Annotated in this window: 53 protein-coding genes and 1 pseudogene (1 of these 54 cut by a window edge); 23 read left to right on the plus strand and 31 right to left on the minus strand. The window is 61.4% G+C overall.

Going from position 1 to position 57220, the window contains the following annotated elements; genetic code table 11:
- Positions 1–245: helix-turn-helix domain-containing protein (locus HHL24_RS08815; protein ID WP_169485134.1), on the minus strand; the 245-nt coding region annotated here is incomplete at its 3' end.
- A gap of 93 nt (positions 246–338) precedes the next feature.
- Entirely contained in the window at positions 339–686 is a 348-nt protein-coding gene (locus HHL24_RS08820) for a DUF3579 domain-containing protein (protein WP_169485135.1), read from the minus strand.
- A 437-nt stretch (positions 687–1123) separates the two neighbouring features.
- Here HHL24_RS08820 and argF point away from each other — a divergent pair, with 437 nt between their 5' ends.
- Together argF and HHL24_RS08830 are read left to right on the plus strand one after the other, a co-directional pair.
- The gene (gene argF, locus HHL24_RS08825) at positions 1124–2053 is read left to right on the plus strand and encodes an ornithine carbamoyltransferase (RefSeq protein ID WP_169485136.1); all 930 of its coding nucleotides are present in this window, start codon (positions 1124–1126) and stop codon (positions 2051–2053) included.
- 238 nt (positions 2054–2291) lie between these two features.
- On the plus strand, positions 2292–3518 hold the full coding sequence (locus tag HHL24_RS08830; RefSeq protein ID WP_169485137.1) for an argininosuccinate synthase: 1227 nt from the start codon (positions 2292–2294) through the stop codon (positions 3516–3518).
- A 331-nt stretch (positions 3519–3849) separates the two neighbouring features.
- Here the strand turns inward: HHL24_RS08830 and murB are convergent, their stop codons facing one another.
- Positions 3850–4890, minus strand: coding sequence for a UDP-N-acetylmuramate dehydrogenase (murB, locus tag HHL24_RS08835; RefSeq protein WP_169485138.1), 1041 nt, complete (start codon positions 4888–4890; stop codon positions 3850–3852).
- 184 nt (positions 4891–5074) lie between these two features.
- Between murB and HHL24_RS08840 the strand changes: the two genes are divergently transcribed.
- Complete coding sequence (locus HHL24_RS08840; protein WP_169485139.1) at positions 5075–5560, plus strand: YajQ family cyclic di-GMP-binding protein; 486 nt, start codon at positions 5075–5077, stop codon at positions 5558–5560.
- Between the two features lie 334 nt (positions 5561–5894).
- Here HHL24_RS08840 and plsY read toward each other — a convergent pair whose 3' ends face one another.
- The gene (plsY, locus tag HHL24_RS08845; protein ID WP_169485140.1) at positions 5895–6539 is read right to left on the minus strand and encodes a glycerol-3-phosphate 1-O-acyltransferase PlsY; all 645 of its coding nucleotides are present in this window, start codon (positions 6537–6539) and stop codon (positions 5895–5897) included.
- Between the two features lie 113 nt (positions 6540–6652).
- Positions 6653–7144 carry a Cys-tRNA(Pro) deacylase gene (ybaK, locus tag HHL24_RS08850; protein WP_169485141.1) on the minus strand — a complete coding sequence of 164 codons (492 nt, stop codon included), beginning with the start codon at positions 7142–7144 and terminating at the stop codon, positions 6653–6655.
- 271 nt (positions 7145–7415) lie between these two features.
- Between ybaK and HHL24_RS08855 the strand changes: the two genes are divergently transcribed.
- Positions 7416–8978: a class I adenylate-forming enzyme family protein gene (locus HHL24_RS08855; protein WP_169485142.1), complete on the plus strand. Its 1563-nt coding sequence runs from the start codon at positions 7416–7418 to the stop codon at positions 8976–8978.
- A gap of 6 nt (positions 8979–8984) precedes the next feature.
- Here the strand turns inward: HHL24_RS08855 and xerD are convergent, their stop codons facing one another.
- The 3 genes from xerD to queG all read right to left on the minus strand — a co-directional run bounded on the left by xerD (position 8985) and on the right by queG (position 11768).
- A complete protein-coding gene (xerD, locus tag HHL24_RS08860) occupies positions 8985–9920 on the minus strand; it encodes a site-specific tyrosine recombinase XerD (protein WP_169485143.1) in 936 nt (311 codons plus the stop codon).
- Positions 9917–10387, minus strand: coding sequence for a methylated-DNA--[protein]-cysteine S-methyltransferase (locus HHL24_RS08865; protein ID WP_169485144.1), 471 nt, complete (start codon positions 10385–10387; stop codon positions 9917–9919). Before HHL24_RS08865 ends, xerD begins: the two co-directional genes overlap by 4 nt.
- A gap of 139 nt (positions 10388–10526) precedes the next feature.
- Entirely contained in the window at positions 10527–11768 is a 1242-nt protein-coding gene (queG, locus tag HHL24_RS08870; protein ID WP_169485145.1) for a tRNA epoxyqueuosine(34) reductase QueG, read from the minus strand.
- Between the two features lie 17 nt (positions 11769–11785).
- Here queG and tsaE point away from each other — a divergent pair, with 17 nt between their 5' ends.
- On the plus strand, positions 11786–12406 hold the full coding sequence (gene tsaE / locus HHL24_RS08875; RefSeq protein ID WP_169485146.1) for a tRNA (adenosine(37)-N6)-threonylcarbamoyltransferase complex ATPase subunit type 1 TsaE: 621 nt from the start codon (positions 11786–11788) through the stop codon (positions 12404–12406).
- Positions 12388–13965, plus strand: a complete 1578-nt coding sequence (locus HHL24_RS08880; protein ID WP_169485147.1) for an N-acetylmuramoyl-L-alanine amidase — start codon at positions 12388–12390, stop codon at positions 13963–13965. Before tsaE ends, HHL24_RS08880 begins: the two co-directional genes overlap by 19 nt.
- A 200-nt stretch (positions 13966–14165) precedes the next feature.
- Here HHL24_RS08880 and HHL24_RS08885 read toward each other — a convergent pair whose 3' ends face one another.
- The gene (locus tag HHL24_RS08885) at positions 14166–15047 is read right to left on the minus strand and encodes an EamA family transporter (RefSeq protein ID WP_169485148.1); all 882 of its coding nucleotides are present in this window, start codon (positions 15045–15047) and stop codon (positions 14166–14168) included.
- Between the two features lie 177 nt (positions 15048–15224).
- Between HHL24_RS08885 and HHL24_RS08890 the strand changes: the two genes are divergently transcribed.
- Both HHL24_RS08890 and trxA read left to right on the plus strand, forming a co-directional pair.
- On the plus strand, positions 15225–16100 hold the full coding sequence (locus tag HHL24_RS08890) for a pirin family protein (protein ID WP_169485149.1): 876 nt from the start codon (positions 15225–15227) through the stop codon (positions 16098–16100).
- Between the two features lie 97 nt (positions 16101–16197).
- Positions 16198–17046 (plus strand): thioredoxin, encoded by an 849-nt coding sequence (gene trxA / locus HHL24_RS08895; RefSeq protein ID WP_169485150.1) that lies wholly within the window; start codon positions 16198–16200, stop codon positions 17044–17046.
- A gap of 182 nt (positions 17047–17228) precedes the next feature.
- On the opposite strand, the gene tcdA is transcribed toward trxA, so the two are convergent.
- Positions 17229–18086 carry a tRNA cyclic N6-threonylcarbamoyladenosine(37) synthase TcdA gene (tcdA, locus tag HHL24_RS08900; RefSeq protein ID WP_169485151.1) on the minus strand — a complete coding sequence of 286 codons (858 nt, stop codon included), beginning with the start codon at positions 18084–18086 and terminating at the stop codon, positions 17229–17231.
- A 248-nt stretch (positions 18087–18334) separates the two neighbouring features.
- Here tcdA and pdxH point away from each other — a divergent pair, with 248 nt between their 5' ends.
- The 3 genes from pdxH (at position 18335) to HHL24_RS08915 (ending at position 21872) form a co-directional block, all read left to right on the plus strand.
- Positions 18335–18976, plus strand: a complete 642-nt coding sequence (gene pdxH / locus HHL24_RS08905) for a pyridoxamine 5'-phosphate oxidase (protein WP_169485152.1) — start codon at positions 18335–18337, stop codon at positions 18974–18976.
- A 141-nt stretch (positions 18977–19117) separates the two neighbouring features.
- Positions 19118–20332: an SAM-dependent methyltransferase gene (locus tag HHL24_RS08910; protein WP_169485153.1), complete on the plus strand. Its 1215-nt coding sequence runs from the start codon at positions 19118–19120 to the stop codon at positions 20330–20332.
- 103 nt (positions 20333–20435) lie between these two features.
- Positions 20436–21872, plus strand: coding sequence for a DUF72 domain-containing protein (locus tag HHL24_RS08915; protein ID WP_169485154.1), 1437 nt, complete (start codon positions 20436–20438; stop codon positions 21870–21872).
- Here HHL24_RS08915 and msrA read toward each other — a convergent pair.
- Positions 21859–22407 carry a peptide-methionine (S)-S-oxide reductase MsrA gene (gene msrA / locus HHL24_RS08920; RefSeq protein WP_169485155.1) on the minus strand — a complete coding sequence of 183 codons (549 nt, stop codon included), beginning with the start codon at positions 22405–22407 and terminating at the stop codon, positions 21859–21861. The two genes, HHL24_RS08915 and msrA, sit on opposite strands and share 14 nt — an antisense overlap.
- 256 nt (positions 22408–22663) lie before the next feature.
- Between msrA and HHL24_RS08925 the strand changes: the two genes are divergently transcribed.
- Positions 22664–23173: a flavin reductase family protein gene (locus HHL24_RS08925; protein WP_169485156.1), complete on the plus strand. Its 510-nt coding sequence runs from the start codon at positions 22664–22666 to the stop codon at positions 23171–23173.
- Positions 23174–23256: 83 nt separating this feature from the next.
- Here the strand turns inward: HHL24_RS08925 and HHL24_RS08930 are convergent, their stop codons facing one another.
- Positions 23257–23763, minus strand: coding sequence for an Lrp/AsnC family transcriptional regulator (locus HHL24_RS08930; protein WP_169485157.1), 507 nt, complete (start codon positions 23761–23763; stop codon positions 23257–23259).
- 130 nt (positions 23764–23893) lie between these two features.
- On the opposite strand from HHL24_RS08930, the gene kynB reads away from it, so the two are divergent.
- The 4 genes from kynB to HHL24_RS08950 all read left to right on the plus strand — a co-directional run bounded on the left by kynB (position 23894) and on the right by HHL24_RS08950 (position 27691).
- A complete protein-coding gene (gene kynB / locus HHL24_RS08935) occupies positions 23894–24532 on the plus strand; it encodes an arylformamidase (RefSeq protein WP_169485158.1) in 639 nt (212 codons plus the stop codon).
- A gap of 68 nt (positions 24533–24600) precedes the next feature.
- Entirely contained in the window at positions 24601–25851 is a 1251-nt protein-coding gene (gene kynU, locus HHL24_RS08940; protein WP_169485159.1) for a kynureninase, read from the plus strand.
- 10 nt (positions 25852–25861) lie between these two features.
- The gene (gene kynA, locus HHL24_RS08945; RefSeq protein WP_169485160.1) at positions 25862–26812 is read left to right on the plus strand and encodes a tryptophan 2,3-dioxygenase; all 951 of its coding nucleotides are present in this window, start codon (positions 25862–25864) and stop codon (positions 26810–26812) included.
- Positions 26813–27205: 393 nt separating this feature from the next.
- A complete protein-coding gene (locus HHL24_RS08950; RefSeq protein WP_169485161.1) occupies positions 27206–27691 on the plus strand; it encodes a hypothetical protein in 486 nt (161 codons plus the stop codon).
- An 818-nt stretch (positions 27692–28509) separates the two neighbouring features.
- Here the strand turns inward: HHL24_RS08950 and HHL24_RS08955 are convergent.
- Both HHL24_RS08955 and HHL24_RS08960 read right to left on the minus strand, forming a co-directional pair.
- Positions 28510–29134: pseudogene (locus HHL24_RS08955) on the minus strand (type VI secretion system amidase effector protein Tae4).
- A gap of 3 nt (positions 29135–29137) precedes the next feature.
- Positions 29138–29359: a hypothetical protein gene (locus HHL24_RS08960; protein ID WP_169485162.1), complete on the minus strand. Its 222-nt coding sequence runs from the start codon at positions 29357–29359 to the stop codon at positions 29138–29140.
- An 859-nt stretch (positions 29360–30218) separates the two neighbouring features.
- Between HHL24_RS08960 and HHL24_RS08965 the strand changes: the two genes are divergently transcribed.
- The gene (locus HHL24_RS08965; protein WP_169485163.1) at positions 30219–30506 is read left to right on the plus strand and encodes a hypothetical protein; all 288 of its coding nucleotides are present in this window, start codon (positions 30219–30221) and stop codon (positions 30504–30506) included.
- Between the two features lie 707 nt (positions 30507–31213).
- On the opposite strand, the gene HHL24_RS08970 is transcribed toward HHL24_RS08965, so the two are convergent.
- From HHL24_RS08970 to HHL24_RS09000, 7 genes are all read right to left on the minus strand, one after another.
- On the minus strand, positions 31214–31951 hold the full coding sequence (locus tag HHL24_RS08970; RefSeq protein WP_169485164.1) for an SDR family oxidoreductase: 738 nt from the start codon (positions 31949–31951) through the stop codon (positions 31214–31216).
- Positions 31948–33492: an FGGY-family carbohydrate kinase gene (locus HHL24_RS08975; RefSeq protein ID WP_169485165.1), complete on the minus strand. Its 1545-nt coding sequence runs from the start codon at positions 33490–33492 to the stop codon at positions 31948–31950. Before HHL24_RS08975 ends, HHL24_RS08970 begins: the two co-directional genes overlap by 4 nt.
- A gap of 51 nt (positions 33493–33543) precedes the next feature.
- A complete protein-coding gene (locus tag HHL24_RS08980) occupies positions 33544–34647 on the minus strand; it encodes an alcohol dehydrogenase catalytic domain-containing protein (protein ID WP_169485166.1) in 1104 nt (367 codons plus the stop codon).
- 34 nt (positions 34648–34681) lie between these two features.
- On the minus strand, positions 34682–35689 hold the full coding sequence (locus HHL24_RS08985) for an ABC transporter permease (protein ID WP_169485167.1): 1008 nt from the start codon (positions 35687–35689) through the stop codon (positions 34682–34684).
- Positions 35676–37196, minus strand: coding sequence for a sugar ABC transporter ATP-binding protein (locus HHL24_RS08990; RefSeq protein ID WP_169485168.1), 1521 nt, complete (start codon positions 37194–37196; stop codon positions 35676–35678). The genes HHL24_RS08985 and HHL24_RS08990 overlap by 14 nt, the downstream gene beginning before the upstream one ends.
- Positions 37197–37258: 62 nt before the next feature.
- Positions 37259–38212 (minus strand): ABC transporter substrate-binding protein, encoded by a 954-nt coding sequence (locus tag HHL24_RS08995; RefSeq protein WP_169485169.1) that lies wholly within the window; start codon positions 38210–38212, stop codon positions 37259–37261.
- 124 nt (positions 38213–38336) lie between these two features.
- Entirely contained in the window at positions 38337–39317 is a 981-nt protein-coding gene (locus HHL24_RS09000; RefSeq protein WP_169485170.1) for an AraC family transcriptional regulator, read from the minus strand.
- A gap of 386 nt (positions 39318–39703) precedes the next feature.
- Between HHL24_RS09000 and dalD the strand changes: the two genes are divergently transcribed.
- From dalD to HHL24_RS09015, 3 genes are all read left to right on the plus strand, one after another.
- On the plus strand, positions 39704–41116 hold the full coding sequence (gene dalD, locus HHL24_RS09005; RefSeq protein ID WP_169485171.1) for a D-arabinitol 4-dehydrogenase: 1413 nt from the start codon (positions 39704–39706) through the stop codon (positions 41114–41116).
- 186 nt (positions 41117–41302) lie between these two features.
- The gene (xylB, locus tag HHL24_RS09010; RefSeq protein WP_169485172.1) at positions 41303–42784 is read left to right on the plus strand and encodes a xylulokinase; all 1482 of its coding nucleotides are present in this window, start codon (positions 41303–41305) and stop codon (positions 42782–42784) included.
- 76 nt (positions 42785–42860) lie between these two features.
- Positions 42861–43808 carry a sugar-binding transcriptional regulator gene (locus tag HHL24_RS09015; protein ID WP_169485173.1) on the plus strand — a complete coding sequence of 316 codons (948 nt, stop codon included), beginning with the start codon at positions 42861–42863 and terminating at the stop codon, positions 43806–43808.
- Between the two features lie 44 nt (positions 43809–43852).
- Here HHL24_RS09015 and HHL24_RS09020 read toward each other — a convergent pair whose 3' ends face one another.
- The 7 genes from HHL24_RS09020 to HHL24_RS09050 form a co-directional block, all read right to left on the minus strand.
- A complete protein-coding gene (locus tag HHL24_RS09020; RefSeq protein ID WP_169485174.1) occupies positions 43853–44149 on the minus strand; it encodes a DUF1330 domain-containing protein in 297 nt (98 codons plus the stop codon).
- A gap of 73 nt (positions 44150–44222) precedes the next feature.
- The gene (locus HHL24_RS09025; RefSeq protein WP_169485175.1) at positions 44223–45332 is read right to left on the minus strand and encodes an ABC transporter ATP-binding protein; all 1110 of its coding nucleotides are present in this window, start codon (positions 45330–45332) and stop codon (positions 44223–44225) included.
- Between the two features lie 205 nt (positions 45333–45537).
- On the minus strand, positions 45538–46251 hold the full coding sequence (locus HHL24_RS09030) for an HAD family hydrolase (protein WP_169485176.1): 714 nt from the start codon (positions 46249–46251) through the stop codon (positions 45538–45540).
- Positions 46248–47081, minus strand: coding sequence for a carbohydrate ABC transporter permease (locus HHL24_RS09035; protein WP_230417395.1), 834 nt, complete (start codon positions 47079–47081; stop codon positions 46248–46250). The genes HHL24_RS09030 and HHL24_RS09035 overlap by 4 nt, the downstream gene beginning before the upstream one ends.
- 38 nt (positions 47082–47119) lie before the next feature.
- Positions 47120–48055 carry a carbohydrate ABC transporter permease gene (locus tag HHL24_RS09040; protein WP_074282331.1) on the minus strand — a complete coding sequence of 312 codons (936 nt, stop codon included), beginning with the start codon at positions 48053–48055 and terminating at the stop codon, positions 47120–47122.
- 211 nt (positions 48056–48266) lie between these two features.
- Positions 48267–49589, minus strand: coding sequence for an ABC transporter substrate-binding protein (locus HHL24_RS09045; protein ID WP_169485178.1), 1323 nt, complete (start codon positions 49587–49589; stop codon positions 48267–48269).
- A gap of 97 nt (positions 49590–49686) precedes the next feature.
- Positions 49687–50469 (minus strand): L-iditol 2-dehydrogenase, encoded by a 783-nt coding sequence (locus HHL24_RS09050; RefSeq protein ID WP_169485179.1) that lies wholly within the window; start codon positions 50467–50469, stop codon positions 49687–49689.
- Between the two features lie 407 nt (positions 50470–50876).
- On the opposite strand from HHL24_RS09050, the gene HHL24_RS09055 reads away from it, so the two are divergent.
- The 3 genes from HHL24_RS09055 to HHL24_RS09065 are packed head-to-tail and all read left to right on the plus strand — an operon-like array spanning position 50877 to position 53594.
- Entirely contained in the window at positions 50877–51851 is a 975-nt protein-coding gene (locus HHL24_RS09055) for a metal ABC transporter solute-binding protein (protein ID WP_169485180.1), read from the plus strand.
- Positions 51848–52819, plus strand: coding sequence for an ABC transporter ATP-binding protein (locus HHL24_RS09060; protein WP_169485181.1), 972 nt, complete (start codon positions 51848–51850; stop codon positions 52817–52819). Before HHL24_RS09055 ends, HHL24_RS09060 begins: the two co-directional genes overlap by 4 nt.
- The gene (locus HHL24_RS09065) at positions 52812–53594 is read left to right on the plus strand and encodes a metal ABC transporter permease (RefSeq protein WP_169485182.1); all 783 of its coding nucleotides are present in this window, start codon (positions 52812–52814) and stop codon (positions 53592–53594) included. The genes HHL24_RS09060 and HHL24_RS09065 overlap by 8 nt, the downstream gene beginning before the upstream one ends.
- 158 nt (positions 53595–53752) lie before the next feature.
- Here HHL24_RS09065 and fghA read toward each other — a convergent pair whose 3' ends face one another.
- The 3 genes from fghA to HHL24_RS09080 all read right to left on the minus strand — a co-directional run.
- Complete coding sequence (gene fghA / locus HHL24_RS09070; protein ID WP_169485183.1) at positions 53753–54601, minus strand: S-formylglutathione hydrolase; 849 nt, start codon at positions 54599–54601, stop codon at positions 53753–53755.
- A 68-nt stretch (positions 54602–54669) separates the two neighbouring features.
- Positions 54670–55776 carry an S-(hydroxymethyl)glutathione dehydrogenase/class III alcohol dehydrogenase gene (locus HHL24_RS09075; RefSeq protein ID WP_028197996.1) on the minus strand — a complete coding sequence of 369 codons (1107 nt, stop codon included), beginning with the start codon at positions 55774–55776 and terminating at the stop codon, positions 54670–54672.
- A gap of 234 nt (positions 55777–56010) precedes the next feature.
- On the minus strand, positions 56011–57220 hold the 3' portion of the coding sequence (locus HHL24_RS09080) for a xylulokinase (protein WP_169485184.1). It continues 332 nt past the right edge of the window; 1210 of the gene's 1542 nt are visible here — the last part of the coding sequence; its start codon lies beyond the right edge, outside the window; it ends in the stop codon at positions 56011–56013.

The raw sequence follows: 57220 nt of genomic DNA on the forward strand, positions 1-57220 counted from the left end.
GTCTGCCGACACGACAACGCCTGTGTCTGCATGAACCGCAGCACCTTCAGCTTGAACCGGGCGTCATAGTGACTGTATTTCTTCCTGAACGCATCTTTGCCGTGCAAGCGCCAGGCCGCCACCCATTTGCGCACCGTGCCGTGGTCAATGCAGTGTCGGCGGGCCACCTCCCTACCACCACCACCTCTGCCAGACAGATAGTCTTCGACAACCGATTGCTTGAACCGCGCGCTGTACCTGCTCATGAAAAAACACCCCAAATCGTTGGACGGGTGTCCAACTTTTGGGGTGCAGTTCAGCTTGCGGGTTTTTTCTTTTGCCGATCCGGCTGGCTTGCGCTACAGCACGTGCCTTTTGGCTTGCGGCGTCGCGTGCTCAAGCTGCAATTCGCACGCCTCAGTCACAACGAGGTCATTGTCTTTCGCGAAGTTCAGGACGAAATCGAACGCCATCGGCTCGATATCGCGCAAGCGCGAATCGAGAATCACGCATTTGAGGTCGCCGATCATGGTGGGCCGCACGTACAACGAGTACTGCAGATAAGCGTTCGGCCCCTTGCCGCCCGGGCTGGGACCGAAGCATGCCATGACGCCTGCGAGCCGCTCCGACCAGTCGCTCGGCCGAAATTTTTTCCCGGTCGACGTGATGCCCTGAATGAAATATTCGGTTGGAGCTGCTTCGGCCATGTAGGAATACCTGTGTGACTGCCCAGCGGGATGACGGCAAAGCTGACTGCAAAGCGGCTTTGGGATGCCTGAACACGTAGGCCGCGCCTGAATGGCGAGCTGCGCCGCCAGAAACCGCGAAGGGCCGGATAAGCCGCCTCGGCGCTCATCATGACGGCGCACCGCGAGCAAACTTTCCGGAGCGCGCGAGCCGTGTCCCGCAAGCTCAATACCGGCCTGCTGGGCTTAGGGATAACCGGTAGATTATAGCGCAGCGGACCTTTTTCCGCAGCGCACACAAGCCTCGCCTGAGGGTTGCGAAAGGCTTTCAGACCGCTGGCCCAGCCTTTTGGCCGACTCGTCAAACGGGGCGAAATCCTTTATGCTGCATTGAGTTACCACAAACGACGGCGGCGCCGTCCGGCAATCCTGCCGGGTGAGACCGCCGTATTTGTTTCATGACCGCCAAGAAAATTCGCCACTACCTGCAGTTCAAGGATTTCTCGCTGGAAGACTACGAGTACGTGCTGGAACGCGCGCGCATTCTGAAACGCAAATTCAAGAACTACGAGACTTACCACCCGCTGCACGACCGCACGCTGGCGATGATCTTCGAGAAAAACTCGACGCGCACGCGCCTGTCGTTCGAAGCCGGCATCTTCCAGCTGGGCGGCCACGCCGTCTTCATGAGCACGCGTGACACGCAGCTCGGCCGCGGCGAACCGATCGAAGACGCAGCGCAAGTGATCTCGCGCATGGTCGACATCATCATGATCCGCACGTTCGGCCAGGACATTCTCACCCGCTTTGCCGAGAATTCGCGCGTGCCGGTGATCAATGGACTGACCAACGAATATCACCCGTGCCAGGTGCTGGCGGACATCTTCACGTACTTCGAGCATCGCGGTCCGATTCGCGGCAAAACGGTCGCATGGGTCGGCGACGCCAACAACATGCTGTACACGTGGATCGAAGCCGCCCAGATTCTCGGCTTCAAGCTGCGCCTGTCCACGCCGCCGGGCTACAAGCTTGACCGCGCCATGGTCGCCGCCGAAAGCGCACCGTTCTACGAGGAATTCGACGATCCGAACAAAGCCTGCACGGGCGCCGATCTGGTCACCACGGACGTGTGGACCAGCATGGGCTTCGAGGCCGAAAACGAAGCACGCAAGAAAGCCTTCGCAGACTGGTGCGTCGACGCCGACATGATGGCGCGCGCCAATTCTGATGCACTTTTCATGCACTGCCTGCCCGCCCACCGTGGCGAGGAAGTCAGCGCAGAAGTGATCGACGGCCCACAAAGCGTCGTGTGGGACGAAGCAGAAAATCGTCTGCACGTGCAAAAGGCGTTGATGGAATACCTGCTGCTCGGCAAGCTCAATCACTGAGCGAGCCGCTACGCAGCATCTGCGTGAAGCGCGACGGGGCCTTGAATACGAGGCAAGGCATCCACGTTTAGCGCCACGCATCTGGCCGGCGTCCACAGCAGCAAGCGGACCCGGCTCACCCACCGCACTACCCCAAAAACGCGGGCGAGCCGCGGTTTAGTGTCAAAATGGTGGTTTTCCGCGCTCCGGAACCGCCGGCGCGCCTTGTTTTCCAGCTTTCTCCAGCTACGAGTTCACCATGAGCGATATCAAGAAAGTCGTGCTCGCCTATTCGGGCGGCCTCGACACCTCCGTCATCCTGAAGTGGTTGCAGGACAACTACGACGCCGAAGTCGTCACGTTTACGGCCGACATCGGCCAAGGCGAAGAGCTGGAGCCGGCGCGCAAAAAAGCCCTGCAACTCGGCATCAAGCAGGACAACATCTTCATCGAAGACCTGCGCGAAGAATTCGTGCGCGACTACGTGTTCCCGATGTTCCGCGCCAACACGATCTATGAAGGCGAGTACCTGCTGGGCACGTCGATCGCGCGTCCGCTGATCGCCAAGCGTCAGATCGAAATCGCCCGCGCTTCGGGCGCGCAAGCGGTCTCGCATGGCGCAACCGGCAAGGGCAACGACCAGGTTCGCTTCGAACTCGGTTACTACGCGCTGGAACCGGGCATCAAGGTGATCGCACCGTGGCGCGAATGGGATCTGCTGTCGCGCGAAAAGCTGCTCGCATACGCGGAAAAAGCCGGTATTCCGATCGAAATGAAGCACAAGCAAGGCGGCGCGCCGTATTCGATGGACGCGAACCTGCTGCACATCTCGTTCGAAGGCCGTCACCTGGAAGACCCGAAGGCCGAGGCCGAAGCCGATATGTGGCGTTGGACGGTGTCCCCGGAACAGGCACCCGACCAGGCTGAATACATCGACATCGAATACGAACACGGCGATCCGGTCGCGATCAACGGCAAGCGCCTGTCGGCGGCTGAAATGCTGACTGAACTGAACCGTTTGGGTGGCAAGCACGGCATCGGCCGTCTGGACCTGGTGGAAAACCGTTACGTCGGCATGAAGTCGCGCGGCTGCTATGAAACGCCGGGCGGCACGATCATGCTGAAGGCGCACCGCGGCATCGAGTCGATCACGCTCGACCGTGAAGTGGCCCACCTGAAAGACGACCTGATGGCGCGTTACGCTTCGCTGATTTACAACGGCTACTGGTGGAGCCCGGAGCGCCGCGCAATCCAGGTGCTGATCGACCATACGCAAGAGAAGGTCAACGGCTGGGTGCGTGTGAAGCTGTACAAGGGCAGCGTGTCGGTTGTCGCGCGCGATTCGAAGGAAACGCTGTTCGACAAGACCATCGCTACGTTCGACGACGACGGCGGTGCGTACAACCAGGCCGACGCTGGCGGGTTCATCAAGCTGAACGCACTGCGTATGCGGATTGCTGAAAACGCACGTCGTCAGCGTAGCTGAGGACGTGCGTTTCGGTGAAGGCTAACTTCGCGTTAGCGAAGTTAAGCGCCGCAAGGCGCGGCCGGAGCCAAAACGCCAAGTCAGCGTAGCTGAGGACGTGCGTTTCGGTGAAGGCTAACTTCGCGCAAGCGAAGTTAAGCGCCGCAAGGCGCGGGCCGGAACCAAAACGCCAAGTCAGCGTAGCTGAGGACGTGCGTTTCGGTGAAGGCTAACTTCGCGCAAGCGAAGTTAAGCGCAAAGAAGCGCAGCCGACACTGAAGCGCAGATGCGAAAAAGGCGCCGGGAGGAAACTCCCGGCGCCTTTTTTCATTGCTGCAAGCCACTTACGCCGTCACAAGCAAACCGGCTCCGCTTCCAACTCCACCCCAAACCGCGCCATCACATCCCGCTGAACCGCTTTCGCGAGCGCCAACACCTCCGCTCCGCTCGCTCCGCCGCGATTCACCAGCACCAGCGCCTGCCGTTCATGCACGGCCGCGGCGCCCATCGCGCGGCCCTTCCAGCCACATCGATCGATCAACCAGCCCGCTGCGAGCTTCACTCGGCCGTCCGGTTGGAGGTAAGACACGACCTCGGGCTCCTTAAGCTTCAGCGCCTCGAACTGCGTTGCCTCCACGACCGGGTTCTTGAAGAAACTCCCGGCGTTACCCAGTTGAAGCGGATCAGGCAGCTTGGCGCGCCGCACCGCGACTACCGCGTCGAAAATCGCCCGCGCACTCGGCGCTGCATCGGCATGGCCACCCGCAGCCAGTTCACGCGCGATATCCGCATACCCAGCGCGCGGCTGCCATACCTTCGGCAAACGGAAAGTGACCGAAGTAATCACAAAACGGTCGCGCCCTTCGCGCTTGAAAAAACTGTCGCGGTACCCGAATCGGCAAGCGTCGGCATCGAGCTCGACGACGGCGCCCGTTTCCAGTTCAATCGCCCGCAGCGACGCAAACCGCTCGCACATCTCCAACCCATACGCGCCGATGTTCTGGATCGGCGCCGCCCCCACCGTCCCCGGAATCAGCGCGAGATTCTCCAATCCAGGCAGCCCTTGCGACAGAGTCCATGCAACAAAGTCATGCCACGGCTCGCCGGCGGCCGCCTCGACGTACCATGCGTCGTCGTCCTCGCGCACGACGCGGCGGCCTTGCAGCGCCACCAGGAGCACCAGTCCGGCGAAGTCGCCCGTGAGCACGACATTGCTGCCGCCGCCCAGCACCAGCCGTGGCAAGCCGGCGGCACGCGGATCGCGCACGGCGGCCATCAGTTGTGTTTCGTGCTCGATCCGGCACGCAAACTGCGCGCGAACATCGAAACCGAAGGTGTTATGCGCCTTCAGCGGATAGCCGGCAATGAACGCGGCGGAGTCGGATTGGGACATCAGAATGAGAAAAATGGAACGACAAACGAAACGACGTCTGGCCCCGGGCGCGCGACAATGCGCGGCGGCCTTAGGCAAAAGGGAGTGGCGTCGGTAAAATGACGCCAGGTTCGTAATTATAGCGAGTGCCCCTTGAGCAGCCGACCGGCCGCGCCACGCACCGCAGCACTATTGGGAGAAAACAATGCCATCGTTTGACGTCGTCTGCGAAGCGGACATGATCGAAGTCAAGAACGCGATCGAGCAGTCCAACAAGGAAATTTCAACCCGCTTCGACTTCAAAGGGTCGGACGCGCGCGTCGAGCACAAGGAAAGCGAAATCACGGCCTACGCCGACGACGATTTCAAGCTCGGCCAGGTCAAAGACGTCCTGCTGTCGAAAATGGCCAAGCGCAATGTGGACGTGCGCTTTCTCGACTACGGCAAGATCGAGAAGATCGGCGGCGACAAGGTCAAGCAGGTCATCAAGATCAAGAAGGGCGTGTCCGGCGATCTGTCGAAGAAAATCGTGCGTCTCGTGAAGGACAGCAAGATCAAGGTCCAGGCGAGCATTCAGGGCGACGCGGTGCGCATCACCGGCGGCAAGCGAGACGATCTGCAAAGCGTGATCGCGATGCTGCGCAAGGACGTGACCGATACGCCGATCGATTTCAACAACTTCCGCGACTGAACGCGCGTCACGCTCAATACCGGGCGCGTATTGACGCTCGGCAAAAGCGTGCGTTGAGGCTCGGCAGCAGACGCATGTTGAGCGCTCGGCAACAGGCCACGTTGGGGCTCACCACGGGACGTTTAGCTGCGTTGAGCCTCAGCACCGGCGCGTGTTGAATGCTCGGCAACAGGCCACGTAGAGCCCCCACACCCGACGCTTTGCTGCGTCGAGGCTCGGCACCCGGAACGTGTTGAACGCTCAGCGCACAGGCAGTGCGCCTTCAGTGCGAACTCCGCGAACGCACTAAGGCACGCCGGCTAACACCCGGTTGGGCGCCCCCCAACCGCCGTGCTCAAGGTTCGTTACCGCCCGCCGCGCTGGCCGCTGCGTCGGCTTTCTTCTTGGCGCCGATGCGGCTTTCCTGGCCGCGCATCAGCTTGGCGATATTGGCGCGGTGGCGCCATACCAGCAGCGAACTCATCACGACAATCGCCAGTGCGATGATATGCGGCCCGAACAGAAAGCCGTCGAAGATCGGTGCGAACACCGCCGCAGCCAATGCCGCCAGCGAAGAATAGCGCGTGAAGAACGCCACGATCAGCCACGTCAGCAAGGTAGCGATGCCGAGGATCGGGTTGATCGCGATCAGCACGCCCGCTGCGGTCGCCACGCCCTTGCCGCCCTTGAAGCGGAAGAAGATCGGATACAGGTGGCCGAGAAACACGGCGACTGACGCAATCGCAACGGACGTATCGTCGAGACCGTAACGCGCGCCGAAGTGCACCACGAACCACACCGGCAGCCAGCCTTTGAACGCGTCGCCGATCAGGGTGAGAATGGCGGCCTTCTTGCTGCCGCTGCGTAGCACGTTGGTGGCGCCCGGGTTGCCCGACCCGTACGAGCGTGGGTCGTCCAGCCCCATCGCGGCGCTCACGATCACGGCAAACGACACCGAGCCGATCAGGTAGGCAACGACAGCAACGATCAGGTTTTGCATCTGGGACTCTTATAAGGATCGGCGGTCTGAAACTCGATACCTCAACCGCAACAGGGAACAAAGCGGCGCACATTCTACCGAACCCACCTGCCCGGAAAACATTCAGGCAAACATCAATCGACGCTCGCGCACTGAACCGGCTTCGCCGCCAGCAAGCCGGTCAATATCCGGGGCTCGATGCTGACCAGAAAACCGCGCCGCCCGCCGTTCAGCCAGATCTTGTCCATCTCGAGAATGCTCGACTCGACGTACACCGGCATCTGCTTCTTCGTACCGAACGGCGACGTGCCGCCGATCAGATAGCCCGAATGCCGGTTCGCCACCTCGGGCTTGCACGGCTCGACGCGTTTCGCGCCGATCTGCCGCGCCAGATTCTTGGTGCTGACGGTGCGGTCGCCGTGCATCAGCACGATCAGCGGCTTGGCGTGCTCGTCTTCCATCACCAAGGTCTTCACGACATGATGTTCGTCCACGCCGAGCTGGCGCGCCGATTCCTCGGTGCCGCCGTGCTCGACGTAATCGTAAGGATGTTCGCCGAAAATGACGCCATGACGGCGCAGAAACTGCGTCGCGGGCGTTTCGGAGACGTGTCTGGATTTGCTCATCGGCGCATTGTAATGGCGAGTTTGCACAACGGCTATTTGCCGAATGGCCAATTGTGCGGGTCCGGCGATTGTGGCACGATCGTTCGCAAATCTTCCGGCGCACGGTATGCCGGGCATCGAATACGTTTAGCAACCATGGTGCATGGGACCAGAGTAAGTGCTTTGCATGGGATCAGAGTAGCGCGCTAAAGCGTCAACTCTGGTCGACCGCTTTGCATGGGACCAGAGTAAGACGCTAAAGCGTCAACTCTGGTCGACACAGGAGACAGCGTTGACGCTCGATTCACCCAGCCGTTCCACGATCGACATTCCCGCGCTGCTGGCCGCCCTACCCGCGCGTATTGCCGACATTCCGGCGCTCGCCGCCGCGCGCGATCCCCACCATGTCGCCTTGATCGAGGATGCGCGCCGTCTCACCAATGCGCAACTTCTGGAAGCCGTCGATGCCGCCGCCGCGCTGCTACGCGAATGGGGCGTGCGTGGCGGCGATCGGGTGATGATCGTGGCCGAGAACAGCATCGTGCAGATCGTGCTGCTGTTCGCGACCGCGAAACTCGACGCGTGGGCGCTGGTGTCGAACGCACGCCTCTCCGCCGCCGAACTCGACGCGATCCGTGCGCACGCGCAGCCTCGCGTGGTCGCGTATGCGGTCGAAAGCTCCGCGGATGCCCAACAGCATGCGCAGCAGCAACAAGCCGTCACGGCGCCTGCCATTACGCCGGATATCGGCGACTGGTCGTACGCGATCGACACCAATGCGAAAGCCGAACCGGTCGAAGCCGCCAATCATCGCCAATGCGCCGCGCTGATCTACACCACGGGAACCACAGGCACACCGAAAGGCGTGATGCTGTCGCATCGCAATCTGCTCTTCATCGCAGCCGTGTCGAGCCGCTTGCGCAACGTCGGCCCGGACGATGTCGTGTACGCCGTTCTACCGATCTCGCACGTGTACGGCTTTGCCTCGGTTTGTCTCGGCAGCCTGTACGCCGGCGCGACCTTGCGCCTCGTGCCACGTTTCTCGCCCGAATCGGTGCGGCGCGCGCTCGCCGAAGAACGCGTGTCGATCTTCCAGGGCGTTCCGGCCATGCACGCCAAACTGCTCGAACATTTGCAGACACACGGCCACGCGTGGTCCGCGCCGCACCTGCGCTTCGCCTATTCGGGCGGCTCGCCGCTCGACGCCGCGTTGAAGGCACACGTCGAAAGCGTCTACGGCCTGCCGCTGCACAACGGCTACGGCATGACTGAGAGCAGCCCGACCGTCTCGCACACCATGCTCGATGCGCCGCGCAGCGATTGCTCGGTCGGCGAGGTCATTCCTGGCGTTGACGTGCGTTTCGTCGGACTCGATGGAGTGGATGCCGTGCCGGGCGAAATCGGCGAACTATGGGTGCGTGGCCCGAACGTGATGCTTGGCTACTACCGCAGCCCGGAGCTCACCCGCGCGGTTGTCACCGAACACGGCTGGCTCAAGACTGGCGACCTCGCGCGGCAAGACGCGGACGGTGCGCTGCATATCGTCGGGCGCAGCAAGGAGCTGATCATTCGCTCGGGCTTCAACGTGTATCCGGCGGAAGTCGAGCATGTGTTGAACGCGCATCCGCAGGTGGTGCAGTCGGCGGTGATCGGGCGCGCCGTGGAGGGTAACGAGGAAGTGGTTGCGTTCGTCGAATTGATCGCGGGCGCGAAGGTGTCGCTGGCTGAACTGATCGCGTGGTGCGGCGAGCGTCTCGCACCGTACAAGCGCCCCGCCGAAGTGAAGGTGCTTGCCGCGCTGCCGGCTGCGTCGACTGGCAAGATTCTCAAGCACCGGCTTCGCGAATTCGTCTAACGAGCCTCACCCCCGCGGATGATGCTGCGCATGCAGCGACTTCAGCCGTTCGCGGGCCACGTGCGTATAGATCTGCGTGGTCGAGATATCCGTATGACCGAGCAGCAATTGCACGACGCGCAAATCGGCGCCATGGTTCAGCAGGTGCGTCGCGAATGCGTGCCGCAGCGTATGCGGTGAGAGTGGCGCGTGCACATCGGCCGCTGCCGCGTGACGCTTGATGATGTTCCAGAACTGCTGGCGGGTCATGCCCTCTGCGCGGCTCGTGACGAACAGCGCATCCGTCGCGCGCGCACCCAGCAACGCAGGACGCGCTTCGCGCAAATAGCGTTCGATCCAGCCGTGCGCCTCCTCGCCGAACGGAATCAGGCGCTCTTTCGAGCCCTTGCCCATGACGCGCACCACGCCTTCGTTCAGGCCCACTTCCACCGTCTGCAGCGTGACGAGTTCCGTCACACGCAAACCGCTCGCGTACATCAACTCCAGCATGGTGCGGTCGCGCAGACCCAAGGGTGTGTCGATATCCGGCGCACCGAGCAGCGCTTCGACTTGCGCTTCGGTGAGCGTCGACGGAAAACGCGGCGGTTGCTTCGCCGAACGGATGCGTACCGTCGGATCGACCTGTGTGCGGTGCTCGCGCACGGCCCAGCCATAGTAACGGCGAAACACCGAGAGCCGCCGGTTCGCCGAGGTGGATTTGTCTTTCTGGCGCGCCGCGCTATAGGCGTCGAGATCGGCCTCGCTGGCCGTGTCGAGCGATGTGTTGCGCGTTTGCGCGAGCCATTCGCAGAACAGCCGCAGATCGCGCCGGTAGGCATCGAGCGTGTTGCGCGACAAGCCGTGCTCGAGCCACAACGCGTCGCAGAACGCGTCGATCGAGGCCGAGCTCGCCACAAACAAAGGTGACGCGGTCGGCGCGTCTTCAGTCACGGTGTCGCTCATGCGTAGGGAATGCCTTCATGCGCCAGAAGCCAGCGCTTGACGTTGCGAAAAAAGCCATCATCGGCATGATGCGCGAATCCGCCGATGCCGCTCGAACTGACCACCCGATGACAGGGGATCACGATCGGAAAGTAATTGGACCCGCACGCCTGACCAACCGCACGCGGAGCACTGCCTAGCTGCCTTGCCAGTTGCCCATAGGTCCTTACGGCGCCCGGCGGGATGTCGCTGATCGCGTGCCACACGCGCCGCTGAAACGCGGTGCCGACCGCTGCCAGCGGCAAGTCGAACTTCGCGGATGCACGCTCGAAATAACGCTCGATCTGCTCGACGGCCAGCTTTGCCAGAAGCGTGTCTGGTGCGACACTCTGCATCGACTCCGGCAAATAGACGATCTCGCGCACAGCCTCGCCTTCGAGGCGGATGCCGACCTTGCCGAACGGTGCATCGATCACTGCGTTGAACATGGTTGCTCGCTCCGTGATTGGCGGGGCATCTTCAGATTGCACGGCGGCGCATTTGAATAAGCGCGCGGGCGGCGCACAAACGCACGACTCACTATTACCCGCCGCATATTCCTGGCACAGCCCCCCAATTGTCGCTACTCTACGCCGCTTCCAACGCCCATTCCACATGCTCGCGCACCACGGCGGAGGGGTCTTCGGCACGTAACTTCAGCGCATGAACAATCGCCTCACGCGCATCCGCGCTCAAACTTTCCGACGAGGCCCGCAGCGCGTTACCCATTCCCACTGCCAGGTTACGCAGCCAGCTTTCGTAACCGATGCGGCGAATCGCACTGCCTTGCATGCGCGTGTCGAACTCCTCCGCGCTCCATGCAAACAGCTCGACCAGCGTCGCGCGATCGAGCCCATGCCGCACATCGAAATCGGCGACCGGCGCGGCCTGCGCAAATTTGTTCCACGGACAGACGAGCTGGCAATCGTCGCAGCCGTACACACGATTACCGATCAGCGGCCGCATTTCCAGGGGAATATTGCCCTTCAATTCGATCGTCAGATACGAAATACAGAGACGTGCATCGACCTTATACGGCGCAACAATCGCACCCGTCGGACATGCGCCGATGCAGCGTGTGCAACTGCCGCAATGCGAGCCCGGCGCTTCGGGTGCATCGTCGGGCGACGTCTCGGCATCGGTGGGCAACGGCACGTCGACATAGATTTCGCCGAGAAAAAACAGCGAACCGGCATCGCGCTGCAGCAGCAGCGTGTGCTTGCCGCGCCAGCCGATCCCGGCCTTCTGGGCAAGTTCTACTTCGAGCACCGGCGCCGAATCGGTAAATACGCGGTAGCCAAACGCGCCGATCTCCGCCTCGATTTTCTCGGCCAGATGTTGCAGACGGTTACGCATTACCTTGTGATAATCGCGGCCCCGCGCATAGATCGACACCACCGCCGCCGACGGGTCCGCGAGCCGCGCATGCTCGGCTGCGCGCCAGTCTTGCGGTATGAGCGGCGAGTCCCGCAACGCGCTTTCGTGCGCCTTTCCACTCAATGTCTGAGCCGGCAAATAGGCGATGCGCGCGGTAATCACACGTCGCGTGCCGGCCACAAGCTCGGCGGGGCGCGCGCGTTTCATACCGTGTTTCGCCATATAATCCATCTCGCCGTGGCAACCCGCATCCAGCCATGCTGCAAGCGGCGCTTCGGCAGCGGAGAGATCGGTGTCGCTGATACCAATCGCCCCGAAACCCAGTTCACGGCCCCACGTTTTGATGTTGAGCGCGAGCGCATTCAGCGCCGCTTCATCGAAATGACGCTCGGCACGCGCATCGTCGTTAGACGCAGGCGTGCTGGAAACAGGGGACTCCGGACTTCGGTTCATCACGCCATTTTACGAGAATGCCCGTCAATCCCGATCTCGCGATCCAACCGCCCGCCGATGTCCTGCTCGAACGCTCCTTCGCGCTCGCGGACGAGGCCGCCACCAACGCATTCGGCGAGCGCTTTGCACGGGCCATTGAAAGCGTGCGCGAGGCGCTGCAAAAACCGCGGCGAACTCCACAGCAAACAACACCGCAAGAAGCGCAACAACCCGCGCCGGGCACCGAAGGTAATCAGGCATTCCACGGCCTGCAAGTACAACTCGTCGGCGACCTTGGCGCCGGCAAAACCACGCTCGTGCGCGCCACCTTGCGCGGCCTCGGCCACACCGGCCGCGTGCGCAGCCCCACTTACACACTCGTCGAACCCTACGTGCTCGAGCGGCCCGCTGGGGAACTCTCGCTCTATCACTTCGATCTGTACAGGTTCACCGACCCGGCCGAATGGGCCGACGCGGGCTTTCGCGAGTACTTCGACAGCGGCGCCATCTGCCTCGTCGAATGGCCGCAGCGCGCCGGGCGTCTCCTTGGCGTGCCGGATCTCGTCTTCGCGCTCGACCTGGACCACGAGGGCGACGGCCGGGTACTCGTCGCACGGGCATACAGCGAATCAGGAAAGGCATGTCTCGAAAGATGTTGATCAAACCGTTCCGCTCGATCGAATCGGCGGCTACCGCAACGCATAACTGGCGGCGCCGGCAGATTCTGCGCGCGGGCGCGTCCACGCTGGTGCTCGGCCTTGTCGCTCCGCGTCTCGCGTGGGCGAGTTCGGTGCTGGGCGTGCGGGTCTGGCCGGCGCGCGATTACACGCGCGTAACGATCGAGTCGGATCAGCCTTTGCAGAACGCGCAGCAGTTGCTGCAGAGTCCGGACCGGCTGGTGGTCGATCTGAGCGGCCTCGATCTGGATCAGGCGCTCAAGGACCTGGTATCGAAGATCACGCCGAACGATCCGCAGATTCAGTCGGTGCGTGTCGGGCAATATCAGCCGCACGTCGTGCGAATGGTGTTCGATCTGAAGGGCTCGGTGAAACCGCAGGTGTTCACGCTGCCGCCGGTCGGCGCGTACAAATACCGGCTGGTTTTTGACCTGTACCCGGCTGTTGCGCCCGATCCGCTGATGGATCTGCTCGCGCAGACGGAGCGCAAGCAGCAAACGTTCGACGAAAACAACGCGCCGCCCGCCACGCTGAGCGGCCCGGGCACCACGCCGCCCACCGCCGACAACAGCGAAGCCTTCTTCGAGCGTTATGCGCAGAACGGCAGCGGCGGGACGGCGCCGAGCGTGCCACGTCCGCCGGTGCATGTCACGCCGACACCTGCTCCGCCCATCCTCGGCAAGCCCGCAACGCCGACGGCGCCGATCGCGCCGCCCACCGCGATTGCGCGCAACAAGGGGGGCACCAGTGGCAGCAACCTCGGTGGCGACGACAGCGACGGCGACGATAACTACGCGTTCACCAACCCGAAAACCGGCAAGAGCAACACGGTGCGTCTGCTCACCGTCGCGATCGATCCGGGTCACGGCGGCGAGGACCCAGGCGCAATCGGCGGCTCAGGCACCTACGAGAAGCACGTCGCACTCGACATCGCGAAGAAGCTGCGCGCGAAGATCGACGCACAGCCGAACATGCGCGCCATGATGACGCGCGACGCCGACTTCTTCGTGCCGCTTAACGTGCGCGTCCAGAAGGCACGGCGCGTGGGCGCGGACCTGTTCGTGTCGATCCACGCGGACGCCTTCACCACGCCCGACGCGAAAGGCTCGTCGGTGTTCGCCTTGTCGGAGCATGGCGCGTCGAGCGCCGCGGCGCGCTGGATGGCGAACAAGGAGAACTCGTCGGATCAGATCGGCGGGATCAACATCAAGTCCGCCGACGCCACCGTCAACCGCGCGCTGTTCGATATGTCGACCACCGCGCAAATCCGCGATTCGATGCGCTACGGCAACTTCGTGCTGAACGAGATCGGCGGCATCAACAAGCTGCACAAAGGTTCGGTCGAACAGGCCGGGTTTGCCGTGCTGAAGGCGCCGGACATTCCGTCGATCCTCGTGGAGACCGCCTTCATCAGCAACCCGGACGAGGAGCGCCGCCTGAACGACGACGCGTATCGGGAGAAGATGGCCGATGCGATCATGACCGGCATCAAGCGTTATTTCGCGGCGAATCCGCCGTTGGCGAAGAACCGCATGACGTAATGCCACCGGGCATGACAGCGCTTCGCGCGTGTCGAGCAGCGCCGTGATGGCGAATAAAGGATCGGCCGCTCATGCGGCCGTCTTTTTCTCTACGTGAGGTCTGCCAGTTGATCGGGCTCGTGGCGCACGCTGCGAGGCCAAGGAATTTGCCGCTGCGTCCAGTTAGAGTTGGTAAGCAAAAAGTCAGGGGTAAAAGGCGTTCAGCGCGCCGGTGAAAGCCGCTGCACGACCCAACCACCGAACACATTCACCGCCAACCCCGCCATCACCAACAAGGCACCCACGATCTGCGCCGCGGACAAGTGTTCGTCGAGAAACAAGGACGCAGACGCCAGCCCGACAATCGGCACCAGCAGCGAGAACGGCGCCACCTGGCTCGCCGGATAGCGCGACAGGAGGCGGCTCCACAGGCCGTAGCCGATCAACGTCGCGACAAACGCGAGATACACGATAGCGAAAATCGACATCGCGCTGATCCCGGACAGCGCCGCGACGATCCGTTGCGGCCCCTCGAACGCGTACGACAGCGCAAAAAACGGCAACGGCGGAATCAGGCTGCCCCACACCACCAGGCCGACCAGATCGACCTTGCCGACCTTCTTCGTGACGATGTTGCCAAGCGCCCACGAACACGCGGCGCACAGCGTGAGGATGAAACCGGCGAGCGTCATCGCGTGGCCGCCTTGCATGCCGATGATCGCGAGACCGCCCGCCGCGATCAGCAAACCGACGATGTTCGGCACGCGAAAGCGTTCGTGCAGAAACAGGGCCGCGAAAATCAACGTGAAGAACGCCTGCGCCTGCAATACGAGCGAAGCGAGCCCCGCCGGCATACCGACATACATCGCCGAGAACAGAAAAGCGAACTGCCCGAACGAAATCGTCGCGCCGTAAGCGAACAGCCAGCGCCACGGCATCTGCGGCCGCTTGACGAAAAACACCGCCGGCACTGCGGCGAGCGCGAAACGCAGCGCGCCGAGCAGCATCGGCGGCACGCCATGCAGGCCCACCTTGATCACGACGAAATTGACGCCCCACGCAACCACGACGACCAGCGCGAGCAGTAAATCCTTGGGCGACATCCCGGTCTCCATTTCATTGTTGGATCCGGCAGTTTAGCGGAGCCAGCAGCATCAAGGGATGGCGTGCCTTACGGAATCCCGGAGCGGTAAAACGGCGCAAACCGTCAGCATTCCGCCCTCCGCAGTAGAATCGTCTATTAAGCAAAATCCGACTCACCCTTCCAGCCGAGCCTGCCCATGTCTTCCTCGATCAAAGCAGTTCTCAAACCGCATCTGCGCGACGTCGGCAGCCTCACCGTGCGGCGTGTGCTGCCGGCCATGGCGGCGCGCCTGATCGGCCCGTTCATCTTCTTCGACCACATGGGCCCTGCCACGCTCGAACCGGGCGCCGGGCTTGACGTGCGTCCGCACCCGCATATCGGCCTTGCCACCGTCACGTATCTGTTCGAAGGCTCGATCATGCATCGCGACAGCCTCGGCTCCGAGCAGAAGATCGTCCCGGGCGACGTCAACTGGATGACGGCGGGCCGCGGCATCGTCCATTCCGAGCGCACACCGGCCGAAGACCGCGCGAGCGGCCTGACCGTGCACGGCATCCAGACCTGGGTCGCGCTGCCGCTCGACGACGAAGACATCGAACCGTCCTTCGCGCATCATGCGGCCGACACGCTGCCGGTGGTCGAGCGCAACGGCGTCACGCTGCGCGTGATCGCGGGCACCGCGTTCGGCGAAACCTCGCCGGTCGCGACCTTTTCCGGCACGCTGTATGTGGCCGCGGAGTTCGCCCCGGGCGGCGCCTTCGCGCTCGAACCGGAACACGAGGAACGCGGTGTCTATCTGGTGGAAGGCGATCTCGAGATCGACGGCGCGCCGCTCGAAGTGGGCCAGATGGCTGTGCTCGCGCTCGACGAAACCGTCACGCTTGCCAGCACCCACGGCGCGCGCGTGATGCTGCTCGGTGGCGAGAAGCTGGATGGCGAGCGCTTTATCGAATGGAACTTCGTCGCCAGTTCGCGCGAGAAGATCGAAGCCGCGAAGCTGGCGTGGACCAATCAGGAGATGGGCAAGGTGCCGGGCGAAACCGAATGGATTCCGCTGCCGACGAGAAAATAAGCGCGAATCCGCGCAAGCAAAAGTGAGCGCGAGGCGCATTGAATTCGTCGTGCCCGGCCCCACTTAGCCAACCAACCGTTTTATCGATGAGGACGCAATGGACACCACTCTGGCCACTTTCGAACAGGACGTCATCACGGCGTCGACACTGGCCCCTGTGCTGGTCGATTTCTGGGCACCGTGGTGCGGGCCCTGCAAGACGCTCGGCCCGATGCTGGAAAAGCTCGAAGCCGAAGCCGCCGGCAAATGGAAGCTGGTGAAGGTGAACGTGGACGAGAACCAGGAACTGGCCGGGCACTTCCAGGTGCGCAGCATTCCGCACGTCATGGCGTTTGCCGACGGCCAGCCGGTCGATCAATTCGTCGGCGTGCTGCCGGAAGGCCAGTTGCGCGAGTTTATCGAGCGCCTCGTGCCGCAAGGCGCGGACGCCGCACGTCTTGAAGCGCAAGCCGCGTTGGCCGAAGGCCGCCGCGAGGATGCCTACAATGCGCTGCAAGCCGCACTCGCCTACGACCCAGGCTTCGACGAAGCGCGCATGGACCGCATCGAAATGCTGCTCGAAGATCACCGCGTCGACGAAGCGCGCAATGAAGTCGACCTGCTGTCGCCGAAAACCACGCAAGGGATCGACGCGCGTTTCAATGCGATCAAGACCCGGCTCGATGCGGTGGACGCGGCTGCCGATCTGCCACCCACGGATGCACTCGAAGCCAAAGTCGCAGCGCATCCGGACGATCTCGAAGCTCGCTTCGATCTGGCTAGCGCACTCATCGCCCGCCGCAAATACGAAGGCGCGCTCGAGCATCTGCTAGCCATCGTGCAGCGCGACCGCACGTTCCGCGACGACATCGGCCGTAAGACGATGCTGTCGGTGTTCGATCTCGCCACGCATCAGCCGGAGCTGGTGTCGCAATGGCGGCGCAAGCTGAGCGCGCTGTTGTACTAATCTGACCTGTGTTCAGGGGCGGTGAAGGAGCCGCGCCTGAATGCGTTGCGGCATAAACTGCAGCAACTAGCTCCCCGTCAATGGCTTAATGTCCTGCGGCCCGCTCCGTTTCTTTATTGCCTCGCTGCTCACCGCCTTGGCGCCTGCTACACGCCACTGTGCGCATTAAACGCCCTACCGCTTCAACCTGCAGCCCGCTTCGCCAAGGCTCGCAACACATGCGCGGCCGCGGCAAAACCGAAGCTCGCGGTCACGCATACGCTCGATCCAAATCCCGCACAGTTCAAACCGACCGGCCCCGTATGGCCCGGCGACGTGGTCACGTGCTCCGCTTCCTCGTCGATATCGCACACGGCGGCTTCCGGGTAGATCAGCGGCTCATCGGAATACACCGCGCTCACCTTGAACTTCGCCTTCGGACCACGCGGAAAGCCATGCTGTTTGCGCAACTGCCCGCGCACTTTCGATAGCAACGGATCCTGGATGGTCAACGCGAGATCGTCGATCCGAATGCGCGTCGGGTCCAGTTGGCCACCCGCACCGCCCACGGTAATCAACGGCTGCTTCTTCTCGACGCACCACGCGATCAACGCGGTCTTGGTACGCACGCTGTCGATCGCATCGATCACGTAGTCGAAACCACCGCCAAGCGTCACCGCGAAATTGTCCGGTTCGACGAAGTCTTCCACCAGCCGCACGTCGCAGAACGGATTGATTGCCGCAATGCGTTCGGCCATCGCCTCGACCTTCGGTTTCCCGTAGTTACCGTCTAGCGCATGGATCTGGCGATTAGTGTTGCTCTCGGCGACATTGTCCAGATCGATCAAGGTCAGCGTGCCGACCGCGCTGCGCGCCAATGCCTCCGCCACCCATGAGCCGACCCCGCCGATGCCGATCACGGCGACGTGTGCCCCTTCGAACGCAGCGAGCGCCGGCGCGCCGTACAGGCGGGCAATGCCGCCGAAGCGCCGCGCGCGGTCGGCGGTTTCACTCCCGTCGAGGCTGGTAGTAAGATCGGAATGCGCGGTGGTGCTAGACATGGTGGAAGGCTCGTTCAACAAAGCAGGCAAAACACAAAGTGATAAAAACGCTCAGGCATGCTCAGGCGTTCGCAGCCCGTATTTTGCCTGATCGCGTCAATCCACATCGCCGTACCAACCTGGAGGCCCGAATGGCTGCAAACGTAGTCGCGTAGATGTCCACACAGCGCGGCGGGCCTTGATCTGGTCGCGCGCAAAGAATTCAAGCCTTAGCTATACTGATTGGACTGTAGCGTTCGCATAAGAATATGACCTCACTCGCCGAACTTCGAAAAAACTATTCGCTGGGTTCTTTGGACGTTGCCAATATCGACCGCAACCCGTTTCGTCAATTCGACACGTGGTTTCAGCAAGCGGTAGACGCCCAACTGCCCGAACCGAATACGATGACGCTGGCCACGGTCGACTCGCGCGGCCGGCCGTCGGCGCGCATCGTGCTGATCAAAGGTGTCGACGAGCGTGGCTTCGTGTTCTTCACCAACTACGAAAGCCGCAAGGGCCGCGAACTGGCCGCTAACCCTTACGCGAGCCTGCTGTTCTACTGGATCGAACTCGAACGCCAGGTGCGTGTGGAAGGCCGCATCGTCAAAACCAGCGCGGAAGAAAGCGACACGTATTTCGCGTCGCGCCCGCTCGGTTCACGCATCGGCGCGTGGGCATCCAATCAAAGTCAGGTAATTGAAAGCCGTTCGCAGCTCGAAACACGCGAACGCGAAATCAGCCTGCAATACGGCGACCAACCGCCGCGCCCACCGCACTGGGGCGGTTATCGTTTGGTACCCGAAGCAATCGAATTCTGGCAGGGCCGACCGTCGCGTCTGCACGACCGTTTGCTCTTTACGCGTTCAAGCGAAAACAGCGACTGGCAAATCTCCCGCCTATCGCCTTGAACCGGAATACAACACCGTACGCGCGTTGCCAACGCAGCGGCGCGCGCCGGTCGGACTGCGTCTCGCGGCATAGGAGTTGCGCCGCACTGGGCCGCAATCCACACAGGCTTTGCTTTAATTCAACGGACACGGAGAGATCACATGTTCTGGGAGAAAAAGCTGGCGCAGTGGGTGGAAGACGTAAAAATCAAGGCTAACCTGCCAGCACGCCTTGTGCTATGGGACGGTCAGCAACATGACTTTGGGCAGTTCGCCGCGCCTCAGGTCACGCTACATGTCAAAAGCGCCACGGCGCTGCCTTATCTGCTCGAACCGAGCCTCGACAATCTCGGCGAGGCGTACGTGAAGGGCAAGATAGACATCGAAGGCAAGCTGTCGGACATCATCAACGTCGGCTATCAGCTGGCGCGCAACACCGTCACCAGCGCGAGCAAGCTGGCGCGCGTACGGCGCTACTTCCAGCACTCGAAGTCGTCGGATAAGAAGGCCATTCAGTATCACTACGACGTCTCGAACGAGTTCTACAAGCTGTGGCTCGACGAGAACATGGTGTACTCGTGTGCGTACTTCGAGAATGGCAATGAAGATCTCGCCACCGCGCAGATCAAGAAGATCGACCACATTCTCACCAAGATCCAGTTGCAGCCGGGGCAGCGCCTGCTCGATATCGGCTGCGGCTGGGGCGCGCTCGTCCTGCGCGCAGCGCAGAAGTTCGGCGCCCGGTGTGTCGGCGTGACGCTGTCGCAGAACCAGTTCGATCTCGCCACCGCACGCGTGAAGGCTGCGGGACTGGAAAACCAGATCGAGATTCGTCTGCAGGATTATCGCGACGTCGAAGGACAGTTCGACCGCATCACCAGCGTCGGCATGTTCGAGCACGTCGGCCGCAAGAATCTGCCGGGCTACTTCGAAAAGATCCACGATCTGCTGGTCGACGACGGCGTCGTCATGAATCACGGCATCACGTCGAGCGATTCGGAAAGCGGCGAAACCGCGCTCGGCGGCGGCGAATTCATCGACCGCTATGTATTTCCTGACGGCGAGTTGCCGCATATCAGCCTCGCGCTCGAAGCGATGCAGCGCGGCGGCCTCGAAGCGGTTGACGTCGAAAGCCTGCGCCGTCACTATGCGCAAACGCTGGACATCTGGGCGGAAAACTTCGAGGCGCATGCGGACGAAGCCCGCAAGCTGGTCGACGACGAAAAATTCCGCATCTGGCGCTTGTACCTGGCCGGTTGCGCGTACGCGTTCGAAACCGACGACGTCTCGATCTACCAGGTAGTGTGCCGCAAAGCCGGCCGCAGCGCGAAAACCTTGCCGTGGTCGCGCCGTTTTATGTACGACAAAACGTTGTGATACGGTTGCGCCGCGGCGATTTGCCGTAGCGGCGTGCCGGGGCTGCGTGCATTGCATGAGCGGGCCGACGCGGCGCAAACCTTAAACAGCAGGTCGAACATCGATGGACCAGAGCGGGACAAGCGAAGTTGAACAGCCGGTGAGCGGCGAGCAGGACACGCAGGCCGACGCCGTGCAGTTCGATCTGTTCGGGATGCCGGTGGGGCAGACGCCGGCATTGGCATCTAAGCCTGGCGCGGGAGCACTGCGCGCGAGTGCCGGCCCCGGAGCCGGAGCCGGAGCCGGAGCCGGAGCCGGAGCCGAAGTCACGCTAGCAAGCTCGGCTGCAACGCCAACACCGGCTGCCACGGCGCAGATTGAACGGCGGCGCCAGCCGCCCGCAAAGGCAAGCGGCGCTGCCTTGCTCTGGCAGGAAGACGACGTGCCGGTGCCACCCAAAACCGGGACCGCGGCCGACGCCGATGCAGCGCCAGCAACCGCCGATACGCCCAGAAAACGCCGCTCACGCGACGTTCTCGCGGCACCACCCTCTTCTGAACTCCTGGCGCTCGCTGCCGAACTGCCGGCGCAGGTCCACCTCGGCACGTCGACATGGTCGTTTCCGGGCTGGAACGGCATTGTCTACGGCGACGACTACAGCAACAGCAAACTCTCGCGCGAGGGTCTGACAGCCTATGGTGCGCATCCACTGTTAAAGACCGTCAGCATCGACCGGTCGTTTTATCAGGCGCTTACCGTCACCGAATACTTGCGCTACGCACAGCAGGTGCCGGAGCACTTTCGCTTCATCGTCAAAGCACCGATGACGATCACCGACGCCACCGTGCGCGCCGAACGCGGCGAGCCGGTCTCGCTGAACCCGTGCTTTCTGAACGCGCAAATGGCAATCGACGAATTCGTCACGCCATGCCTCGAAGGCCTCGGTGCGAAAGCCGGCGCTCTGGTGTTCCAGCTCTCGCCACTGCCCGACCAGATGCTCGCACAACCGGCGGCGTTCATCGAGCGACTCGCCGAGTTCATAACAGCGTTGCCGAAGCTGCCTGAAGGCACTTGCTATGCGATCGAAATCCGCGACGCGAGTTTGCTCACGCCGCGCTTTATCCGTACGCTGAAAGCGGCGGGCGTGCGGTATTGCGTTGGCATTCATGCGCGGATGCCGGACCCGCTGCGTCAGGCGGCGGCGCTCGCGCTGCTGGACGGCGAGCCGGCCGGCCCGCTGATCGTGCGCTGGAGTTTGCACGGCGGCTTCAAATACGAACAGGCGAAGGCCAAGTACGAACCGTTCAACCAGCTGGTCGACCAAGACCCCTCGACCCGCGCCGCGCTCGCCGAACTGGCCGCGCGCTACGCGCTGGCCGGCCAGCCGGTGGTGATCGCGGTCAACAACAAGGCGGAAGGTTCAGCGCCGTTAAGCTGCGTAGAACTGGCGCGGGCGATTATTGAGGCGTATGCGCGCCTCGCTCATGAGCACGAGCACGAGCATGATGGCCATGAGGAACCGGCGTCGGGGCCGCAATCGCAACCGCTCAGCTCGCCTTGATCCGGTGCGCGAACTTCTGACGGAACTTCGCGACCTTCGGTGCCACCACGAACGAGCAGTACCCCTGATTCGGATGCTGCGCGAAATAGTTCTGGTGATACGCTTCGGCCGGCCAGTAGTTGCCGTCGAGCGGTAGCACCTGGGTGACGATCTGGCCGTCGTAAATCTGCTGTTCGCCGATCTCGCGGATCGCCTGCAATGCCGTTTCACGCTGCGCGTCGGAATTCGTGAAAATCACCGAACGGTATTGCGTGCCGACGTCATTGCCCTGCCGGTTCAACTGGGTCGGATCATGGATCGCGAAGAAAATATCGAGAATCTCGCGATAGCTGATCTTCGCCGGATCGAAGTCGACGTTCACGACTTCCGCGTGGCCCGTCACGCCGTCGCACACCTGTTCATAGGACGGCCGTTGGGTCTGGCCACCCGCATAGCCCGACTCCACCGAGTTCACGCCTTCGACGCCCAGATACACCGCTTCGAGGCACCAGAAACACCCGCCACCGAGGGTGGCGACTTCGCCTGTCTGACTCATGCTGCTTGCTCCTTGATACTGATAGTCGGCCTATGCCGGTCCCAGTTAACCGCAACGCTCATGCCACCACCCAGACTTTCCAGCTTAGCGGTTTTTCCACTTACCGGCAGGTGTCGCGGCCAGTCCGCCGCGATTGCAGTTAAAATTGGGACAAATTGACAATTTTCACTATGACTTTTGAATCATTTGTTTCCGGCCGCACGCGCGATGGGTTCAGCTCGGGGTTCACCCGTCTTGGCACCAAGGCTTCCGCCCGATGAAACGCGCCAGCCCGCCCAACTTCGACCAGCCCGCCTTTAAACAGGCGCTCAGCCAATTCGCCACCGGCGTCACGGTCATTACAACGCGCTCGGCGTCCGGCCAATTGATCGGCATCACGGCCAGCTCATTCAATTCGGTTTCGCTCAATCCGCCGCTGGTGCTGTGGAGCCTGGCCACGCGCTCGGCGTCGATGCCGGTGTTCCGGGTGAACAGTCACTATGTGGTCAACGTGCTGGCCGCGTCGCAGCTCGATCTGTGCAAACGCTTTGCCACGGTAAAGGGCGATCGTTTCGAAGGTGTGTCGCACGCCGAAGGCGACACCGGCATGCCGGTGCTCGACGGCGCGCTCGCCTGGTTCGAATGCCATAACCGCAGCCGCTACGAAGAAGGCGACCATGTGATTTTCGTCGGCGAAGTGGAGCGTTGCGGCGTCCACGAGAATGCCGCGGAAATTGCGCCGCTGCTCTTCCAGAACGGCCAATTCCACGGACTCAAGCCGCTCTGAACGCGGCGCCGCTGTGTATCAACAGCGGCCGCAGGCAGGCAAAAGCAGGTTCAAGCCGACGCAAACTGACCCGCCAGCCGCACTCAGCTATGCGGCGTGCTGTGGCTGGTTTTCGTCACTAGCGACACCGGCACGCCCGAATCTTCCTTCAGTGTCTGCAGCACGATATTCGAACGAATGTCCATCACGCCCGGCGCCTTATAGAGGCGTTGCAGCACGAAATCCGAATAGTGTTTGAGATTGTGGGCGAGCACCCGCAGCAGATAATGGGTTTCGCCGGTCACCACAAACGCGCCGACCACTTCTGGCCAATCCCGCACCGCCTCTGCAAAACGCTCGTGCCAGTTCTCCTGGTCGTTGCGCATCGACACCTGCACGAACGCTTCCAGTTCGAAACCCAGCACTTCGCGGTTCAGACACGCGCGGTAATGTTCGATGACGCCCTGCTCTTCCAGCAGGCGCAGCCGTCGTAGACAGGCCGACGGCGAAAGCGAGATGCGCTCCGCCAAATCGAGATTGCTGATCCGTCCTTCTTGCTGAAGCACCGTCAAGATACGGCAATCGGTGGCGTCGAGCGAGATCGCGTTCATATTCGGTCTCCCTTTCCCATTTGCCTCAAATTATGTTCCAAGACACGGCTCAGAAGGAGATTTTTTCGCAATCACATTTCGCGTCAAGCCACCTATCATTCCCACATAGACACAATCCGCCGATGGAGACATGGACACACTCTGGGACATCACCCCCGCCGTCGATACCGCGACGCCCGTCTGGCCTGGCGACACGCCGGTCGGCATCGAACGCGTGTGGCGCATGGAGGCGGGCTCGCCCGTCAACGTCGCGCGCCTGACGCTGTCGCCGCACACCGGCGCTCACACCGACGCCCCACTTCACTACGACGCCGAAGGTGCGGCGATCGGCCAGGTTGCACTCGATGCGTACCTTGGACGCTGCCGCGTGATTCATTGCATCGGCGCTTCGCCTGTTGTGACGCCACAACACCTGACCGGCTCGCTCGACGACCTGCCGCCGCGAGTCTTACTACGCACTTACAAGAACGCACCGACGGCGGCCTGGGACAGCGCGTTCTGCGCGGTTGCGCCTGAGACCATCGATCTCCTCGCGGCTCGCGGCGTCAAGCTGATCGGCATCGATACACCGTCGCTCGATCCGCAGGAATCGAAGACGATGGACGCGCACCACCGGATTCGCGCGCACCGCATGGCGATTCTCGAAGGCATCGTGCTGGATGCCGTCGCGCCCGGTGACTACGAACTGATCGCGCTGCCGCTCAAGCTGACTACGCTCGATGCGAGCCCTGTGCGCGCCGTGTTGCGGGCGCTGCCCGCCTCGCACTGATCACCGACGCTCTGCAAAACTGCATCACCGCATTCACCGAACTCCCTGATTTCTTTGACTGGACCATCATGAACACCCGTGAAGAAGCACTGGCGCTCGATAGCGCCGACCCGCTCGCAACGCTGCGCGACCAGTTCGCGCTGTCGCCGACGACCATCTATCTCGACGGCAATTCGCTCGGCGTGCCGCCAGCTGCCGCCGCACAACGCGCGCAGACAGTGATCGCCGCCGAATGGGGCGAAGGCCTGATCCGCAGTTGGAACACCGCCGGCTGGTTCGAATTGCCGCGCCGCCTCGGCAACAAGCTCGCGCCGCTGATCGGTGCGGCCGAAAACGAAGTGGTCGTCACGGATACGATTTCGATCAACCTGTTCAAGCTTTTGTCGGCTGCCGTGCGGTTGGCGAACGCACGCGATCCGAAGCGTCGCGTGATCGTTTCTGAGCGCTCGAATTTCCCGACCGATCTGTACATCGCACAAGGGCTGATCGAACAGCTCGACCGCGGTTATGAATTGCGCCTTGTCGACGATCCGTCTGAGCTTCCTGCAGCGATCGGCGACGACACCGCGATCGCGATGATCACGCACGTGAACTACCGCACCGGCTACATGCACGACATGGTCGCGCTGACCAAGCTGATCCACGACAAGGGCGCGCTTGCGCTGTGGGACCTCGCGCATTCGGCGGGCGCGGTGCCGGTCGACCTGAATGGTGTTGGCGCGGACTACGCGGTGGGCTGCACGTATAAGTATCTGAACGGCGGCCCGGGTTCGCCCGCATTCGTGTGGGTGCCGAAGCGTCATCAAAACGATTTCGCGCAGCCGCTGTCGGGTTGGTGGGGTCATCGCGCGCCGTTCAAGATGGACCCGGCGTATCAACCCGATGACGGTATCGGCCGCTTCTTGTGCGGCACGCAGCCGATGGTGTCGATGTCGCTGGTCGAATGCGGGCTCGATGTGTTCCTTCAAACGGATATGCAGACCATCCGCGCCAAGTCGCTCGCGCTGACCGATTTGTTTATCGAACTGGTCGAAGCGCGTTGCGGCGAGTTTCCTTTGAAGCTCGTGACGCCGCGCGAACATGCGCAGCGCGGTTCGCATGCGAGCTTCGAACATCCGCATGGTTATGAGGTGATGCAGGCGTTGATCGCGCGTGGCGTGATCGGCGACTATCGCGAGCCTCATGTGTTGCGGTTTGGTTTTACGCCGCTGTACACGCGCTTCGTCGATGTGTGGGATGCGGTGGAGACGCTGCGCGATGTGCTTGCGCAAGAGACCTGGCGAGCCCCTGAATTTGCCGCCCGCGGCGCAGTGACCTGAGGAGCTCGCGATGACCGATCACATGCAAACGCCGGGATTGCCGGAAGAGAAACCGGCGCAAGGCTGTCCGTTTGGGCATGGCGGTGGAGTTGCGCATGCGACACCCCCTGCTTCCGGCTCCTCAGTGGCTTCCGATTCCAGCGATGGCTGGCATGACGCGCAGCTCGATTTTTCGGAGTCGATGAGTTACGGCGATTATCTCTCGCTGGGGACGGTGCTGGATGCGCAGCATCCGTTGTCGCCGGATCACAACGAGATGCTGTTCATCATCCAGCATCAGACGAGCGAATTGTGGATGAAGCTCGCGCTGTATGAGTTGCGCGCGGCGTTGAAGGCTGTGCATCGCGATGAATTGCCGCCGGCGTTCAAGATGCTTGCGCGGGTGTCGCGGATCATGGAGCAGCTCGTCCAGGCATGGAGCGTTCTCGCGACGATGACGCCGTCCGAGTACACGGCGATGCGGCCTTATCTGGGTAGCTCTTCCGGGTTCCAGTCTTATCAGTATCGGCAGATCGAGTTTTTGCTCGGTAATAAGAATGAGCAGATGCTGAAGCCGCATGCGCATCGGGCGGATGTTCTTGCTGAGGTGACGGCTTCGCTGAAAGCGCCTTCGTTTTACGATGAAGTGGTTCGACTGCTGGCAAGGCGTGGGTTTGCGATTTCACCCTCCAGGTTGGAGCGGGACTGGACGCAGCCGACGACGCATGATGCTTCCGTCGAAGCGGCCTGGCTGGAGGTGTATCGGAATCCTTCGCAGCATTGGGAGTTGTACGAGATGGCGGAGGAACTTGTCGATCTCGAGGATGCATTTCGGCAGTGGCGGTTTAGGCATGTGACGACGGTTGAGCGGATTATTGGGTTCAAGCAAGGTACCGGCGGCACGAGTGGCGCGCCTTATCTGCGGAAGATGCTGGATGTGGTTTTGTTTCCTGAGCTTTGGCATGTGAGGACGATGCTTTAACGGTCTTTGTGTCGTCGTCAATGCGCGACGCATTGACTGCATTCGAGCAATGTATGGTGACCCGTAGACGCATCGGTTCAAATGTAAAGATTGGTTATAATTCGCGCGTTTAGCTCGTCCGGTTGATCGTCTTAAAAAATAGTTGGGTTAGATTTCTATTTGCCGTTAGACAAGACGGCCGGGTGTGAGAGCCCGCAGCGTAAAACCGCACTACCTGCGAAAGTGGGTAGTGCGCAACCATGCACGTCCGTTTCTATGGGCGGGCTGTGGTGAGGGAGCCGCAAGGCTCGCCGGTTTTGGTTTTACGCCCGGTCTCTCAAACTCGCTACGTGCCCGCTCACCCTACCTGTTAGCAAGTGTCGGGCGATCTAGGAACTAACCGGAAATCGCACCATGAGCAAATCCACCAAGAAGAATCAAACTGCATCACGCCCGCCGGTTGATGCGCTCCAGTACGAAAAACTTGCACTGTCCGCGTTTGGAGCATGCGACCGGCAAATCCAGCAGCTTCGAACACTGATTGACCTCGCTGCGAGCATCACCCGATGCCCGGCTACGACGGTTGAAGAAAGACGCCGAGAGCGCAACCTGCTGGAACACCTGCTCTATACCGTCGAGCAATACCAGCAGGAAGTTGAATGCGACCGCGACCTGTATCAGGTAATCGCGCTCGATGCGAAGGGGGTTCCTCATAGCCGCATCACCGCCAAACTTGCGGCACAACTTCTTTCAGATGCTGCGGAGGCAGGACGAGAGGCAGGGGAAGCTGCAGCTGAAGCCGAGGCTGCGTCGGACAAAGCTGTGACGCGTAAGCAGGAACGCGTAAAGACTGCCGAGCGCGCGCGAGCTGATGCGCAGTTGGCAGCAGTGAAGCACTAAAAAGAAGTAGCGGCGACCATGCTGCGACAAAAGAAAAGGCGCGATTCGTTCGCGCCTTTCTTATACGTACCGGTACGCCGGAACAGGCGCCCATTGAAGTTCAAGCGGCGCCACCTCACTCTCGCCATACATCACTCCGCATGGCGTTGCTATCGACGCTCAACAATCGAATCAGAAGCCAATGTGATCGGGCTAGTTATCTGGAATGTTCCCAGGTTCGCAAAGGTTCATCGATTTCATGGGCACTGCGCCAAGAATATTTTCGTTCGGAACTAGAGAAAATGCAGACCAGTCGGCTGCATTCACATAAACCACACCAGTCTTGCATCGCATATGCGCTTGCTTCGGGCTTGTATCGCACCACGCACCATCAATTGCGCACCGTTGCCACTGGGGTATGACAGTCAGCGGTTTCACCAATCCGTTTGCCGTCTTCGTATAAGTCTGCACGTCACGCGTTGCTATGGACATGTACATGAAGTCGACGTCCGCGCTTACCGGGCGTGCCGCTTCGGCATCGGCGTAATGTCTACGAAGGTCTACGACATAAAAACATGATGCGCCAAGCAATACCGTACTCACCAAGCCAGCGGCGACAATGGATCCTCGTTTGACGGTCAATCTCGCCCCACGCGTGAACACATGTCCCAGTAAGGGGAACCCGATAAGACACGCGCCGGTTATGAAGAACCAGACTCCAGTAGCGTGAGTCTCACAGTCGTATCCGCATACGGGTGAGAAGGCAAGCACGATGCATGCTGCAACGGTGCCGGCAATTGCCCCTATAGCAGTGAACATCACAAGAGCCGCCAGCCTTTTCATTTCATTGCCCAAAATAATATTTGCTTTGATTGGCGTAAATCGGAGAATCCAAACGGAAAACTCGAGGCAAAAGAGTTCAGTCCGAACCGTCTGCCAAGTGTTGCAACGGAGTCCATCGGGCCGCTTATGGTCAATCGTGTTCCGTTCCAAAGGTCGATATGGCCGCCGCTCAGATTGTCCTGTGAGTCCCCCCTCCTGCCGCCAGTATCCGTAGAAGAAGATAATACCCGTGCGACCCTTGACCTTTGATTCCCAATCAACGCCAGTGATGTCCTCGGCGTTCGGAAGTCCCGCAAATGGCCGCAGCCTTAGCCACTCGGCTAACTCGTATGCTCGCGTAGCCGTAGGCTTCCCATCCAACAAGATTCGCCCAAGCGTTGGCTTACCCGGCATCGGTTTGACTAGCTTCTGCGAGAAGGATTTCATCTCACTGCCGATTCGATGAAATGTGACGCTCATGCGTATCGCACACTGATTCTTGTATTCTCCGGTTGGATCATTGTATGGGTTGCCCGAAGGATAGTTGTCCCACAGCTCCTGGAAGGTCAAAACCCTCAAGTCAACCACTTTGATTGAGCCGGGAATTGAATTCGTTCGAACGACGGTCTCCTTGTTTGGCATGCTTCAAACCCCCGCTTCTCGAGCAAGTGCTTCATCACCGCAATGAACCTTATAGTTGACGGCCTCCTGATTCTCGATGCGGGGCGAGCTGTCGCCGTCATCGGTACGACCCAAGCAATCGATAGTCGATCCGACCGTTGCCGTCGCTATCCGTCTGCCTCGTCCGATCAGTGAACCGATGGTTGCAAACAGATCGGCCGTTTCGTTGGTTATGGTATTTGCCACGAGCCCGTCTCCTACAGAGTTGAACAAACTTATCCGTAGAGACTGAGTCTTTTTCGCGGCGAGAGAAATCAGTCACGCTCGAAAAACGCGTGAGGTGATTCTGAAGTTACGTAAGGTCTTAACATCCTAGCGTCAGAAAACTTTGATGCCGTGAAGTGTTTGACCTTGAGATATCGAGCATGCGTGGATGCTGCCTGTAGATCGGACGCAAACTCTGTCTGGAGACTTTAGCAGTGACGCGGGCTGGTCAACTATTGCCTTTCCCCCGAGGCTTAAACTCCAACTCTGGCGGCGCTATATCTGGATGTTCTTCGTAGATTGGTTCTAGGCCCAACACGTATAGACGGTCAAGCAACCTACCCATCGCCATGCGGAACTCTTTGAACTCATCGTCTGGGCAACGATCCTGTACAAGAATGATTGCGTCGTTAATCGCGCCGCTCATCTTGAGCAGTCGATTGCTTAGGTCTACGGCTATCTCTCGATTCTTAATCATGCCATTCCTCTAACATCCGTTGTCAGCAACACATTTGTTCTTGCACCGGAAAAACGAAATTCCGGCGCCATCTCCGTCAGATCATGAGCCGGCGTGCGGCTGCGCGGATCGCGCAGATCGCCAACGTCTCTTCGATACTCTGCACGTCTTCCTGCATGGCCTTTCCCCGGGATCAAATGCCGCAGTAAACGCGCATTCCGCCGGACTTACAACGATTCCGCCACCATCTGTAACGTTTCACGCGATTGCCCCGATGCAGCCCACATAACATTTTTATTTTCGGAGCCGTCTTATAGCGATCGGATTCCAATGCGGCGAGTCTCGGCCAAATGGTCTTGTTCAACCACTAGCAGGAGACAGCACATGAAAGATGGGGACAGCAAAGAAGCAAAATATCTGTTCGCGACAATCGGTTCACTAACCGGAAGAGTCGGACACGTCACAACAGCAACAGAAGGGTTCGGCTTCCATGGCCTGGGTGTTGCACCCGTTGGCGATATCGGGACCTACCGAGACCGGAATGAAGTGGTCATCACGGACGGGACGGGGTTTGCACTCGTGATCGGGGCCCGGCCTGCTGACCTTTTTGGCGGCAGCCTGCGCAATGGCGACAGGATCACGCAGATGTTTGCGAAACAGGATGGAAACTGACAATGCCGAACAAACCGACTGTGTTTTCTAATCTCGCAGACGCGAAGCAAATCTCATTCTGGGAAATAGCCTGAAAACAGCAATACTCATCCTCTCACTATTCGTCGGCGGGGCTATCGTTGGCGGTTTGATTGGACTGTACACCGCCTTGCCACATTCGACGGTCGAATGTGGCGACGAGTGCGGCGTGCACGCTTTGGTGTTCGCCCTTCGCTGTGCATTGGCTAGTGCTTTCGTGCTTGCGCTCGCTGGCGGGATCATCGCCAAAGCGCGCCGTTCGAGCCGCCAGGGTTAGCCCAAACGGAAATCGAATGAATAGGCGTTTCTTCACAACGGCTTGTTTCGGTCTTCTCGGGTTCGCGAGCGTACTTGCGTGGGGTGCTATAGACGTCAGATTGTGCAAGGCTTATCCGAGCTACTGCCGACCGAAACCCAGCGTGTGCGGTGGTATTGACGTATGCAGTAGTGACGCGCACATGATCGTAGGTCTTGCACTGGTCGTGCTCGGGCCGCCCTTTCTATTCGCAATCCTCGGTTACCAATTGAGCAGGCGAAATATGAGCGCTCGGCAGCTATTCTTGTGGGGTTTTGTAGCAGTTGTCATTGATTGGTCGCTCACGCTCGTTGGCACGCGAGTCGTATCGCTGTAGGCCACACGCACAAGAAAAAGGCACGACCCGCGCCTTTTCTTGACGCGCGCGAACCCATCACCTCGCCGTATACCCCCCATCAACCGGCAAGCAAACCCCACTAATCATCGAAGCCCCATCGCTCAACAAAAACATAATCGGCGCAGCGACCTCAGCGGACTCTGCAAAGCGCCGCAACGGAATCGCCATCAGAGCCGGATCGCGCTTCACGGGATCACTCCACGCCTGCACCGCCATCGGCGTCAGCGTCACCGTCGGATTGACGCTATTCACGCGAATGCCGTAAGGCCCCAACTCGATACACAAAGCACGCGTAACAGCATCAAGCGCAGCCTTGGAAGCCGAATAACTCAAATGGTCATCCAGTGCCACGAGTGCAGCCTGACTGGAAACATTCACTATGCTGCCGGCGCGTTTAGCATCGATCATCCCGCGGGCCACGTACTTGGCAACTAGCACCGCCCCTCGCGCATTCACCGCCATCACACGATCGAAACTCGCACCGGTCGTATCCACTGCCCGCTCAAGTAAGGCGATGCCCGCGCAATTCACGAGCCCATCGAATGCATCGAGCGAAACCAGCGCTTCATCGATAGCGGCTTCGTCGCTCACATCAAGCATCAGCGGCTCGCAGCCCGTTTCCTCTGCCAGACGAGCGAGCTCATTCACATTCCGCGCCGCTGCGACCACGTTCGCGCCGGATGCGCACAACGCTTCCACCGTAGCCCGTCCAATTCCACTCGATGCACCCGTAACCAGAATCGAGCGACCAGAAAAATCAAAAGTAGCATTCATGATGTCTGCAACCGATGCATGACCGGCTTCAACGCCGGATACAAATCCGTATAAACGCCGAATCGCTGCTCGTACAACGCCATCCGTTGCGCGTTCGGCTCCGCACGTTCAATCAGCGTGACCCATCCGCGCTGCGCCTCTTCACGCGACACCAGACCGACACCGACACCCGCCAGCAACGCCGCGCCCATCGCTGCCTCCACATCCTGCTCGATCGTATAGACCGGATAGCCGGTAATGTCCGCAATGATCTGCATCCACAAATCCGAATGCGCCGCACCGCCCACGACGATCAACTTGTCATCCAACGACTGCGCACCTTTACGTCCTGCTTCGATGTTGTGCTTCAACGCGAACGAAACGCCTTCCAACACCGCACGATACAAATGCGCTCGCGTGTGAAACAGACTCAGGCCAACAAACGCTCCACTCGCCTTCGCATCCCAAACCGGACTGCGTTCGCCCATCAAATAAGGCAAGAACATCACACCGTCCGAACCCGCTGGAATCTGAGAAGCGCTCTCTTCAAGCAACCGATGCGGATCCCCATTCGGTATCGCGCGTGCGGCCTCCGTCTCCGCATGACAAAACTGCTCGCGATACCACGTCACCGAAGCACCCGCCGTAATCGCGCCGCCGAACACATAAATATCGCGCTGACCGTTGAAAACATGCGGCATGCTGATCAACCCATGCCGCGCATCGACTGTCTGGTTGATATACCCCCAGCACATACTCGTACCGATCATCGCAACGTGTTGCCCCGCGCGCGTCACACCCGCAGCAAACGTCGCCACCGCGGCATCCACACCACCCGCGACGATCGCCGTGCCCGCCTCCAATCCAAGCTGTTCGGTCCACTGCGACAACAATCCGCCCACCACGTCCGACGACTCCACCAACCGCTCCGGCATCATCGTCGCGGGGATACCGAGCATGTCGAGCGCTTCATCCGACCAGTCGCGCTTCGCAATGTCGTAGATACCGCCGATATTCCCTGCCGAACTATGATCGACAGCAACATCACCGGTCAGCATATAAATCACATACGCATTCGGCGGCAGGAAGTAGCGCGTGCGCGCCCACACATCCGGCTCGTGCTCGCGCAGCCACAACATCTTCGTGTAACCGTAGTAGCTGTCCACGCCATTACCCGTGATTGCATACAGCCGCTCGAGGTCGATGTTTCCACGCACCCACTCCACCTGATCGGTCGCACGCCGGTCCATCCAGATCAGACACGGATAAAGCGGCCGCATCTCGCTATCGACGGGAATCCCCGATCCGCCATACAGGCTGCTCACGCACAGCGCCTTGATGGACTTCGCCGCGACGCCCGCCTCCTTCGCCTTGCCGACGCACGCCGCAATGCATTCCACCACCGCCTTCAACCACACTGCCGGCCATTGCTCGGCCCATAGCGGCTTGGGCGTATCCGGCTGATAGCTCGACGCATGCTGCGCGACGATCGCGCCGTGCTGATCGACCAGCAGCGCCTTGGTGCTCTGCGTGCCGATATCGACGCCGATGACGTAGTCCATACAGTCTCCGTTTATGTGCCGCTCGTCCTTGACCCGCGTTGCGCCAAACGCTCAGACACGCGGCTTCAGCAACACCTTGATCGAATCGAGCGAGTTAGCGACCTTGATCGCTTCGTCCCATTCTTCCAGCGAAAAGCCGTGCGTGACGATGCCCTTCGACGTCACGAGTCCGCGCGCCAGCAAATCGATCGCAATCGGATAACAGTATGGGCCGAGATGCGCGCCGCGTACATCGAGCTCCTTGCGGTCGCCGATCACCGACCAGTCCAGCGTCGTATCCGCTCCGAACACGGAAAACTCGACGAAACGTCCGAGCTTGCGAATCAAATCCATGCCTTGGTTGACGCCGATCGGCGCGCCAGTCGTTTCGATGTAGACGTCGCAACCGTAGCCGTCCGTTAGCGAATGAATGATCGCCAACGCGTCGTCCTGTTTCGGATTGATCGTCACGTCCGCGCCATATTCACGCGCGAGTGCCAGACGTTCCTCAACCAGATCGATCACGACGAGCTTCTTCGGCGTCTTCAGATGCGCGACTTGCGTCATCATCAAACCAAGCGGACCCGCGCCCGCAATTACCACGACATCGTCGAGTTGCAGGTCGCCGCGATTCACCGTGTGGATCGCACACGCGAGCGGTTCGATGATCGCGGCATCTTCGAGCGAGATGCCGTCGGGAATCTTATGGACGATCGCCGTCGGCGGAATACGCATGTACTCGGCCATGCCGCCATCCGCGACTTCGCGCTGGAAGCCGAAGATGTTGTGCACCTCACACATCCAGTACTGGCCGGATTTGCAATAGCGGCACTTGCCGCACGGCACGATCTGTTCGGCGATCACGCGATCGCCGATCTTCACGCCGAAGTGATCGGCCGCGCCTTCGCCGATTTCTTCGACGAAACCAAAAAACTCGTGACCCGGAATCACTGGCGCTTTGACCCACGGGCTCGGGCCGCCCCAAAACATCTTCGCGCCCGAATGGCATTTGCAGTCGCTCGCGCAAATGCCGCACGCGGCGATACGGATCACCAGTTCGTGTGCGCGAGCCTTTGGCTTGGACACTTGTTCGACGCGATAGTCTTTCGGTGCGTGGCAGACGATCGCCGTCATTTCCTGCTGATCGGAATGCGTGGATTGTGTGGATTGAGTCATTGCATGGCCCTGCTAAAAAGAGGTCAGTTAAAAGTTACTTTCTGCGGTCGCGGCTGATGTAGATCGCCAGCAAAATAATTCCGCCCTTGATCACGTTCTGCACATACGGATTCACGCCGACCATGTTCAGGCCGTTGTTCAGCACGCCGAGTAACAACGCGCCGATCAAGGTGCCGATGATCGAGCCGCGTCCGCCGGAGATCGACGTGCCGCCCATCACCACGGCGGCGATGGCGTCGAGTTCGAAGCCAACGCCCGCGTTCGGCTGACCGCTCATCAAGCGCGCGGTCAACACGATGGCGGCGAAAGCGGACGTCAAACCGGCAATCGAGTAGACGATCAGTTTTACGCGGGCCACACGTACGCCGGACAGACGCGTCGCCTGCTCGTTGCCGCCGATCGCGTACACGTAGCGGCCGAACGGCATGCGTTCGAGCAACACCCAGGCAATCGCATAGATCACCACCATGATCACAACCGGCGCCTGGATGCCGAGTATCTTGCCGCTGCCGAAGAAGCTGACCCAGTCAGGCAGCCCGTCGATCGGATAGCCGCCGGTGTAGATCAGCGCGAGGCCGCGCGCGATACCCATCGTGGCGAGCGTGACGATGATCGGCGGCATACCGGCGTACGCAACAAACAACCCGTTCGCCGCGCCGAAGCCCAAACCGACTGCGATACCCACTGCCAACGCGGCCACGGCATTCATCCCGGCGACCATCAGGCCCGCGGCAAGCGTGCCTGCCAAAGCCATCACCGAGCCAACCGACAGGTCGATACCGCCGGTCAGAATCACGCACGTCATCCCCACAGCAATGATCGCGTTGATCGACACCTGGCGCAGCACGTTCTCGATATTCGCAGCGGAGAGGAAACTGTCGCTCGCAAACACCATCACGATGCACACCACCAGTAAACCGATGAACGGATAAAACAGCGTCGAGCGTTTCAACGCGGCCCACGTAAAGCGCATCGGTGCGCCCGGCGTGTCACTGCTGACGGTCGAGGTTTTCGGCGGTGAAGAAGGATTAGGCGTGTTCATGGTTTGCTCCACGGGTGCCGGCTGTTGCATAGGTCATCACGGCGTTCGAGTCGATCTCGTCGCCTTCGAGCATCGCTTCGATGCGGCCCTGCCGGAACACGGCGACGCGGTCGCACATGCCGACGATCTCCGGCAGTTCGGACGAGATCATGATGATCGAATAGCCGCGCGCGGTGAGTTCGCGCATCAGCAGATAGATTTCGGCTTTGGCGCCGACGTCGATGCCGCGCGTCGGTTCGTCGAAGATGAGAATGTTGGTGTGGTGATTCAGCCAGCGCGCGATCACCACCTTTTGCTGATTGCCGCCTGAGAGCGTCGCGACTTCGGTGTGCATCGTCGGGGCTTTGACGCCGACACGTTTCATGATGTCGGCGGTCGCACGCGCTTCGCTGCGCTGATCGATAAAGAAACGCAGTGAGCGATATTTGCCGAGGTTGTTGATCGAGATGTTCTGCTTGATGGAGAAATCGGTGATCAGGCCTTCGGTCTTGCGGCTCTCCGGCAAGATGCCGACGCCGGCGCGCAATGCGTCAGCCGGATCGGATAGTTTCGCGGCTGTGCCGTTGATGCGGATCTCTTTCACGTAAGCCGGGTCCGCGCCGATCACGGCTAGCGCGGTTTCCGTGCGGCCCGACCCGACCAATCCCGCGAAACCGAGAATCTCGCCCTCGCGCAGCGTGAAACTCAACATCGGACTGTCTTTGAGCAACTGCAGCTTCTCGACGTCGAGCACGATCTTCGCATCGGTGCGCAGCGCCGGCTTCGGCGGAAAGCTGTTTTCGATTCGACGCCCCACCATCATTTCCACGAGACGGCTCACATCCGATTGCGCGACCTCGGTCATGCCGACGTACTGACCGTCCCGCAGCACCGTAATGCGGTCGCACACTTCAAAGATCTCTTCGAGGTGATGCGAGATAAAAATCATTGCGACGCCCTGCGTCTTCAGATCGCGCATGATCGCGAAGAGATGCTCGGCTTCGGCGGGCGTCAGTGTCGCGGTCGGCTCATCCAGAATCAGAATGCGCGCCTCCAAAGACAAGGCCTTGCCGATTTCCACAAACTGTTGCTGCGCAACCGACAGTTCGCGAATCGGCACCGATAAATCGATCGCCACGCCCAAGCGCTGAAAAATCGCGGCTGCCACGCGCCGCATCTTGCCGCGTTCGAGCAGACCCAAGCCATTCTTCAACTCACGACCGAGAAACATGTTCTCCACCGCATTCAGATACGGAATCAGGCTGAACTCCTGAAACACGATACCGACACCCGCAGCAACCGCATCGTGGTAGTTCGTGAAGTGGCGCGCTTCACCCGCGATTGTGATCGTGCCTTCGTCCGGCTGATAGATGCCGCACAGGATCTTCATCAACGTCGATTTGCCCGCGCCGTTTTCACCGAGCAAGGCGTGAATCTCACCGCGCGCGATCTCCAGATGAATGCCTTGCAGCGCCTTCACACCGGGAAAGCTTTTGGTGATGTTGTCGAGCTTGAGTATCGTGTCCATCGGGTCCTCCTGTGCTGCTCGCCGCCATATTCATCCAAGAAGCACAGCGACGAGCATTCGGCTTACCAGCTGAAGCCCTTGGCATTGCTCTTGTCGATCATCTTCACGTCGACGGGAATGGTTTTCGGCACATTGGCGCCCCACTTCTTCGCGAGCGCAATGCCAAGCGCGATACGCACCTGGTCGGCCGGAAATTGCGCGGATGTTTCGATGAACTTCGAATTCGGCTTCTGGATCGCGGCAATCGCCTCCGGCGCACCGTCGACGCTGGTGAGCTTGATATCCTTGCCCGATGATTCGATCGCCGAGAGCGCGCCCATCGAGCCGCCATCGTTCACACTGAACACGCCCTTCAGATTCGGATGCGCCTGAATCATGTTCTCGGTGACGGACAACGCTGTCGCGCGTTCCTGCTTACCGTTCTGCGTATCCACGAGTTTGATGCCCGGCACTTTCGCAAGCGCCGCCTTGCAGCCGCGCACCCGTTCGAGAATCGGCACCACCGGAATGCCGTCGAGAATCGCCACTTCACCGCTGCCCCCGATCGACTTCGCCAGATACTCACAGGCCATCTCACCCGCGTCGAAATTCTTGGAACCGACGAAGGAATCGACCGGGCCATTCGCATTCGCATCGACGGCGACCACCACCACGCCCGCTTTCTTGGCTGACGTCACCGCCGATTGAATGCCGGTCGAATCAGTCGGGTTTACAAGCAGGATGTCGATCTTCTTTTGCAGCATGTCTTCGACGTCGCTGACCTGCTTGCTGACGTCGTGATGCGCGTCGGTGACGACCACCGTCGCGCCGATCGACGCAGCCGCGTCGTTCAGCGCTTTTTGCATCGTCACGAAGTACGGGTTGTTCAGTTCCTGAAACGTCATGCCGATCTTCAGCGGCGCGGCCTGTGCTGCCGGCGCGGTGATGAACGACAGGCCAAATGCGAGCGTCGCCAATGCAGCCGTGCTGCGCGCGAAGGTCTTCAACGATGCCTGCTTCGAGGTGGATTGCGTCATGGTTGTCTCCGTTATTAAAACTGTTCGATGAGATGAGCAAGTCCCTCGCGCTGTCTGTGGACAGCGCGATGGGTGTTGAAACGCGGATGAATTGAAACGCTTCAGGTTGAAGCGTTACGTAGGACTACGTCGGTGGATAGGCAGCCGCGGCGGTGCGTGGCAAACCTGGCGCAAGCACGATCGCGGGTGCATTGTCGATGCCCGCGCCGCGCGCGGCGGCTTCTTCAGAGGCGTCGCGGCTCGCGTCGTTCAGTTGCTGATAGTGGCGGAATTTTGAAGGCGCCATGCCTTTGACCGCGAGAAACTGCCGGTTGAAATTCGACAGGTTGTTAAAGCCCGCCTTGAAGCAGATATCGGTGACGCTCAGTTCACCATCCGTAAGCAGTTGGCACGCGAGGTTGATGCGCATGCGGTTCACGTACTGCACGAACGGCAGCCCTGTATGACGGCGGAAGTAACGCGAGAACGCACTCACGCTTTGCCCGGCGAGTTGCGCGAGATCCGATTCGCGCAGGTCGTTCGACAGATTCTTGCCGATATACGAGAGCGCGTGATTGATGCGGGTCGACGCGAAACCGGTCGGGTCGGCCTGATAGGCAGGACTCGCGAGCGTCTCCCGGTCCTCGGCGTTCATCAGGATTTCAAGCATCGACATGAACAGTACAAGACGGCGCAGTCCGCGCGCGGCCAGCAATTCGAGGAACAACGGCTGGATTGCCGCACTCGTTTCTCCACCGAACGACACGCCGCGGCCCGAGTCGGCGAGCAGCGCCTCGACCTGGCGCCACTCCGGGAAGCTCGCGAGGCAGCTCGACACGAACTCCTGTCCAAATTGAACGACCAGATTGCGCTGCGCAATCGTCTCGCCTTCCGGCACGTCGCTGACCCAGTTGTGCGGCAGGTTCGGCCCCATCAACACGAGGTTGCCGGGCGTAAAGCTGCTGATGTGATCGCCGACGAACATCTTGCCGGTCGTCGCCACGATCAGATGGATTTCGTATTCCGGGTGAAAGTGCCAGCGCACCGTACGGTACGGATAGCCGTGCGACCACACTTTGAAGGATTCGTCACGCCGTACGGCGACGACTTCCAGATCGGGTTGCATTCGCGTCTTCCTCCATGAAGCGGCGTGCTGCAGGTGCCGCTGACCTTCGTCTTGTATAGCGAAAAGTAGTCTTCTATGACGCAATCCACCACTAAAAATCAAACCGCAGACTGATACTTTTTTGCATTCGGGTTAGTCCTGACGCGGTAAAAGTCAAATTTGGTGCAATGCAATACGTACGGCGAGACACGTCCCATAACGCGCGGACACCTCGCAAGTCGCGCCGAAAGTCCCGCCACGCCGCGCTGCGCCACGAAAAGCCGCTCACGTCGCCTTGACATTCGTTTCGCCGGGTACGATCATTCGCTCACAGCCAGAGCAAATGCTCCACTCTAAGAAAAACGCACGCGCCGAGCCGTGCGATCAAAGACATTCAGGAGACGCACATGAACAGCGGACAGGGCAGCGGCGCGGCCGCACACGTGATCCTGCACATCGGCGCGGGATCGTTTCATCGCGCGCATCAGGCGTGGTATCTCCATCGGTTGAACGAGGCGAAGGTGGCGGGCGAGCCGCACTGGTCGCTGACGGTGGGCAATATCCGCAGCGACATGAACGCGGTGCTCGAAGCGCTTGCCGCGCAAAACGGTGTCTATACGCTCGAGACCGTCACACCGCAGGGTGAGCGCGCGTACGAGACGATTCGCTCGATCGAGCGCGTGGTGCCATGGACCGAGAGTCTCGATGCGCTGATCGAGGCAGGCGCCGATCCGGCCTGCAAGATCATTGCATTCACCGTCACCGAAGGCGGCTACTACCTCGACGAACAGGACGAGCTCGACACGGCCAATGCCGATCTCGCGGCCGATCTGAAAGGCGGCCACACTACGATTTACGGCGCGCTCGCGGCGATTCTCGACGCACGCATGAAACGTGGCGCCGGCCCGGTCACGCTGCAGACTTGCGATAACCTGCGCAGCAACGGCGAACGTTTTCATGCGGGCATGAGCGAGTTTCTCGAACGGCGCGGCGCGGACGAACTGGCGCAATGGTTCGACGACAACACCGCGTGCCCGAGTTCGATGGTCGACCGCATCACGCCGCGTCCGACGCCCGACGTGCGCGAACGCGTCAAAGCCGCCACCGGCGTCGACGACGCCTGTCCGGTGATGGGGGAATCCTTCATCCAATGGGTGATCGAAGACCGCTTCATCGCCGGGCGCCCCGCATGGGAAAAGGTCGGCGCGGAACTGGTCGACTCGGTGCTGCCGTACGAGGAAGCGAAGATCCGCATTCTCAACGCGACGCATAGCTGCATTGCGTGGGCCGGTACGCTGGTCGGACTGAACTATATCCATGAAGGCACGCTCGACCCGGACATCAACAAATTCGCCTTCGACTACGTGACCGAAGACGTGATTCCGTGCCTCACGCCAAGCCCGCTCGATCTCGAACGCTATCGCGACGTGGTGCTCGAACGCTTCGGCAATCCCTACATCCAGGACACCAACCAGCGCGTCGCTGCCGATGGCTTTTCGAAGCTGCCCGGCTTTATCGCGCCGACGCTCTCGGAATGCTTCGAACGTGGCGTCACGCCTTCGGCGACGGCGATGTTGCCGGCGCTGTTCTTCCGCTTCCTCGAACGCTGGAACGCCGGAGCGCTGCCGTATGCGTATCAGGATGGCGTGATGGATGAAAAAGTTGCGCGCGGCTTCTTTGCAGCGCCCGATCCGTTGCAGGCGTTCGCCGCTGACCGGCTGCTATGGGGCAGCATGGCGCAGACACCGGAGTTGGAATCGGCGCTGGCGGGCGCGTTGGCGCGTGTCGACGTGTGGCTGGCCAAACGCGACGCGGCTTGACCCGCGCGCCGGCGGCTAGCGTCGCCGCAATGTGGCACGTGGACGCCAGCAGCAACGGACATCGCGCCACTCCGCGCCGTGCATCGCGCGGCATCGAACCGCACTGGTGCCAGGCTTAATGCGCATGGCACCGCGCGCCATGTGCGGCTAAAGTAGCGCATCCCTAACGACGAAGGTTTCGCGCCCATGTATCTCGGCATCGACCTCGGCACGTCCGAAGTGAAAGTCCTGCTGCTCGCCTCCGATGGACGCGTGATCGGCACCGCAGGCTCACCCTTTACCGTTTCGCGTCCGCATCAGCGCTGGGCCGAACAGAATCCCGAAGACTGGTGGGCCGGCACGCGCACGGCGATGGCCGCGCTGCGCGCCAAACATCCCGACGAGTTCGCGCAGATTCGCGGCATCGGCCTCTCGGGGCAGATGCACGGTGCCGTGCTGCTCGACGCGCAAGACCGCGTATTGCGGCCCGCGATCCTGTGGAACGACATGCGCAGCGACAAGGAATGCGCGGAGCTCACCGAGCGCGCGCCGGAACTGCACGCCGTGGCCGGCAATCTCGCGATGCCCGGTTTCACCGCGCCGAAGCTGCTCTGGGTCGCGCGTCACGAGCCGGAGATCTTCGCGCAAACCGCCTGCGTGCTGTTGCCGAAGGACTACCTGCGTTTGCAACTGACCGGCGGCAAGGTGTCCGATCCATCCGATGCAGCCGGCACGCTGTGGCTCGACGTCGCCAAACGCGACTGGTCCGATTCGCTGCTCGCCGCCTGCAATATGACGCGCGCGCAGATGCCGAGCTTGTGCGAAGGCAGTGAGCCATCAGGCACCCTGCTGCCCGACGTGGCGCGCGAGTTCGGTTTGAGCGACGGCGTGATCGTTGCGGCCGGCGGTGGCGATAACGCCACGAGTGCGATCGGCATCGGCGCGACGCAACCGGGCGACGGCTTCGTCTCGCTCGGCACCTCGGGTGTGTTGTGCGTGGTCGGCGACAGTTTCCGGCCGAATCCGGCTTCCGCGGTGCACGCGTTCTGTCACGCGATTCCGGATCGCTGGCATCAGATGAGCGTGGTGCTATCGGCGGCAAGTTGTTTGCGCTGGGTCTGCAAGCTCACCTCCACCGACGAACCGACCCTGCTCGCCGAGATCGAAGCGCTGCCAGCGGAGGCGTTGAACACCGCCCCACTCTTTCTGCCCTATCTGTCCGGCGAACGCACGCCGCACAACGACCCGTATGCGCAGGGCGTGTTCTTCGGCATGAATCACGCGACCGATCGCGCGTTGCTCGGCTACGCGGTACTCGAAGGCGTGACGCTCGCGCTCACCGACGGCCTCGACGCGTTGCGCGCGGCCGGCACCGAAGCGAAGGCGTTGTCCCTGCTCGGCGGCGGTGCGCGCAGCGACTACTGGGCACAACTGCTCGCCGACGCACTCGACACCGCTACCCGCAAGCACGGCGGCGGCGAAACCGGCGCGGCGCTCGGCGCGGCACGTCTCGGCTGGCTGGCCGCGGGCGGCGACCCGGCCAAGGTGCTGACCAAGCCGCCCATCGAAAAGGAGTTCACGCCGAACCCGCGGCGGCACGCCGAACTGCGCACCCGGCTCGAAGCGTATCGCGCGCTCTACCGCCACGTGCGGCCGCTGTTCGACCCCGCGCGGCAACCGCTCGCCTAACGGCAAACCGCAACCGGTTCCCGTTGAGAGACGGGACCGGCTGCTATCATCGGCGCACTTCAAGCGAACCGTCCCCGTGCCCAAGTCCACAGAAAAATTAGATCTCGCCACCCGCGCCGCGTGGCTTTACTACGTCGCAGGCAATACCCAGAACGAGATCGCCGAGAAACTGCAGGTGTCACGCCCAGTCGCGCAACGGCTGGTCGCCTTCGCGGTGGAAAAGAACCTGATTCGCGTGCGCGTCGATCACAAACTGGCCGATTGCCTCGCGCTCGCCGATCAACTTTCGAAGCGCTACGGCCTGAGCATGTGCGAAGTCGTACCGATCGACAGCGATACGTCGGAGGAAGTCGACCGCAAGCTGGCGGTGGCCGGCGCGCAGGTCATGGAGCGCTATCTCAGCGAAGAAAAGCCGATGGTGGTCGCCGTGAGCAGCGGCCGTACGCTGAAGGCCGCAGTCGATCAGATCGCCCAGCTGGAGCGTCCGCAGCATCGGTTGGTATCGATGGTCGGGGCGATCGCCCAGGACGGCTCCTCGAATCGCTACGACGTCGCGCTGCACATTTCGGAGAAGACCGGCGGCAAGCATTTTCTGCTGCCCGCGCCGTTGCTCGCCGATAGCGAGGCTGAACGCGCGCAGTGGTGCAATCACCGGCTATACCGGATCGTCGAATCGCTGTCGGCCGAAGCGGATGTCGCGTTCGTCGGCATCGGCAATATCGGGCCGAAATGCCCCCTGCACGAAGACGGCTTTATCACGTCCGCGGAAGTGAAGGAGTTGATGCAGAACGGTGCGGTGGCCGAAATGCTCGGCCTGCCGATCGATGCAGCCGGCGCGCACGTCGAATCGCCGACCGGCCGGCGCGTCACCAGCATCGCGCTGGACTCGCCGCCGCGTCGCCCTACCATTGGTTTTGCAGGCGGCGAACGTAAGCGCGAGGCGCTGATCGCGGTGCTCAATGGTGGCTGGCTGTCGGGACTGGTGACCGACGAGTTGTGCGCGCGAGCGGCGCTCGAAGCCTGAGCGATCGGATTGCGCGAACTCACTGAGCGCGCGGCGGGTTACCGCTACAACACCGGCAGCCCTTCCGTAATGATGATGCGATAGTCCGCGCCCTGTCGGCGCGTCTCGCTGACCGCCTGATATGCCGGGCTGCGATACCACGCGAGCGCTTCGTCGTAGCCAGTGAATTCCAGAATCAGAATATCTTCGATCGCCGGGCCTTCCACCACTTCCCTGCGCCCATGACTGGCCAGCATCATCACTGGATGCTGTTCGAAGACTGCGGGCGCATCCTGTTTGTATTCCTCGAGTTTGGCGGGGTCGAGCGTTTTCTCGCGCGTAATGACGACGTAGGCGGGCATGAGCGTTTCCTGGAGCGTGAATCAACGTGACTGAGCGGAAAGCGGCGCGCCCGCCGCTTTCCCAATCAGTGACTCACGCGGCCAGCACTTCGACGATCTTACGCTGGAATGCTTTCCCTTCGCTGTCGAATAAATGGCAGTGATCCGGCGTGGCGCCGAGCTTTTGCGTCTCGCCCTTGGCGTGACGTTCGAGCGGCGGAATCCGCGCGATCAGCCCATCCGGTGACACGCTCGATTCTGCATACAGATACGCTGCGTCGCCGAGCGATTCGAGCGCCATGGTACGCGCCGAGATGCCGTCGTCGGCCATTCCTACGTGCAGATGCTCGGGGCGAATGCCCACCGTTACCTTGTCACCCTGCTTCACCGTGCCCGGCTCCACCGCGACACGCTGCGTCTCGCCGGTTTCGTAGCGGACCGTGACGCCGTCGTGCGTCACCGACTGCACGACCCCTTCCATGAAGTTCATCTTCGGCGAACCAATAAAGCCGGCGACAAAGCGATTGGCGGGCGCGTGATACAGCATGGTCGGGCTGCCGACCTGCTCCACATTGCCCGCCGACAGCACCACGATCTTGTCGGCCAGCGTCATGGCTTCGACCTGATCGTGCGTCACGTAGATCATCGTGGTCTTCAGTTCGTCGTGCAAACGCGCGAATTCGAGGCGCATCTTCACGCGCAATGCCGCGTCGAGATTCGACAACGGTTCGTCGAACAGGAACACTTTCGGCTTGCGCGTAATCGCGCGGCCGATTGCAACGCGCTGGCGCTGACCGCCCGAAAGCTGCTTCGGCTTGCGATCGAGCAGATGGTCGATATGCAGAATCTTCGCGGCATTGCGCACGGCGGCGTCGATCTCCGGTTTCTTGGTGCCGGCGAGTTTCAGGCCGAACGCCATGTTGTCGTACAGCGTCATGTGCGGATACAGCGCGTACGACTGGAACACCATCGCGATGCCGCGCTTGGCGGGCGGCACGTCGTTCACGCGCGTGCCGTCGATGGTCAGATCGCCGCCGCTGATGTCTTCGAGGCCGGCGATCATCCGCATCAGCGTCGATTTACCGCAACCGCTCGGGCCCACGAACACGACGAATTCGCCGTCCAGAATGTCGAGGTTGATGTCGCGCATCACCTCGTTGTCGTCGTAGGCTTTTCTGATGTTGCGCAGAGTTACGCTTGCCATGATGTGTCTCCGTGTATCGCTGTGTATCGCTGTGTATCGCTGTGTATCGCTGTGTGTTGCTAACGGTGCTTCAGCTGCGTCGGTTGCTTAGGTTAGTTCCGTTGCTTCCGTAGCTTCCATTTCCTCAGCAGCTGCGTTGATTCGTTTCTCGATGTGCGGGTCAGATCCTGCTCATTCGCCGCTCATTTGCTTTGACCTGTCGCGCTTACGGCGCCGCTGCCGTCGCGCTCAACGTCCATTGCGCGACCAGTTCCGGCAACTGCAGCATGTCGTCGAATACGGTACGCGCACCCGCTGCATGCAATGCGTCGATCTGCGCGTCACTCGCATGACCGCCGCCGATAAAGCCCAGCACCGTCATGCCCGCCGCGGTCGCCGCCGTCACGCCCGTCACGCTGTCTTCCACGACGAGGCAGGCGGACGGCGCGAGGCCGAGACCAAGCGCTGCAGCGAGATAGACATCGGGTGCGGGCTTCGGATTCGGCACCGCATCGGCGCAAAAGAGCCGATTGCCAAAGAACTTCACGAGGCCCGTGCGCGCCAGCACGTTCTCCACGTACGGCCGAAAACTGTTGCTCGCGCATGCTTTGGTGAGCGGCACCTGCGCGAGCGCGGCTTCGATGCCGACGACCGCCTGCGCCTGCATCGCCGCCGCTTCCACCGCTCGACGGATCGCCTCGATATCCTCGACGCTGAGGCTCCTGCCAAGTTGCGCCGCCGTGCCTTGCAGTACCTTTTCGATGCGCAAGCCGAGCAACGGCAGCACCACGGGTTCAACATCGGTATCGGGCCAGCGTGCTTCGAGTTCGTGCACCAGCATGGCCGCCGCCACGGCTTCGCTGTCGATCAGCACACCGTCGCAATCGCAGATCAGCGCGAAATTTCCTACCCCCGCGCTTGCACATGTGACTGCCGTCATTTGACCGCCCCGAACGTGAGGCCGCGCACCAGTTGCTTCTGCGACAGCCAGCCGACGATCAGGATCGGTGCGACCGCGAGCAGCGACGCAGCGGAGAGCTTCGCCCAGAACAACCCTTCAGGACTCGAATACGACGCGATGAACACGGTCAGCGGCGCGGCGTTCGAACTCGACAGGTTGATGCTCCAGAACGCTTCGTTCCACGACAGGATCACTAATAACAGTGAGGTGGACGCGAGGCCCGGCAGCGACATCGGCATCAGCAGATAGACGATTTCCTGCCATGTCACAGCGCCGTCGATCCGCCCTGCTTCCAGAATGTCACGTGGAATTTCAGCGAAGTACGTGAACGACATCCATACCGCGATTGGCAGATTGATCAGCGTGTAGACGATCACCAGACCCGACACCGTATCGAGCAAACCAGTGTTTTTCCACAGCAGATAGATCGGCACCAGCACGCCGACTGACGGCATCATCTTGGTCGACAGCATCCACAGCAGCACTTTCTGCGTGCGGCGCGTCGGAAAGAAGGCCATCGCGTACGCAGCCGGCACGGCGAGAATCAGGCACAGCACCGTGACGCCCACCGAGATCAGTATCGAATTCAACGCGAACGAAAAGTAATTGCTGCGCGCGAACACCTCGCGGAAGCTATCGAGCGTCGGGATGAAAAACAGCGACGACGAATACGCCTGCTGCTCCGTCTTGAACGCGGTGATCGTCATCCAGAAGATCGGGAAGAACAGCAGCAGCGCGACCAGCCACGCAATCACGCCGGGAATGCCGCGGCGAATCGCGGCGAACGGCGACTTCGCCGGCACAGTCATGGGCGTCGTGGTGGACGCCGGTGTAGAGGCAACGTGGCTCATTTTTCGTACTCCCCTTTCAGGTTCTTCGCGAGCATCCGCACAAGGAAGAACGACACGATGTTAGCCAGCACCACAGCCAGAATGCCGCCTGCCGAAGCGAGACCGACGTCGAACTGTTGCAGGCCCAGCGAATAGATCAGGTACGACAGATTGGTGGTCGCGGTGCCCGGACCGCCGCCCGTGGTCGTATAGATTTCGGCGAAGATCGACAGCAGGAAAATCGTCTCCATCATCACCACCACTGCAATCGCCCGTTTCAGGTGAGGCAGCGTGATGTAGAAGAACATCGAAAACGGACCCGCACCGTCGATGCGTGCCGCTTCCTTCTGCTCCTGATCGAGCGACTGGATCGCGGTGAACAGAATCAGGAACGCGAACGGCAGCCACTGCCACGCGACGATCATGATTACCGCTGTCAGCGGATAGTCGGCAAACCAGTCGATCGGCTGCATGCCGATCGCGCGCATGCCCTGTGCGATCAGGCCATACACCGGGTGCAGGATCATGTTCTTCCAGATCAGCGCGCTGACCGTCGGCATCACGAAGAACGGCGCGATCGCCAGCAGCCGCGCGATGCCCTGCCCGTAAAACTTACGGTCGAACAGGATCGCCATCAGCACGCCGCCGACCACCGTGATCACCAGCACCGAGATGATCAGTTCGAGCGTGTGCCCGATCGACGGTCCGAACGACGGATCGGTAGCGAGATATTTGTAGTTGTCGAATCCGGCGAAGCCTTTGAGATCCGGATTCAGCAGGTTGTAGCGCGAGAACGAAAACCAGATCGTCATCGCCAGCGGAATGGCCATCCACAGTACAAGTACCGCGACCGAGGGCGATACCAGCCAGCGGGCGGAATTGGCTTTACGGACTTCGCGTTCTTTTTCTGTCTGGGGATGGGCATGCATGAGAGGTAGGCGCAGAGGACGCATGATTGACCACCTGTTCGGTAATGCGCGGGCTGTCCGACGAAGACACCGCCTTCGCCGCTTCACTCACCGCGACGCCAGGCGATCTTGCGGCGCGTAGGGAGCAAATAAGTGGCGAGGACGGCCCGCTGTGCTGCGTGAGCCGGCTGACGGGCGTCAGCCGGCGCGTTTCACGTTACGTTGCAGTGCTTGCGGTGCGGCTTAACACTGCGGCTTACTTCTGATAACCGGCCTGTTGCACGGCGCGGTTCGCCGTTGCCTGCCCGGCTGCCAGCGCCTGATCGACCGTCATCTGACCGGCAACCGCGCCGGAGATGCTCTGACCGACCACCGTGCCGAACGACTGGAACTCAGGGATGCCGACGAACTGCACACCGGTGTACGGCACCGGCTTGAGCGTCGGGTGATCCGGATCCGCCGTTTCGATTGCCTTCAGCACGAAGTCGCCGAACGGTGCAGCCTGTTTGTATTCAGGGCGCGCGTACGTCGAATGACGCGTTCCCGGCGGCACCGAAGCCCAGCCCTCATCCTTCGCGGCCAGTTCGATGTACTGCTTCGACGTGGCCCACGCGATGAACTTCTTCGCCGCGTCAGCCTGCTTCGACGACTTCGGAATGGCCAGCGCCCATGCCCACAGCCAATGCGAGCCCTTCGGCGTGACGGCGATCGGCGCCGCCGCAAAGCCCACCTTGTCGGCGATCTGCGACTGCTGCTTGTTGTAGAGCATGCCGGCGGCCACCGTTGCGTCGATCCACATCGCGCACTTGCCCGAGGACATCAGCGTGAGGTTTTCGTTGAAGCCGTTCGAGCTCGCTCCCGGAGGGCCGTCTTTCTTCAGCAGATCGACGTAGAACGTGATGGCCTTCTTCCATTCCGGCGAGGTGAGTTGCGCTTGCCATTTTTCGTCGAACCAGCGGCCGCCGAAAGTGTTCACCACCGTCGTCGCGTACGCCATGTTTTCGCCCCAGCCGGCCTTGCCGCGCAGGCAGATGCCGTACATGCCGTTGGCTTTGTCCGTGAGCTTGTCGGCGAATTGCGCGATCTGGTCGTAGGTCGGTTGATCGGGCATCTTCAGGCCCTTGGCTGCGAACAGATCCTTGCGGTAATACGTCATCGAGCTTTCGACGTAGAACGGCAGCGCGTACAACTGGCCGCCGCTCGAGAGGCCGTCGCGGGCCGTCTTCACGACGTCGTTCAGATCATAATCAGCGGGCAAATTGGTGAGCGGCGTGAGCCAGCCGCGCTTGCCCCATTGCGGCGTTTCGTACGCGCCGATCGTCATCACGTCGAACTGGCCGCTGCCGGTCGTGATGTCGGTGGTGGCGCGTTGACGCAGCACGTTTTCTTCGAGAATCACCCAGTTGAGCTTGATATCCGGATTCGCCTGCTCGAAAGCGGGCGAGAGCTTCTTCAGCTCGATCATGTCCGGATTGTTCAACGTGGCGATGGTGACCGTGGCCGCCTGGGCGCTCAACGCAAAGCATGCAAGCGCGCCGGCACTGAGCGCCTTTAGCGCGGACTGGGTAGCTGGTTTCATGTGTTGTCTCCTTTCTCGTACGTTATGTAGTGCTGCGTTTGTTCTACGAAAATGACGAAGGGTGAAGCGGGTCCGGCTCATCCACACTACTATCCGCTCAGCTCATCCAGTTCCCGCCGTCGACGTTCAGCGTTTGCGCGGTGATGTAATCGGCATCCGCCGACGCGAGAAACAGGGCGGCGCCGGTCAGATCGTCCGGCACACCCATACGGCCGAGCGGCACCGCTTCACCGACCAGGCGCTTCTTCTCGCCGAGCGGCCGGTTTTCATAGCGGGCGAAGAGCGCGTCGACCTCGTTCCACATCGGGGTATCGACGACGCCCGGCGCAATGCCGTTCACATTGATCTTGTGCGGCGCGAGAGCAAGCGCTGCGGATTGCGTATAGCTGAGGACGGCGGCTTTGGTTGCGCAGTAGTGCGACACCAGCGCCTCGCCGCGCCGCCCGGCTTGCGAGGACATATTGATGATCTTGCCGCCGCGGCCCTGCTCGACCATTTTCCGGGCGACGGTTTGCATCAGGAAGAACATGCCCTTTACGTTGACCGCGAAGAGGCGGTCGAACACGTCCCAGGATTCATCGAGGATCGGGCGCATATCGAAGAGCGCCGCATTATTGAACAGGATATCGACCTGGCCGAAGCGCTCCAGCGTACTCGCGAGGATGCGTTCGATATCCTCGCGGCGCGTCACGTCGGCGCTGACAGTCAGCACGCGGTCGCCGTATGCGGCGGAGAGCGCGTCGCCGAAACTGTCCGCCGGCTTCACGTCGACCAGCACGCAACGCGCGCCTTCGTCCAGATAGCGCCGGGCCACGGCTTCACCGATTCCGCTTGCCGCGCCCGTCAGAATGGCCACCTTGTCTTGCAATCGTGCCGCCACTGCTTGTCTCCGGTTCGTTTCGCTTCTTGAGGCGCAGTGAGCGAACGCTCGTTGCGCGAACAATTGCTCTGTTAGTGATCGAATGATCGGATACGGACCGGATCATGTCAAGGCGCTCGACCAGATTTCGATGGTGCAGCGCGGCAGGACCGCCGCGCACCCTCTGCCTGCCCCGATCGGCGCTAATACGAGAAATCGAAGGCGGCCAATCTGCTTTCTGCTCAAGCCAATGACAAAAATTTGAGATACGTTATATCATTGCGACCTCACTTCGCTTTGGGCTGGCGGCCTGCCCGCAGCACCGCTGGCGCAGGGTACGGAGGCGGCGTGAAGGCCCCCATGACCGCCAAAGCGCGCCACTTCTAAGGTTTGTAGTTCATTCAACTCTCACGCGGCAGGAAGCAACGATGAAGAAATTCGGCTCGATGTTGAACGGAGCGCGCACTGCGCTGAAGCTGTCGAAGACCGTGGCCATGGGCGCGACGGCCGCTGCGGTTTTCACGCTCAGCCATGGCGCGTTTGCCGCGGATGCGAAAATCCCGGTGGTGGCAGCGGAGAACTTTTACGGTGACGTCGTGCAGCAACTGGGTGGCGACCGCGTCGACGTAACGAGCATCCTCAGCAATCCGGATCAGGATCCGCATCTGTTCGAAGCCAGCCCGAAGACGGCGCGCGCCTTGCAGCATGCGAGCCTTGTGGTCTACAACGGCGCCGATTACGATCCGTGGATGGCGAAACTGCTGGGCGCATCGAAGAGCGCGACGCGCACCACGATCGTCGCCGCGGATCTCGTCGGCAAGAAAGGCGGCGACAACCCGCACCTCTGGTACGACCCGCAGACCATGCCGAAAGTGGCGCGCGCGGTGAGTGAAGCGCTCGTCGCGGCTGACCCGGCGCACAAGTCGGCGTACGATGCGAACCTCGCGAAGTTTCTCGATTCGCTGAAACCGATCGACGCCAAAGTCGCCGATCTGCATGGCCGCTACGCCGGCGTGCCGGTGACGGCGACCGAGCCGGTGTTCGGCTATATGTCGGACGCGGTCGGCCTGTCGATGCGCAATCTGCGCTTCCAGCTGGCGACGATGAACGACACTGAAGCAAGCGCGGCCGATATCGCCGCGTTCGAACGCGATCTGCGCGAAAAGCGCGTGGGCGTTCTGATCTATAACAGCCAGGCAACCGAGGCCCTGACCAAACGCATGTTGAAGCTCGCGCAGCAATCGAAGGTGCCGACCATGAGCGTCACCGAAACCGAACCGGCCGGCAAGACCTATCAGACGTGGATGCTGACGCAGCTCGACGCGCTCTCCACGGCGCTGGCCGCGGGCGATGCGAGCGGAGCGAATGCGGCGGCGACAACCGCCAAAGGAAAAACCCCATGACCGAAACTGGCCGCAGCACGCCAGCTAATGCATCAACCAGCGCATCAAGCAGCGGACGCGCCAATGCGCCCGTGCTCGAACTCGAGCACGTGACGCTCGAACTCGGCGGCCGCACGATTCTGCGTGACACCGGCTTCGTGGTGAATCAGGGCGAATTCATCGGCGTGCTCGGGCCGAACGGCGCGGGCAAAACCACGCTGATGCGCGCCGTGCTGGGCCTCGTGCCGGCCGCGAGCGGTGCGATCCGCGTGCTGGGGCAGCCGGTCGAGCGCGGCAACGCGTCGATCGGCTATATGCCGCAGACGCGCAGTGCGTTAGCCGGGCGCCGCGTGCGCGGCCGCGATTTCGTCGCGATGGCTGCCGACGGACACCGCTGGGGCCTGCCCCATGCGGACAGCAAGACCCGCGCGGATGTCGAGCGGGTGCTGGATCTGGTGGGCGGCCGCCAGCTGGCCGAGCGGCCGTTATCGGAACTGTCGGGCGGCGAGCGTCAGCGTCTGCTGCTCGCACAATGCCTGCTTGGCAACCCCAAGCTGCTGCTACTCGATGAACCGCTGATCAGTCTCGATCCGCATCATCAGAAGAGCGTGGTCGAACTGGTGCGGCGTGTGCAGCAGGAAGTCGGCATTGCCGTGCTGTTCTCAGCGCATGAACTGAATCCGCTTCTGCACGCGCTCGATCGCGTGCTGTATCTCGGCAGCGGCGTCGCCGCGCTCGGCACCGTCGATGAAGTCATTACGAGGCCGGTGCTGTCCCGTCTCTATGGCTCGCCGATCGACGTGATGCGCGTGAACGGCCGCATCTTCGTGATGTCGGGCGACGTCGAAGTCGAAAAACACGATCACGAGCACGAACACGACGAGAACGGCGGCCATAGCCACTCGCACTCGCATTCGCACGACCATGGCCACGCACACGGCCACTCACACCAGCACGACTCACGCGACGGACACACGCACGATGTTTGAATACGATTTCATGGTGAACGCGTTCGCGGCGTCGGGGATCGTCGCGGTGCTGGCAGGGATAGTTGGCTATTTTCTGGTGATGCGCGGGCAGACCTTCGCGGGCCACGCGCTCTCGCACGTCGGCTTCACCGGCGCGACCGGCGCGGTGCTGATCGGCATCTCGCCGATCTGGGGGATGATCGGCTTCACGCTTGCGGCAGGCGTCGGCATGGGCGCGCTCGGCGAGCGGCTCGCCGGACGCGATGTAGCGATCGGCGTGATCCTGTCGCTGTCGCTTGGCTTCGGCTTGCTGTTCCTGCATTTCTTCACCGCGTACGCGACCCAGGTTACCGCGCTGCTGTTCGGCAACGTGCTCGGCGTGAATGCGTCGACGCTCGGCGTGCTGGCGGCATTGGGCGTCATCAGTTTGCTGGCGCTTGCGGCGATCATGCGGCCGTTGCTGTTTGCTTCGTTGCAACCGGAATTGGCCGAAGCGAAGGGCGTGTCGTTGCGTCTGGTGTCGGTGCTGTTTCTGGCGATTGCCGCGCTCGCCGTGGCGGCGTGCACGCAGATCGTCGGCGTGCTGCTCGTGTTCACGCTGATGGTCGGGCCGGCCGCCGCCGCGCAAAACGTGACGACGCGGCTCTCGACCGGGCTCGTGCTCGCGGCTGTGTTTGCGCTGGTGCAGGCGTGGCTCGGTCTGACACTGGCGTTCTATACCGATTGGCCGACGAGCTTCTGGATAACTGTGCTGTCGGCGGTGGTGTACGGCGGGAGTTTGTTGAGGCGGCGTTGAGCCACGCTTAGCGGCCAAGGCGTTGGCGTTGCCAGCGCTGGCCCTCGGCGCCTTAGCGGCATTGAGCGGCCTCCGCAGCGTTCAGCCGCACTGCCCAAACCGAGCGGTAACGGCGGCACGCCTGCATGCCACCGCTGTCGTTCCAGGCAATCTCTACTTCAAAGCAGCACCCTCGCGTGATGCGTGAGATGATCTTCGATGAACGTCGAGATGAAGTAATAGCCGTGGTCGTAGCCGGCATGACGACGCAACGTCAGCGGCTGTCCCGCGGCCTTGCAAGCGGCTTCGAACACATCCGGGTTCAGCTGCTCGGCGAGGAACTGATCCGCCAGCCCCTGATCGACCAGAATCCCCTCAGCGAACTTACGCGGTGCATGGGCGACCAGTTCGCTCGAATCGTACTGCCTCCACGCCTCACGGTCTTCGCCCAGATACCCGCTGAACGCCTTCACGCCCCACGGGCACTGTGAGGGCGCGGCGATCGGCGCGAACGCCGACACCGAGCGATAGATCTCCGGGTTGCGCAGCGCCAGCATCAACGCGCCATGACCGCCCATCGAATGCCCGAAGATACCGAGACGCGCACCGTCCACCGGCAGATTCGCGAGCACCGTTTCGCGCAGTTCATCGCGCACATACGAGTACATCCGATAGCGCGTCGCCCACGGCTGCTGCGTCGCGTTGACGTAAAAGCCCGCACCCACGCCGAAGTCCCACGCCGCGCTTTCGCCCGGCACGCCCGCACCGCGCGGACTGGTATCCGGCGCGATCAGGGCAATGCCGTGCTGTGCCGCGAAGCGCTGCGCGCCCGCCTTGACCGGAAAGGTTTCTTCCGTGCAGGTCAGACCCGCGAGATAGAACAGCGCGGGCACATTCGCGTTGGCCTGCAAAGCCTGCGGCGGCAGATACACCGAGAAGCGCATCGGCAGACCGACGGTCTGCGAGTCGTGCCGGTAGATCCGCTGCTCGCCGCCATGGCAGGCATGCGACGACAAAAGTTCAAGCATCGACATGCTCCTTTTTGTGCCGGGTCAGTGACGCATTAGGGACGCGTTAGTGACGGATTAGTGCCGCGTTAGTACAGCACGACGGAGCGGATCGACTCGCCCTTCTTCATCAGATCGAAGCCTTCGTTGATGCGCTCGAGCGGCAGACGATGCGTGATCAGGTCGTCGATATTGATCTTGCCTTCCATGTACCAGTCGACGATCTTCGGTACGTCGGTGCGGCCACGCGCGCCGCCGAATGCCGAGCCCTTCCACTCGCGGCCCGTCACCAGCTGGAACGGACGTGTACTGATTTCCTCGCCCGCCGCCGCCACGCCGATGATGAACGACTGCCCCCAGCCCTTGTGCGTGCACTCCAACGCCTGACGCATCACCTTGGTGTTGCCGATGCATTCGAACGAGTAGTCAGCGCCACCATCGGTCAACTGCACGATATGGTCGACGACGTTCTCGACTTCATTCGGATTGATGAAGTGGGTCATGCCGAACTTCTTCGCCAATTCGACGCGGCCCGGGTTCAGGTCGACGCCGATGATCTTGTCCGCGCCGACCATCTTCGCGCCCTGGATCACGTTCAGACCGATACCGCCGAGACCGAACACCACCACGTTCGCGCCCGCTTCGACCTTCGCCGAATACACGACAGCACCGACACCCGTCGTTACGCCGCAGCCGATGTAGCAGATCTTGTCGAACGGCGCGTCTTCACGCACCTTCGCCACCGCGATTTCCGGCACGACGATGTAGTTCGAAAACGTGGACGTGCCCATGTAGTGAAACAGCGGCTTGCCGTCCAGCGAGAAACGCGACGTGGCATCGGGCATCAGGCCTTTGCCCTGCGTCGAACGGATTGCCTGGCAAAGATTAGTCTTGCGCGACAGACAGAATTTGCACTGACGACATTCCGGCGTATACAGAGGAATGACGTGATCGCCCTTCTTCAACGTACCGACGCCCGGCCCCACATCGACGATCACACCCGCGCCTTCGTGACCGAGAATCGCCGGGAAGATGCCTTCGGGGTCCGCGCCTGAGAGCGTGTAGTAGTCGGTGTGGCAGATGCCCGTCGCTTTCACTTCAATCAGGACTTCACCCGCACGCGGCCCTTCCAGGTCGACTTCTTCGATCGTCAACGGGGCGCCGGCTTTCCATGCGATTGCTGCTTTGGTTTTCATCGTGAATGCTCCTGTGAGTCTGTGAATGCCTGGCCCGTCGCGGTGAGATATCGCGCGGCGTGCCGCTGTTGCGGTTCGCGGTTCGCGGTTCCGCAGTTAATTCGTGTGCCGGACCGGGGACGGACAGTGTCGTTGCCGCCCGGCATCGATCGCCGGCCTATACCTTAGCGTGCGAAAGCCGTCATGGTATTGCAAAGTCCGTCGAGGCATTGTCTGTAGCTGACATCGCGCTGCTCAGCGAAGTGGGGTTTCGCCGAACCACGATTCGACGCGGCCATACAGATCAAGAAAGCGCGCATAACGTTCGGCGAGCACCGCGTCGCCTTGCGGCCCTGCAACACGTGTCGCGCCCGGCGCGAGCGCGGCGAGGTCGCTCGCGTGCCAATGCCCACTCGCCAGGCCGCCGAGGATGGCCGCGCCACGCGGCGCCGCGTTTGGACAATCCACGGCATAAAGCTCGACGTTTAAGGCGTCGGCAAGCAACTGCCGCCAGCGCGCATCGACGGAACCGCCGCCCGCAAGTTTCAAGGTCGTCACCGTCGCACCGCTCGCGCGGATGGCGTCGAGCCCGGCACGCAGCGAGAACGCGACGCCTTCGAAGGCGGCACGCATCATCGTGCCGCGCGTGTGGTCGAGCGCGAGGCCGAGCCAGCCGCCCCTCGCGGCCGGATTGAGCCAAGGGGTGCGCTCGCCGGTAAGGTAGGGCAAAAAAGTCAGGCCCGCTGCGGCGCTTGAGATAGCACCTGTTGCATCACAAGGCGCACCACCATAGGCGTTGCCTCGGGCGCCGTCTGGGGCCTTGCTGGATGGATCGCCGACCGCAGCGCTCGACGCACCGCCGGACGCATCACCGAAGGCGTCACGATATGCATCTGCCCATTCATATGACAGCCAGCCGCGCACGCGTTCGAGCGCCACGCCGACGTTTTGCATCGCCGCCATCCGATACCAGTGATCACTCGCGGCTCGATAGCGATGCAGGCCTTTTACCGCTTGTGGTGCGTGCTCGGCGAGGACGACGATTTGCCCTCCGGTGCCGGTGGTGAGCAACGCGTCGCCGTCACTTGCAAGACCGCTGCCGAGCGCGGCACATGGTGTATCGGCGGCACCGATCGCGAGCACGATGCCGGCGCGTAGACCCAGTTCCTGCGCCGCTTTCTGCGACAAAATGCCACCTGCCGCATAGGAAGGCGCAAGTGGCGCAAACCATTCATGGGGTAATTCGAGCCGATCGAGCAGCGCCAGATCCCACACGCCCGCGTGATCGGCAAGCGCGGTCGCGCAGGCGTCGGAAGGATCGGTTGCGACCGCGCCGCCCAGCGCGACGCGCAGCCAATCTTTCGGTTGCAGCGCCCAACGCGTTTTGCGCGCGGACTGCGGTTCGTTCTGCACGATCCAACTCAGCAAAGGACCCGCCATACCGGGCGCAACCGGATTCGACTGC

Origin of the sequence: Paraburkholderia polaris (genome assembly GCF_012927345.1) — a bacterium.
Lineage (GTDB): Bacteria > Pseudomonadota > Gammaproteobacteria > Burkholderiales > Burkholderiaceae > Paraburkholderia > Paraburkholderia polaris.

Excerpts from the sequence above, each read along its gene's own strand:
- HHL24_RS08820 (WP_169485135.1), bottom strand. The coding sequence starts at position 686 with ATGGCCGAAGCAGCTCCAACCGAATATTTCATTCAGGGCATCACGTCG.
- argF (WP_169485136.1), top strand. The coding sequence starts at position 1,124 with ATGACCGCCAAGAAAATTCGCCACTACCTGCAGTTCAAGGATTTCTCG.
- HHL24_RS08830 (WP_169485137.1), top strand. The coding sequence starts at position 2,292 with ATGAGCGATATCAAGAAAGTCGTGCTCGCCTATTCGGGCGGCCTCGAC.
- murB (WP_169485138.1), bottom strand. The coding sequence starts at position 4,890 with ATGTCCCAATCCGACTCCGCCGCGTTCATTGCCGGCTATCCGCTGAAG.
- HHL24_RS08840 (WP_169485139.1), top strand. The coding sequence starts at position 5,075 with ATGCCATCGTTTGACGTCGTCTGCGAAGCGGACATGATCGAAGTCAAG.
- plsY (WP_169485140.1), bottom strand. The coding sequence starts at position 6,539 with ATGCAAAACCTGATCGTTGCTGTCGTTGCCTACCTGATCGGCTCGGTG.
- ybaK (WP_169485141.1), bottom strand. The coding sequence starts at position 7,144 with ATGAGCAAATCCAGACACGTCTCCGAAACGCCCGCGACGCAGTTTCTG.
- xerD (WP_169485143.1), bottom strand. The coding sequence starts at position 9,920 with ATGAGCGACACCGTGACTGAAGACGCGCCGACCGCGTCACCTTTGTTT.
- HHL24_RS08865 (WP_169485144.1), bottom strand. The coding sequence starts at position 10,387 with ATGTTCAACGCAGTGATCGATGCACCGTTCGGCAAGGTCGGCATCCGC.
- queG (WP_169485145.1), bottom strand. The coding sequence starts at position 11,768 with ATGAACCGAAGTCCGGAGTCCCCTGTTTCCAGCACGCCTGCGTCTAAC.
- tsaE (WP_169485146.1), top strand. The coding sequence starts at position 11,786 with ATGCCCGTCAATCCCGATCTCGCGATCCAACCGCCCGCCGATGTCCTG.
- HHL24_RS08880 (WP_169485147.1), top strand. The coding sequence starts at position 12,388 with ATGTCTCGAAAGATGTTGATCAAACCGTTCCGCTCGATCGAATCGGCG.
- HHL24_RS08885 (WP_169485148.1), bottom strand. The coding sequence starts at position 15,047 with ATGTCGCCCAAGGATTTACTGCTCGCGCTGGTCGTCGTGGTTGCGTGG.
- HHL24_RS08890 (WP_169485149.1), top strand. The coding sequence starts at position 15,225 with ATGTCTTCCTCGATCAAAGCAGTTCTCAAACCGCATCTGCGCGACGTC.
- trxA (WP_169485150.1), top strand. The coding sequence starts at position 16,198 with ATGGACACCACTCTGGCCACTTTCGAACAGGACGTCATCACGGCGTCG.
- tcdA (WP_169485151.1), bottom strand. The coding sequence starts at position 18,086 with ATGTCTAGCACCACCGCGCATTCCGATCTTACTACCAGCCTCGACGGG.
- pdxH (WP_169485152.1), top strand. The coding sequence starts at position 18,335 with ATGACCTCACTCGCCGAACTTCGAAAAAACTATTCGCTGGGTTCTTTG.
- HHL24_RS08910 (WP_169485153.1), top strand. The coding sequence starts at position 19,118 with ATGTTCTGGGAGAAAAAGCTGGCGCAGTGGGTGGAAGACGTAAAAATC.
- HHL24_RS08915 (WP_169485154.1), top strand. The coding sequence starts at position 20,436 with ATGGACCAGAGCGGGACAAGCGAAGTTGAACAGCCGGTGAGCGGCGAG.
- msrA (WP_169485155.1), bottom strand. The coding sequence starts at position 22,407 with ATGAGTCAGACAGGCGAAGTCGCCACCCTCGGTGGCGGGTGTTTCTGG.
- HHL24_RS08925 (WP_169485156.1), top strand. The coding sequence starts at position 22,664 with ATGAAACGCGCCAGCCCGCCCAACTTCGACCAGCCCGCCTTTAAACAG.
- HHL24_RS08930 (WP_169485157.1), bottom strand. The coding sequence starts at position 23,763 with ATGAACGCGATCTCGCTCGACGCCACCGATTGCCGTATCTTGACGGTG.
- kynB (WP_169485158.1), top strand. The coding sequence starts at position 23,894 with ATGGACACACTCTGGGACATCACCCCCGCCGTCGATACCGCGACGCCC.
- kynU (WP_169485159.1), top strand. The coding sequence starts at position 24,601 with ATGAACACCCGTGAAGAAGCACTGGCGCTCGATAGCGCCGACCCGCTC.
- kynA (WP_169485160.1), top strand. The coding sequence starts at position 25,862 with ATGACCGATCACATGCAAACGCCGGGATTGCCGGAAGAGAAACCGGCG.
- HHL24_RS08950 (WP_169485161.1), top strand. The coding sequence starts at position 27,206 with ATGAGCAAATCCACCAAGAAGAATCAAACTGCATCACGCCCGCCGGTT.
- HHL24_RS08965 (WP_169485163.1), top strand. The coding sequence starts at position 30,219 with ATGAAAGATGGGGACAGCAAAGAAGCAAAATATCTGTTCGCGACAATC.
- HHL24_RS08970 (WP_169485164.1), bottom strand. The coding sequence starts at position 31,951 with ATGAATGCTACTTTTGATTTTTCTGGTCGCTCGATTCTGGTTACGGGT.
- HHL24_RS08975 (WP_169485165.1), bottom strand. The coding sequence starts at position 33,492 with ATGGACTACGTCATCGGCGTCGATATCGGCACGCAGAGCACCAAGGCG.
- HHL24_RS08980 (WP_169485166.1), bottom strand. The coding sequence starts at position 34,647 with ATGACTCAATCCACACAATCCACGCATTCCGATCAGCAGGAAATGACG.
- HHL24_RS08985 (WP_169485167.1), bottom strand. The coding sequence starts at position 35,689 with ATGAACACGCCTAATCCTTCTTCACCGCCGAAAACCTCGACCGTCAGC.
- HHL24_RS08990 (WP_169485168.1), bottom strand. The coding sequence starts at position 37,196 with ATGGACACGATACTCAAGCTCGACAACATCACCAAAAGCTTTCCCGGT.
- HHL24_RS08995 (WP_169485169.1), bottom strand. The coding sequence starts at position 38,212 with ATGACGCAATCCACCTCGAAGCAGGCATCGTTGAAGACCTTCGCGCGC.
- HHL24_RS09000 (WP_169485170.1), bottom strand. The coding sequence starts at position 39,317 with ATGCAACCCGATCTGGAAGTCGTCGCCGTACGGCGTGACGAATCCTTC.
- dalD (WP_169485171.1), top strand. The coding sequence starts at position 39,704 with ATGAACAGCGGACAGGGCAGCGGCGCGGCCGCACACGTGATCCTGCAC.
- xylB (WP_169485172.1), top strand. The coding sequence starts at position 41,303 with ATGTATCTCGGCATCGACCTCGGCACGTCCGAAGTGAAAGTCCTGCTG.
- HHL24_RS09020 (WP_169485174.1), bottom strand. The coding sequence starts at position 44,149 with ATGCCCGCCTACGTCGTCATTACGCGCGAGAAAACGCTCGACCCCGCC.
- HHL24_RS09025 (WP_169485175.1), bottom strand. The coding sequence starts at position 45,332 with ATGGCAAGCGTAACTCTGCGCAACATCAGAAAAGCCTACGACGACAAC.
- HHL24_RS09030 (WP_169485176.1), bottom strand. The coding sequence starts at position 46,251 with ATGACGGCAGTCACATGTGCAAGCGCGGGGGTAGGAAATTTCGCGCTG.
- HHL24_RS09035 (WP_230417395.1), bottom strand. The coding sequence starts at position 47,081 with ATGACTGTGCCGGCGAAGTCGCCGTTCGCCGCGATTCGCCGCGGCATT.
- HHL24_RS09040 (WP_074282331.1), bottom strand. The coding sequence starts at position 48,055 with ATGCGTCCTCTGCGCCTACCTCTCATGCATGCCCATCCCCAGACAGAA.
- HHL24_RS09045 (WP_169485178.1), bottom strand. The coding sequence starts at position 49,589 with ATGAAACCAGCTACCCAGTCCGCGCTAAAGGCGCTCAGTGCCGGCGCG.
- HHL24_RS09055 (WP_169485180.1), top strand. The coding sequence starts at position 50,877 with ATGAAGAAATTCGGCTCGATGTTGAACGGAGCGCGCACTGCGCTGAAG.
- HHL24_RS09060 (WP_169485181.1), top strand. The coding sequence starts at position 51,848 with ATGACCGAAACTGGCCGCAGCACGCCAGCTAATGCATCAACCAGCGCA.
- HHL24_RS09065 (WP_169485182.1), top strand. The coding sequence starts at position 52,812 with ATGTTTGAATACGATTTCATGGTGAACGCGTTCGCGGCGTCGGGGATC.
- fghA (WP_169485183.1), bottom strand. The coding sequence starts at position 54,601 with ATGCTTGAACTTTTGTCGTCGCATGCCTGCCATGGCGGCGAGCAGCGG.
- HHL24_RS09075 (WP_028197996.1), bottom strand. The coding sequence starts at position 55,776 with ATGAAAACCAAAGCAGCAATCGCATGGAAAGCCGGCGCCCCGTTGACG.